The sequence below is a fragment of the Kribbella sp. NPDC006257 genome (assembly GCF_040613535.1).
GTDB lineage: Bacteria > Actinomycetota > Actinomycetes > Propionibacteriales > Kribbellaceae > Kribbella.
The window spans coordinates 1-56,749 of sequence record NZ_JBEXSJ010000042.1 but is presented as its reverse complement, the minus strand read 5'-3'; the positions used below and the strand labels follow the sequence as shown (position 1 = coordinate 56,749).

The window sequence follows — 56,749 nt, the reverse complement described above, 5'->3', positions numbered from 1 at the left end:
GCCCGACCCCGGCCGGCCCACCCCACTTGTGAGCACTACCTGCCAGCGCCGACCACCCAGCCGGTACTACGTCATGCCCGAGCGACGCAGCAGCATCCACAAAGAGCGGCACACCAGCTTTCGCGCAGACCTCAGCAGCCCAGGCAATCGGCTGCTGCGTCCCCACCTCATGGTTCGCCGACTGCAGGGCTGCTACTGCTACACCCGGCTTGGCTACCTCCGCCTCGAACGCGTCCCTGTCGATCCGTCCCGACGCATCCACGCCCACCTCCACCGGCGTACCGGCAACTGCAGCAGCATGCAGTACTGCGGAATGCTCCACGGCCGTGTGGATCACAGTGCTCCCGACCCGTCGTCGGGCAGCAGCTACAGCGACCAGGCCGGCGTGGATCGCAGCTGTGCCGGAGGTGGTCAGGTAGAGCTCGTCCGGGCGTACTCCGATGCTTTCCGCAAGCACTGCCCGGGCGTTGTCCAGCAGCAGTCTCGCGGTCCTTCCCTCGTGGTGCAGACGGGCCGGATCCGCCCATCCGGAATCCACTGCCGACAGCAACATTTCCCGGGCTGCCGGATGTAACGGTTCGGAGGACGCGGCATCTAAATACGCACGCTGGATCACGGGGGAAACGCTAAGCCCTACCTATGCGCAGAAGCGCCAGAGGTGTCCAGTAGTGTTCTGTCGTCAGTCTCACCTGGGAAGGGAAAGGCGCCCCGTGGGTTCGAACGGCACGCCCGGAGTCGAGCGCGCAGCTGGTCTGGAGAAGACCCGCGCCGCCGCACGTCCGGGGAAGCGACGCTTGCTGGTTCCGGCGGCGGTAGTGGTCGGCACTCTGCTGCTGACCGGCTGCTCGTCGCAGACCACCGAGCAGTGGAAGCGACTCGGCCTGCCCGAGGGCGCTTCGGACCGGACCGAGGCGATGAAGAGCCTCTGGATCGGCGCCTGGATCGCCGCCCTGATCATCGGTGTGATGGTCTGGGGCCTGATCCTGTTCGCGGTGGTCCGCTACCGCCGGCGCAACGAGGAGGCTCCGCGGCAAACGCGATACAACCTGCCGCTCGAGGTGCTCTACACGTTGGCGCCGTTCGCGATCATCGGCGTGCTCTTCTTCTACACCGTCGAGCACGGCAACGAGATCACGAAGATGTCCGACAACCCGGCGCACACGATCAACGTGGTCGGTCAGCAGTGGCAGTGGACCTTCAACTACAAGGACACGGTCAACGGCCAGCAGGGTGTCTGGGAGACCGGCACGCTCGACAAGCCGGCCGAGCTGTGGCTGCCGCAGGGCGAGTCGGTGCACTTCGACCTGACCTCGCCGGACGTCATCCACTCCTTCTGGGTGCCCTCGTTCTACTTCAAGCTGGACGTCATCCCGGGCCGCACCAACAAGCTCGAGCTGACCCCGACCAAAACCGGTACCTTCGCAGGCAAGTGCGCGGAGCTCTGCGGCCTCTACCACAGTCGGATGATCTTCACCGTCAAGGTGGTCACCCCCGACGAGTACAAGGCGCACCTGGAAGACCTCGCTCGCCGGGGCCAGACCGGTGCGGCGATCGGTGGTCAGGATGCGACCACCATTCCGGGCCACCCGGGCAAGGAGGGCGAGAAGTGACCGACTTCGCCGAGCGCACGGGCGGTATCGCGGCGACCGCGGCGCTGCCGAGGCGGCGTAGCAAGGGCCAGATCGCGGTCAAGTGGCTGACCACCACGGACCACAAGCTGATCGGGCACCTGTACCTGATCACCTCGTTCATCTTCTTCCTGATCGGCGGCGTGATGGCGCTGCTGATCCGCGCCGAACTGGCCAAGCCGGGTCTGCAGATCGTGAACGAAGAGGTCTACAACCAGCTCTTCACCATGCACGGCACGATCATGTTGCTGCTGTTCGCGACGCCGCTGTTCGTCGGCTTCGCGAACGTGATCATGCCGGTCCAGATCGGCGCCCCCGACGTCGCGTTCCCGCGGCTCAACATGTTCAGCTTCTGGCTGTTCCTGTTCGGCGGCCTGATCACGATCTCCGGGTTCTTCACCCCGGGCGGCGCGGCCGACTTCGGCTGGTTCGCCTACGCCCCGCTGTCGAACGCAGTCCGTTCGCCGGGCATCGGCGGTGACCTGTGGATCATGGGTCTGTGGATGGCCGGTCTGGGCACCATCCTCGGTGCGGTCAACTTCGTCACCACCGTGATCACCATGCGTGCTCCCGGGATGACGATGTTCCGGATGCCGATCTTCACCTGGAACATCCTGGTGACGTCGATCCTGGTGCTGATCGCGTTCCCGATCCTGGCCGGCGCGCTGCTGATGCTGGAGGCGGATCGAGCCCTGGGGGCGCACGTCTTCGACGCGGCCAACGGTGGTCCACTGCTGTGGCAGCACCTGTTCTGGTTCTTCGGGCATCCCGAGGTCTACATCATCGCGCTGCCGTTCTTCGGCATCATCACCGAGATCCTGCCGGTGTTCAGCCGCAAGCCGGTCTTCGGCTACATCGGCCTGGTCGGCGCGACGCTGTGGATCGCGGTCCTCTCGGTGGCGGTGTGGGCGCACCACATGTTTGTCACCGGGGCGGTGAACCTGCCGTTCTTCTCCTTCATGACGTTCCTGATCGCGGTCCCGACCGGGGTGAAGTTCTTCAACTGGATCGGCACCATGTGGGGCGGATCGGTCTCCTTCGACACCCCGATGCTGTGGTCGATCGGCTTCCTGACGACCTTCCTGTTCGGCGGGTTGACCGGCGTCATCCTGGCCTCGCCGGCACTGGACTACCAGCTGTCCGACACGTACTTCGTGGTCGCGCACTTCCACTACGTCGTGTTCGGCACGGTGGTGTTCGCGATGTTCGCGGGCTTCTACTTCTGGTGGCCCAAGATGACCGGCCGGATGCTCGATGAGAAGCTCGGCAAGCTGCACTTCTGGCTGCTGTTCATCGGCTTCCACACGACGTTCCTGGTGCAGCACTGGCTGGGCGTCGAAGGCATGCCGCGGCGCTACGCCTCGTACGGCGCGAACGAGGGCTTCACCACGCTGAACGAGGTCTCCAGCGTCGGTGCCTTCATCCTCGGCCTGTCGATGCTGCCGTTCTTCTACAACGTCTACAAGTCGCGCAAGTCGCCGCTGGTCGGCGTCGACGACCCGTGGGGTTGGGGCCGCTCGCTGGAGTGGGCGACCAGCTCGCCGCCGCCGCGGCACAACTTCGTGTCGCTGCCGCGGATCCGGTCCGAGAGCCCGGCGTTCGACCTGCACCACCCGGAGATCGCCATGGCGGAGTACGGCGATTCCGGTGCTCCCCGGGACAACCTGCTCGACGCGGGTGAGGACCAGGGGCGGATGGACAACCTGGAGCGCAACATCGCCGCCGGTACCGGCGTGGACGGGGAGGACAAGGCATGAAGGCTGAGGCCTGGGTCTTCGGCATCCTGACGGTGTTCGTGCTCATCGTCACGCCGATCTACTGGCTCATGTCGGAGGATCCGACCGGCACCACCGCCCTGGTGATGACGTTCTTCCTCTCCCTGCTGGTCGCGTTCTACCTCAGCGTGACCGGGCGCCGGATGGACGCCCGGCCGGAGGACCGCAAGGAAGCCGAGATCGTGGAAGGCGCCGGCGAGCTCGGCTTCTTCCCGCCGTACTCGTGGTGGCCGCTGTACTGCGCCGGCACGCTGGCGATCGTCGTACTCGGCGTCGTGTTCGGCTGGTGGCTGTTCATCGTCGGCTGCGGCCTCGGGATCGTCACCCTGTCCGGGTTCATCTTCGAGTACTACCGGGGCGACCACGCACACTGAGAAGGTGCTGGCAATCTCGTAAACAACCGAACCAAAACGCACTGCACATCGTCACCAGTACAGCGGGCCGTGGGGGCCTCGCCGTGCTGGTGACGTGCAGTGCGTGGGTAGCCCCGCTGGGCAAGGTAGCCTTACCCGGCGGGAAATTCGTTCACAGGGGAGTTCAGAGTGTTCAGCAGTACGGTGCGGAAACACGGCCTGGCCGTGGCGGGGATATGCGCGATGCTGCTGGTCGGCACCGCTTGCAGTGACACCAAATCGGCCGACTCGCCGCCGGCGGGTGGTTCGCAGAGCAACTCCACGCCCGGCGCTTCGACTACTCCTGGTGACGACAACAGCAACCCGGCCCAGGACCCGGCGGCCGCGAACGTCCAGATCGTCCCGGCGAAGGGCGCTTCCGCCGTACGGCCGGACAAGCCTGTCACGGTGGCCACCACGGCCGGCACCCTGCAGGATGTCACGCTGAAGGACGACGACGGTGACAAGGTCGCCGGCACGTTCAACACCGAGAAGTCGCAGTGGACCTCGGCCGGCGGCCTCAAGCCGGGCGCGAAGTACACGCTGTCCGGGACGGCGCAGGGCACCGACGGCAAGACCGTCCCGATCAGCTCGACCTTCTCGACGCTGTCCGCCGGCACCAGCCTGAAGGCGTCGGTCGCACCGCTCGACGGCGAGACGGTCGGCGTCGCGATGCCGATCCAGATCTTCTGGAACCACGCGGTGACCGACAAGGCCGCGGTCGAGAAGCAGCTCAAGGTGACGACGTCGGTCCCGGTCGAGGGCACCTGGCACTGGATGAACAGCAAGCAGGTGAACTACCGGCCGAAGAACTACTGGCCGGCCGGTACCAAGGTCACGGTCGACATCAACACCCAGGGCGTGAACGCCGGCGGCAACATCTGGGGCGCGTCGAGCCGCAAGATCGAGTTCACCATCGGCAGGTCGGTGGTCGCGAACGTCAACGTCAAGACGCACACGATGACGGTGATGATCGGCGGCAAGCTGGCCCGGACGATCCCGATCACCGCGGGCAAGGACGGGTTCACCACCCGGTCCGGCGTCAAGGTCATCATGGAGAAGTTCCGCACCAAGCGGATGGACGCGGCGACGATCGGCATCAAGCCGGGCGACCCGAACTACTACAACATCAGCAACGTCCAGTGGGCTCAGCGCGTCACCAGCTCGGGTGAGTTCGTGCATGGCGCCCCGTGGTCGTCGGGCAGCCAGGGCAGCGCCAACGTCAGCCACGGCTGCGTCGGCATGAGCCTCAAGGACGCCCAGTGGTACTTCGGCCAGACGCTGCGCGGCGACCCCATCATCGTGACCGGCACCGCGCGCCACATGGAAACCGGCAACGGCTGGACCGACTGGAACCAGTCCTACGCCTCCTACAAGGCAGGCTCAGCCCTCGCCTGATCTAGCCTCCCGTAGCCCCGCTGGTTCCTGACCAGCGGGGCTACTGCTTTCTGGCAGCTTCCGGTCACCCAGTTCGGTGAGGAGCTGAGCAGGCTGGACGAGGCGCTCGCCGGGCGTCAGCTGGACGCTGAGGCGAAGCAGGACTACCAGTCGGCTCTCGATGCGTACGAGACCGCCGGACGCGCTGTCGCCCGCCTTGAGGGCCCTTCCGGGGTGGGCTCCCTGGTCGCCGTCCTCTCCGACGGCCGGTATGCGACGACGGCAGGGACAGTTTCTAGATTCTGGTCGCTCCGGTCAGCAGTGTGCTCGCGAGTCGGGAGAGCTGTGCCCGCTGGGCATCGGTGAGGACTTCGGTGAGGGCTTTGATGCGACGATCCGCGTCCGCTGAGAGAACACGGGCGAGTTGGTGACCTTCATCGGTGAGGGAGACCTGTACTGCGCGGCCGTCGTGCGGTGACGGGTCTCGTCGTAGGAGCCCGCGCTTCTCGGCCCGATCGACCAGGCCGGTCATGCTCGACTTGTCGAGGCCCAGGTGCGTGGCCAGCTCACGCATGCCGGGGGTGCGATCCCGCAGTACGCCGAGCAGGCGGAGCTGGATCAGCGACAGCCCGTTCTCGCCCGCGATCTGGCCGAGCTCGCCTATCACCAGGAACGAGAGCTGAGCCAGGCTGTCCACGATCCCGAGATCCTCCATGGCCTCAGCCTAGTTGACATGGTACGTATTACAAACTAATTTGGTTTGTGTCACGTACTAAATCTCTGAGGGGAAGTCCGCATGAAGGCCGCCGTGGTTCGCTCGTTCGATCACCCGCCGCGTTACGAAGAGTTCGCCGCGCCGCAGCCGGCCGAGGGGCAGGTGCAGGTCGAAATGCTCGCTGCGGGGCTGCATCCGCGGGTCCGGTCGGGTGCGAACGGCTCGCATTACACGAGTGATCAGCAGCTGCCGATGATCCCGGGCGTCGATGGGGTGGGTCGGTTGCCTGAGGGGCGAACCCTGTACTTCGTGGCCGATGACGACGATCTGGGAACGATGGCCTCGGTGGCGGTCGTCGATCCCCGGCGTTCCGTCGAGGTTCCCGCCGGGGTGGATCCGGTGCTGATCGCCGCCGCGATGAACCCGGCGATGTCGTCCTGGGTGGCGCTCCGGCGGCGGATCAGCTTTGCGCCGGGGCAGAGCGTTCTCGTTCTCGGCGCGACCGGCAATGCGGGGCAGCTCGCCGTCCAGATCGCCCGGCACCTGGGTGCCGCGAGTATCGTCGCGGCCGGTCGCGACCCCGAGCGGCTCGAGCTGCTGACCGACTTGGGCGCCACCGCGGTCGTCTCCCAGGCGGGTGACCCGGCAGAGGCGGCCGGCCGGCTGGGCGAGGCCGCGGCCGACGTCGACGTGGTGATCGACTACACCTGGGGGAAGCCGACCGAACTGGCCATCCCGGCGCTGGCGACCCGTCGTACGGATCGAAGCAAGCAACTCACCTGGATCCAGATCGGCTCGATGGCCGGCCTGGAGATCAACCTTCCGTCGTTCGTACTACGGGCCGCCAACCTCCAGCTGATCGGCAGCGGCCAGGGCTCCGTCAGCGCAGCAGGCATCGTCGCCGAACTGCCGTCCCTGATCGCTCTCCTGGCCGCCGGAACCCTGACCGTCGACCCGCTCGCCGTCCCGCTGTCCGAGGTCGAGACGGCCTGGGCCAGGTCCACCAAGCCTGGGCAACGCGTCGTACTGGTTCCCTAGTTGACCAGGACGATTTTGCCGCCGGTGTGGCGGGTTTCGCTGAGTTCGTGGGCGGCGGCGGCCTGGGGGAGTGGGAAGGTGGCGGCGACCGGGATTCTCAGGCGGCCCTCGTTGGCGAGTTCGACGGCGAGGGCGAGACCGTGGACGGCCAGCGGGTCGGCGGAGGTGCCCAGTGCTTCGCCGGTGTCGTCGGCCGGCGCACTGTGTGACATGTGGACGCCGAGAGCCGCCGCGGTGAAGTCGGGCGCGATCGTCACCACGCGGGCTGCGTCGCCGGTGAGTGCGATGAGGTCGGGGAGTGCTCCGCCGGCGCAGTCGAACACCGCGTGCACCGGGCCGAGGGCGCGGACCCGGTCGATCAGGCCCTCGCCGTACGTCGTGGGCTCGGCACCGAGTGAACGCACGAGATCGTGGTTGCCTGCGCTCGCAGTACCGATCACCCGGGCGCCTCGCGCGGCGGCGAGCTGTATTGCCACAGTGCCCACCGCACCGGAGGCGCCTTGGATGAGGACGGTCTGTCCGGCGCCGACCTCGAGCCGGTCGAGGACCCGGGTCGCGGTCTCGACGCTGCCGGCGGCGCCGCCTGCCTCTGACCAGCTCCAGGCAGCAGGTTTTGGCGCCCAGTGGGCCAGTACTGCGTGGTCCGCGTTGGTGGCGCGCGTGGTCATCGAGGCCATCCCGAAGATCTCGTCGCCGAGCTGCACCCCGGTGACGCCGGTGCCGAGCTCGTCCACGACACCGGCGGCGTCGAAGCCGGTCCGGAACGGGAAAGTGACGGGGACGACGTCGCGCAGCTTGCCGGAACGGATCGCGACCTCGCCGGGTGCGACCCCGGATGCTTTGACCGCGATGCGGATCTCGCCCGGTCCCGGACGGGGCACCGGGGTGTCGGTGAGGTGGACGACGGACGGCTGACCGTATTCGGTGAACTGGATCGCTCTCATGCGGCCGAACGTAACGGAACACCCCGTCCGGTTAGCTAAAGTGAGAGTGGTGAACACTGAAGTGAGAGCGACAGACCGGTCGGACGCTCGTGATCCTGCGAAACTTCGGTCGGACGCGCGGGACAACCGGGAGCGCATCCTCGCGGTTGCCCGGTCCGCGTTCGCCGCCGACGGGCTGGAGGTGCCGATCCGCGAGATCGCCCGGCGGGCGGAGATCGGCGTGGCGACCGTCTACCGGCACTTCCCGACCAAAGAGGCGTTGCTGAGCGAAGCCCTTGCCGAGCAGATGGCATCGTGTCGCGCGATCGTGGCCGCGGGATTGTCCGCCGACGATCCCTGGCAGGGCTTCAGCCAGGTGATCGAGGAGCTGATGACGGTACATGCCCTCGATCGCGGCTTCGCCCGGGCGTTCACCTCGAGGCTCCCGCAGGTAGCAGGCTTCGAGGCCGACCGCGCGCAGACGCTCGGCCTGGTCCTGGAGCTGATCCGCCGCGCGAAGGCAACCGGCGCCCTGCGCGAAGACCTCCGCCTGGAGGACGTGAGTCTGGTCCTGATGGCGAACGAGGGGATCCGCGCCGAATCCCCGCAGCTCCGAGTAGCGGCAGCCCGCCGCTTCGCCGCCCTCGTCCTCCAATCCTTCCAGCCACCCCCGACCCCAACCCGTCTCCCACCCCCGGTCCGCCTGCCCCTGTCGCTGGCGGAAGTCGAGGCCCTCTCACCCGAGTAGTCTCCGACCCCGTGGACACCCTCAAGACAGCCACCGCCGACTTCGAACGAACCGTGGCTGCCCTACCGCCGAACTCCTGGAACAACGACACCCCCTGCGACATCACGGTCCGAGAGGTCGTCGACCATGTTGTCGCCGGCAACATCTTCGCCGTACGCCTACTGGCAGGTGCCTGTGCCGCTGACGCCGTCGCAGACCTGGATGCGGACCACCTGGGTGATGACGCACTCGCGGCAGTGGTCACGTCTGGCGCGGAGCAACTCACCGCCTTCGCCGCGGCGGACCAGACTCGCTCCTTGCATCACCCGAGCCGGGACATCTCCTATCAGACCTTCGTCCGCTTCCGGTTGGGCGAGCTGGTCATCCATGCCTGGGATCTCGCCGTCGGCGCGGACCTCGATCGCACGCTCAACCCCGTGGTCGCGGAAGCCTTGTGGGCAATGGTCGAGCCACACCTCGACGACATGCGGTCGATCGGTGGCTACGGGAGCGGTCCGAGTTCGGATCTCCCACCGACGACTACGCTCCAAACGCGTCTGTTGGACGCGTTCGGGCGGCGGGCTTGACGGATGGTTGAGATCCGCCGGTGGCTGGACCGGACGAGTGAGAGCTGGGCTCCGCCGGAGCCGCGCGATCTGACCAGTTCCCTGCGCTTTCTGGTGTGGCTCACTCGGTCACAGTCACGACGCGTCATGATGGGGGCGTTGCTCGGCACCTGCTGGACGGTCGGCCTGGCTGTACCGCCGTGGGTGCTGTCCAGGGCCGTGGACAAGGGCCTTGTCGCGGGCGATACCGCGGCTCTCGTGCGATGGGCCCTTCTGCTGCTGGCGATCATCGTGCTGAACGCACTGCTGGGGATCAGCAGACATCGCACGATGACCAAGATCCGGATGGACGCATCGTTTCGTACCGTCAGGGCGACGGTGTGGCACACCTCCCGTCTGGGTGCTTCCCTGACTCGTCGCGTCGGCGCGGGGGAGGTGGTGACCGTCGGCATCGCTGACGCCCAGACCGTTGCTCAGGCGTTGACTGTCACCGGGCCCGGCGTCGGGGCAGTGGTGGCGTACGCCGTGATCGCGGTCGTGCTGTTCACCATCTCGCCGTTGCTGGCCGCGGTGGTCCTGGCCGGCGTACCGCTGCTTGCTGTCGCTGTTGGTCCGTTCTTGCAGCGCATTGAGCGAACCAGTGGTGACTACCGGGCGCACCAAGGGCTGCTGACGACGCGTCTGGTCGATGTGCTGGCCGGGCTGCGGGTGCTCAACGGGCTCGGGGGGAAGGCGTTCGTGGCGTCCCGCTACGCGCAGGAGTCACAGGGACTGGTGGGGCGCGGTTACCGGATCGCGGGGCCGTCGAGTTGGGTGGGCGCGTTGGGTGGCGGCCTGCCCGCGCTCTTCCTGGCCGCGGTGGTGTGGTTGTCGGCCCGGATGGCTGCCGCCGGCGGGATCAGCATCGGTGATCTGGTCGCCGTCTACGGGTACGTCGCCGTGCTGGTCGTTCCGGTGACGTTCTTCATCGAGGGCAGTGGCGACATCGCCCGGGCCCGGGTTGCGGGTCAGCGAATCATCGATCTGCTCAACCTGCCCGTATCACCCCACCAGGGTACGGAGGCGCTTCCGGCCGGCTGTGGGCCGTTGGCCGACCCTGAGTCCGGCGTCATCATCCGTCCCGGAGTACTGACTGCGCTGACAGGGACGCAGGCCGCAGCGGTGATCGAGCGGCTCGGGCACGTGAGTTCCGATTCCGGCCCGGGGGTGACGTGGGCCGGCGTACGGGTTCATGACGTTGCGCGGGAGGAGTTCCGGCAGCGGCTGGTTCTCGCGGACAACCACGCGGAGGTCTTCGCCGGCGCGGTGCGGGAGGTTGTCGCGGGACGGCTCGAGGCCGACGACGATCGGCTCCGGTCGGCGATCCGGGTGGCGGTCGCCGAGGACGTCGTGGAGGCGTTGCCTGCTGGTCTGGATACGGTGATCGCCGCCGGTGGGGCTGATCTCTCCGGCGGGCAGCGCCAGCGGATCCAGCTTGCCCGGGCCGTGTACTCCGCGCCCGACGTACTGCTTGCCGTCGACCCGACCTCTGCGGTCGATGCCACCACCGAAGCAGCGATCATCGAGCGGCTCCGCGCAGCCCGGCGCGACCTGACCACGGTCGTCACGACGTCGTCGCCACTTGTCCTGGATCAGGCGGACGAGGTCATCGTCCTGGTCGACGGTCGGGCATCGTCGGTGGGAAGGCACGCGGAGCTGCTGCAGCGCGATGCCCACTATCGCGCCTTGGTGTCGCGGGCCCAGGACGATGCCGATGAGTAGGCAGCTGCCGGTTGCGGGGCCGGCAGAAGTTCGTACTGCGGTGCGACGCGACCTGCGGGCGGATCGCCGGGCCGTGATCGGGCTGGTGCTGGTCAACGGGCTCGCCTCCGCGGCAGGTCTGATCGGTCCATGGTTGCTGGGGCGGATCATCGACACGATCCAGGACGGGTCGGGTGGCGTCGGCGCCGTGGATCGGCTGGCCTTGTCCGCGTTGGTGTTCGCGATCGTGCAGACGGTGCTGACCTGGTGGGCGTTGAAGATCGGCTATCGGTTCGGCGAACGTACTGCGGCGCGCGTCAGAGAGAGGTTCCTGCTGCGGACCTTGGCGCTGCCGCCGCGAGTGGCCGACCAGCTTCCGGCCGGCGATCTGATCTCCCGGGGGAGTACTGATGCCGCACTGGTCGCTTCGACCCTGCGGTCGGCGGTGCCCGAGGTACTGGTAGCGATCATCCATGCGCTGTTCCTGATCGTCGCTGTGCTGGTCCTGTCGCCGCTGCTCGGGCTCTGCGGACTCGTGTGCCTGGTCGGTGTCGGCGCGGCCGTGCGGTGGTACCTGCGGCGCGCCAGACCGGTCTATCTGGCGGCCGCCGCCTCTGGAGCTGAACTGGCCGAGGTGGTCGCCGGCAACGCCAAGGGTGCCCGCACGATCGAGCTGCTCGCCCTGGAGAACCGCCGGACCGAGGCGGTGGAGGGCGCGATCACGCAGGCCCGGTCCGCGCGCCTGGATGCGCTGTGGCTGCGGACGGTGCTGTTCCCCTGGGCAGAAGTCTCGCTGGCGCTGCCGGTGGTCGGTGTGCTGCTGATCGGCGGCGGGCTCTATGCCAACGACCTGACCAGCCTGGGGACCGTGGTCACGGCAACGGTCTACCTCCGTCAACTCGTCGGACCACTCGACACCCTGATGCTCTGGATCGAACAGCTGCAAGGCGCCGCAGCCTCTTACGCCCGCGTCGAAGGGCTGGCTGACATCGCCGGCGAGCTCGCCCCCGGAGGCGCCCCGGAGGGTGATCGGATCCAGGTGAGCAATGCGCACTACAGCTACACGGGTACCCGCGACGTACTGCACGGCATCAATCTCTCCGTCCGGCCCGGCGAACGCCTGGCCATCGTCGGCACCTCCGGGGCAGGGAAATCAACTCTCGCCCGTCTCCTGGCCGGCCTGGACCGTCCGCACACCGGCTCGGTGACGATCGGCGGTACGCCGGTGGCCGACCTGTCGCCGGACCAGCTCCGCGAGCACGTCGTACTCATCACCCAGGACCACCACGTCTTCCATGACACCGTGCGCTACAACCTGCGGATCGCCCGGCCGGACGCCACCGACGAGGAGATGTCCGCCGCTCTGGAGGCCGTCGGTGCCACCCACCTGTCCGACCTGGACACCGAGATCGGCGGCACCACCGTCGTGGACGGTGCTACCGCGCAGCAACTTTCACTGGCCCGGGTAGTCCTCGCCGACCCCCACACCGTGATCCTCGACGAAGCCACCGCCCAACTGGACCCGAGAACGGCTCGCCGCACAGAGCAGTCCTTGGCAGCGGTACTCCGGGGACGCACGGTGATCGCGATCGCCCACCGCCTCCAGACTGCCCACGACGCCGACCGGATCGCGGTCATGGAGTCGGGCAAGCTCGCCGAACTGGGCACCCACGCCGAGCTGGTCGAGGCGGCCGGCGCCTACGGCAAGCTCTGGCGCTCCTGGCACGGCGGATCCGCGTAGTACGGCAAAAAAGACCCCGGCTGGAATCCAGCCGGGGTCTTCTGCTGCCTAGGTCAGTGCTTGGTGACCTCTTGGGCCGCGGTCTCGTCGGACTGCTCGACGGTGCCGGTGATGCTCTCGGCCGTGTGCGAGGCGCCGAGCTCCTCGTGGTCGTCGTGCCCGTGACCGTGGCTGTGCGCGTCCTCGATCTCTCCGGCGGTCGGCTTCTGCACCGAGTCGGCGAAGTAGAACTTGGACAGCCGCGCGCGCACCTTGTTCAGTGCCCGCTTGGGAGCCCGTACGCCGTTGTCGTCCGTCTCCGGGCCGATGTCCAGCGGAAGGATCCGGTCGCGAGCGGTGAGCTCGTACGCCTCGTAGGTCGAGATCGGGGTGTGCTTCTCGTAGTACTCACCCTCGGGCGTCCGGACGATGATGCCGGACTCCAGGCCGTGCAGGATCCGGTCGTTGTCGGAGCGCTGCAGCGAGATCGCGATCCGCCGGGTGGCCCAGAAGGCGAACACCGGCCCGAGGAAGACGGCGAACCGCAGGAACCAGGTGACGTGGTTCAGCGAGACGTCGAAGTGGGTCGCGATCAGGTCGTTACCGCCACCGATCCACAGCAGACCGTAGAAGGTGATGAAGGCGGCACCGATACCGGTCCGGGTCGGCATGTTGCGCGGCCGGTCCAGCAGGTGGTGTTCCCGCTTGTCGCCGGTGATCCACTGCTCGATGAACGGATACAGGGCCACCAGGGTGACGAACGCCGGCGGGATGATCAGCGCCGGTATCAGCAGGTTCCAGCTGAGCGTGACGCCCCAGAAATGGGACTCGAACCCCGGCATCAGGCGCACAGAGCCCTCCAGCCAGCCCATGTACCAGTCGGGCTGGGAGCCCGCCGTGACCTCAGCCGGGTTGTAAGGACCGTAGAGCCAGACCGGGTTGATCTGCAGCACTGCACCCATCAGCGCGGTGACCCCGAAGACGACGAAGAAGAAGCCGCCGGCCTTGGCCATGTACACCGGCATCAGCGGGTAGCCGACGACGTTCTTCTCGGTCCGGCCGGGGCCGGGGTACTGCGTGTGCTTGTGGTACACGACCAGGAAGAGGTGTGCGGTCACCAGCGCCAGGATCAGACCGGGGATCAGCAGCACGTGGATGGTGAAGAACCGGGAGACGAACTCGTCGCCGGGGAACTCGCCACCGAAGATGAAGAAGCTCAGGTACGTGCCGATCACCGGCGACGCCTGGATCATGCCCTGGGTGATCCGCAGACCGGTTCCGGAGAGCAGGTCGTCGGGGAGGCCGTAGCCGATGAAGCCCTCGATGATGCCGAGGAACAGCATCCCAAAGCCGATCACCCAGTTCAGCTCACGCGGCTTGCGGAACGCACCGGTGAAGAAGATGCGCAGCAGGTGGACCATCATCGAGGCGACGAACAGCACGGCCGCCCAGTGGTGGATCTGCCGCATCAGCAGACCGCCGCGGACGTCGAAGGAGATGTCCAGCGTCGAGGCGTAGGCCTCGGACATGTGCAGGCCCTTGAGCAGGCTGTAGGAGCCCTGGTACTCGACCTCGCCCATCGACGGCTTGAACCACAGGGTCAGGAAGATGCCGGTGAGGATCAAGATGATGAAGCTGTAGAGCGCGATCTCGCCGAGCATGAAGGACCAGTGGTCGGGGAAGACCTTGCGCAGGTTCTTCTTCCCGATCTTGCCGATGCCGAGACGGTCATCGGCCCACTTGACCGGTGGCGGAAATTCCTTCGTGGACACTGTTGTCACCCTCGTTCCCAGAAGCTCGGGCCGACCGGCTCGGTGAAGCCGCTCTGCGCGACCAGGTAGCCCTCCGCGTCCACTGCCAACGGTAGCTGAGGCAGCGGCCGGGCGGCAGGGCCGAACACGACCTTGGCTCCGTCGGCCAGGTCGAACGTCGACTGGTGGCACGGGCAGAGCACGTGGTGGGTCTGCTGCTCGTACAGCGAGATCGGGCAGCCGACGTGGGTGCAGATCTTGGAGTAGCAGAGGATCCCGTCGACGCCCCAGTTCTCCCGGCCCGAGGGGACCCGGATCTCGTTCGGGGCGATCCGGACCACGATCACCGAGGCCTTCGCCTTGGCGTTCTGGTACTCGACCGCGCTCTCCTCCTGCATCGGCGCCAGGTTGGCCGGTGCGGCGTTGACCAGCTGGCCGACGATCAGGTCGGACGGCTTGATCGGGCGCAGGGTGACGTCGTTGACGACCCGGATGCCCTTCGCCCAGATCGTGTTGTAGAGGCTCCGGCCGGGCAGCGGACCGAGGTCGCGCAGCAGCACGATGGCCGGCAGCCCGAGCAGGCCCATCGCACCGATCAGCGAGCGGCGGATCAGCTTGCGCCGGGTGAAGCCGGACTCTTCGGTGCCCTGCTGGAAGGCCTCGATGATCTCGGCCTTCTTCTCTGGTGAGGTGAAGGCGTCGTGCCGGTCCTCGGAGATCTCGGTGTCGACCATCAGCTTCTTGGCCCACTGGATCGCGCCGGCGCCGATCATGAACAGCGCCAGGCCCAGGCAGAGCCCGATCACCAGGTTGTTCGCGTTGCCGGACAGCGGCCCGAACTGGAGGATCGAGTCGCGCGGGATCGCGAAGTACGCCACGCAGGAGCCGAGCGCGAGCAGGCCGGCCAGCGTGAACAGCCCGGCGACCTGACGCTCGACCCGGTCGGCGGCCTGCGGGTCGATATCGGTGATCCGCGGTTCGTGCGGCTCGATGCCCGGATCCGGGATCGGCTCCGCGACGACCACGGCATGCCCGTGGTCCTCGCTCACGACCGGAAGCTTCTCGTCACTCATTCTGCCTTCGCTCCCTTGGCCCTGACGCCCTTGGCGCCGATCCAGACCGCCACACAGACCAGCAGGCCGATGCCGACCAGCCAGCCCCACAGACCTTCGGAGACCGGGCCGAGCCGGCCGAGGCCGAAGCCACCGGGGTCCTTCTGCTGCTGCAACGCGTTCAGGTACGCGATCACGTCACGCTTGTCCTCCGGCTGCAGCACCTGGTCGGAGAAGACCGGCATCTGCTGCGGACCGGTGAGCATCGCCTCGTAGATGTGCTTGGGGTCGACGTTCATCAGCGACGGCGCGTACTTGCCGTTCGGCAGGGCGCCACCGCGGCCGGCGAAGTTGTGGCACGCCGTGCAGTTGGTCCGGAACAGCTCGCCACCACGGGTGATCTGCTCGTCGGTCGCCTTGCTGATGTCGTAGGACTCCTCGGCCGGTACGGCGGGGCCGGGAGCCAGCGATGCGACGTACGCCGCCAGCGCCTCGATCTCGGCCGGCGTGTGGGCCGGGGTCTTGCGCGGGATCTGCGCGCCCGGCTGCATCGCGGGCATCCGGCCGGTGCCGACCTGGAAGTCGACCGCGGCCGCGCCGACTCCGATCAGGGACGGGCCGGCCATCTTGCCCTCGCCGTTGCCACCGCCCTCGGCGTTCAGGCCGTGGCAGCTGGCACAGCCGACCGCGAAGAGCTTCTTGCCCTCTTCGATCTGCTGGGACTGGGCCGAGTTGTCCGCCACCGCGTTGTCAGGGGCGAACGCGGCGTACGCGGAGCCCACCGCCAGGAGGCCGAACAGGAGCACGACGAGGCCGGCTGACCGGTGCCGTCGTCGCGCGGAGAGGAAGCGCGCCGGTGACAAGGAAAGTCTCTTCTCACTCATTTGAGCAGGTAGATGGTCGCGAACAGGGCGATCCAGACCACATCGACGAAGTGCCAGTAGTACGACACGACGATCGCGGAGACGGCCTGTTCGTGGGTGAACTTACGAGCCATGTACGTCCTGGCGAGGACGAACACGAAAGCGATGAGACCGCCGGTCACGTGCAGACCGTGGAACCCGGTGGTCAGGTAGAAGACCGATCCGTACGGCGACGACGAGATCGTCACGCCCTCGTGGATCAGCTTGGCGTACTCGGTCACCTGGCCGGCGATGAAGATCGCGCCCATCAGGTAGGTGAGGATGAACCACTCACGCATGCCCCAGGCGCGGACGTTCGCCAGCGCGCCGGTCCGGCCCACCTTGCCGTGCTCGGCGGCGAAGACGCCCGCCTGGCAGGTGAAGGACGACGCGACCAGGATGAACGTGTTCACCGAGGCGAACGGCACGTTCAGCATCGCGGTCGACGCTTCCCACAGGGACTCGGTCCCCGCTGCCGCCGCGGCGGTCGTCACGGACCGGATCGTGAAGTACGCCGCGAACAGGGCGGCGAAGAACATCAGTTCGCTCGAGAGCCAGACGATCGTGCCGACACTGACCATGCTGGGACGGTCATGGTGTCCGTGTTCACGGGACGCTGGGAGCGCGGTTGCAGTGGCCACGGCGTCATTATGTCGGTCGAGGTATCCGACAGCACGCCCACCCCCATGCATGTCGGCGACTTCCTGTTTCTACTGTGGACAGGTGCTTCCCCTTCACGCCGGACCAGGCGATCAGATCGCGCCGTTCACGCCTGGGCGTCTGCTCACCGCGTGGACCTTCGAGCCGGTGTTACTGGCAGTGATCATCGTGGTCGGCGGCCTCTACCTGTACGGCGTACGTCGCCTGCATGCGCGTGGTGACAAATGGCCCGTCGGGCGGACTGTCGCCTTCGTCGGACTCGGTCTCGGCAGCGCTGTGATCGCCACCCAATCCGCTCTCGGCACCTACGACACGGTGCTGCTCAGCGTGCACATGGCGCAGCACATGATCCTGTCGATGCTGACGCCGTTGGCGATGGCACTCGGGGCACCGGTGACGCTTGCCCTGCGCACCCTTCCGCCGAATCCGCGGAAATGGTTGCTCTCCGTGTTGCATTCGCGGGTGGCGAAGGTGCTCTGCTTCCCGCTGATCGGCTTCACGCTCTTCGTTCTGAGCCCCTGGGCGCTCTACTTCAGCGGCTGGTACGACGCGACGCTGCGCTCGACGGCGCTGCACGACCTGCTGCACGTCCATTTCATTGTTGTCGGTTCGTTGTTCTTCTGGCCGCTGCTGGGCCTGGATCCGGTGCCCGGGCGGGTGATCTATCCGTTCCGGTTGATGCTGACGTTCCTCACATTGCCGTTCCACGCCTTCCTCGGCATCACGATCATGTCGGCGAACAAGCTGATCGCGGAGGACTGGTACACATCGTTCGGCCGATCCTGGCCGCCGTCACCGCTGCGCGACCAATACATCGCGGGCGGTCTGCTCTGGGGCTCCGGCGACATCATCGGGATCGTCTTCTTCGCCGTCCTGTTCGTCCAGTGGGTGAAGCAGTCGATGCGCGAAGCCAAGCGGGAGGACCGCCGGCTGGACCGGTTGGAGGAGCAGGCGCGCAGGGCCGAGCAGGGTCCCCGGTAGCATTCGCTTGTCCACTGTCACAGACACACAGCTTGGGATGAATCGATGAGCTCAGAGCGTCCGCTGAAGGTGCTGGTCTACAGCGACGACCGTACGACGCGGGAGTCGGTCCGGCTGGCGTTGGGCAAGCGGCCCGCGGCCGACCTGCCCGAGCTCGAGTACTTCGAGTGCGCGACCGAGCCGGCCGTGATCAAGGCCATGGACGCCGGTGGTATCGACCTGGCGATCCTGGACGGCGAGGCGGTGCCGGCCGGTGGGCTGGGGATCGCCCGGCAGCTGAAGGACGAGATCTTCCAGTGCCCGCCGGTGCTGGCCATCATCGGCCGCCCGCAGGACGCCTGGCTGGCGACCTGGTCGCGCGCCGAGGCGGCCGTGTCGCACCCGATCGACCCGATCAAGCTGGCCGAGGCGGCCGCGGACCTGCTCCGCGCCCGGATCGCCAAGCTCCCCGCGACGACCTGATCCGCCGGCCATGACAGCCGGTACGACGGGGCCGCGTGCGTTCACGTGGCCCCAGGTGCTCAACCCGTTGCTGCGCCGCGAGGATCTCGATGCCGCGGCGACCGCCTGGGCGATGGAGCAGATCCTGTCCGGCGCCGCCTCCCCGGCGCAGCTGGCCGGATTCGTGATCGCGCTGCGCGCCAAGGGCGAGACCGTCGTCGAGGTCGAAGGGCTCGTGGCGACCATGCGCGACTTCGCCACCCGCATCGACGTACCGGGACGCACGCTGGACGTCGTCGGTACCGGTGGTGACCAGGCCCACACCGTGAACATCTCCACCATGTCGGCGATCGTTGCCGCCGGCGCCGGCGCGAAGGTGCTCAAGCACGGCAACCGGGCGGCCTCGTCGGCTTGCGGTGCGGCCGATGTACTGGAGGAGCTGGGGATTCCGCTGGACCTGACCGCGCCGCAGGTGGCCGCGGTGGGGGAGCTGGCCGGGATCACCTTCTGCTTCGCGCCCGCGTTCCACCCGGCTTTGCGGCATGCCGCAGTACCGCGGCGTGAGCTCGGCGTACCGACGACCTTCAATTTCCTGGGACCGTTGGCGAATCCCGGTAATCCGTCGGCGCAGGCCGTCGGGGTCGGGGACAGCCGGATCGCGGGGTTGATGGCCGGGGTGCTGGCGCGGCGGGGGATCGACGCTCTGGTCTTCCACGGTGACGACGGGCTGGACGAGCTGACCACGATGACGACGTCGCAGGTCTGGACGGTCGGGCGTGGAGTGGTCGAAGGACCCGAGACACTGGATCCGCGGGATTTGGGGATCGAGCCGGTTCCCGCCGAGGCCTTGCGCGGTGGCGATGCGGCGTACAACGCGAAGGTCGTGCGGGCGTTGCTCGATGGTGAGCGCGGGGCCGTGCGCGACGTCGTACTGCTGAATGCCGGTGCGGCGTTGGCTGCGCATGACGCGAGTACCGGGCCGTTGGTCGAGCGGATCCGCGCCGGTATGGAACGGGCCGTGGAGTCGATCGACTCGGGTGCGGCGAAGGCGCTACTGGATCGCTGGATCGCCGCCTGCACCGAGGTCCGCTAGCAGCTCGCCCACCCTCCATCTGGGTGGGCGAGCTTGCTTTCAGCTGCCGATCTTGATCTGGGAGACCTTGGTCCGCCAGACCGGCAACCACTGCGGGGTCGACCCGGCGATGTCGCCGATCGAGACCGCCGCCGTCCCGTCGCCGCGATCGATCACCGCGATCAGGATGACCGAGTAGGTCTCCTTCAGCTTCGGCTTCTTCACCGCGATCCGGGCGGTGATCTCGTGCCCGGGGTGCCCGTCGACCTGGATCGGCCGGTGCGTCACGGCGTACGGCTTGGCGGTGGCGTCATAAAGCCGGGTCAGCGCCATCCCGCCGGCCATCTGGGCCGCCGCCTTCAGACCGGCCGGGGTGTTCGTGTACTGAACCTCCTTGGACAGCTGGCCGAACGACACATAGTTGCCCCAGCTGCTCTTTCCGTCGTACTTCGCATGCACGGTCAGCCAGGTCGCGGCACCGCCGTACAACCCGGTCCGCTCGTAGTTGTCACCCCAGGCCGAACTCATCAACGGCATCGTGTCGTTGTTGGCGGCAACGAGATTCGTGCCGATCACCTTCCCGACCGGCGGCGGCGTCGACGACGGGCTCACCGAAGGATTGATCGTCTTCAACGGACTCGACTTCGCCGACGGCACCGAGACCGGGGAGGTCGCCTCCGCCTTGCTCCAGATCCAACTGGCACTGAGCGCCGTCGACACCAACGCCACCACCACCAACACCAACGCCCCCACCAACCGAGGCGTCCGAGTCGAATCCCCCCGCCGAGTCACCACTCCGTAACCGTCATCACCCCCCACCTGCCCAGCCGAGACCTCCTGCTGCCCAGGCCTTCGCTGCTGGCCTCCCGGCCCGTACCCCGGCTGTCCACCTTGCTGAGCTCCGGACCCGTACCCCGGCTGCCCACCTTGCTGAGCTCCCGGCCGGTACTGCCCCTGCGGCCCACCTTGCTGGCCTCCCGGCCCGTACTGCCCCTGCGGCCCACCATGAGCCGCTCCCCTCTGCTGCTGCCAAGCTCCGTCCGGCCCGTGCTGCCCACCAACCGACGGCTGCACCTGAGGCCCCTGCCTCACCCAATCCTGCGGCCGACCCGCCCCCTCCGCCCCTTGAGCAGACCACGCCTGCCCCTGCCCAGGAGACACCGCTCCACCCGGCCCTTGCCCAGCAGACACCGGTCCAGCCTGCGCCTGCCCGTACCCCGGCTGCCCACGGTACGGCTGATCCACAGCCCGCTGTCCGGGGTAGGGCTGACCTGTCGGCTGACCCTGACGAACCTGCCCCGGTGGCGTCTGCCCAGGGCGCGGCTGGCCAATCGGTGCCTGACCAATTGGAGCCTGAGCAGAATACGGCTGCTCAGGAGCTGGCCCACCGGAGCCCGGCAGACCCGTCACCTGGTGAGATCCACCAGCTGCCTGCCCCGGCGTACCAGCAGGTGCCTGTCCCGGCATCCCCTGCTGTTCATGCTGCGCACGAAGCGGCGGAGGAGGAGGCGGCGGAGCAGGTGCCCGCGACTGCCCGAACAACGAATCCCCGGACAACGCATCCGACAACACCCCGTCCGACAACGCACCCGACGACGGCAGACCCGGCGACGGTGCACCCGCACTTAACGCGCCCGACGACGGCAGACCCGGCGACGGCGCGGCTGGAGGCAGCGGACCCGGTGATGGGGGGCCTGCGGGTGGGGGTGCGGTGGACCAGGCGTCGTCTGTGGGGGGCGCGTCTGGGGTGGGGGATTGGCGCGGGGTGGTGGGGCGTGGGGGTGGGGCGCTGTGGCGTGCGGGTGGACGCTGCGGCGGCGGTGGGTTCTCGTTCTCAGCCAACGTTGATTCCCTTGTAGACCTGGCTTTCGGCCGTCCTCAGGTCCGGCCGGTTCGTGGGGATGTCGCTGATGTACGCGACCGCGGTACCGTCACCGAGGTCGAACACGGCGACGGTCAGCGTCAGTGCCCGCGCGCTGATCTTCGGCGAGTTCGCGGTGACGGACTGCTGGTAGTACCAGCCGTTCTTGCCGGACCGTTTGACCGATCCGTTGCGTAACGGCTTGAAGGTGACCGGGACGTCCACGTACATCGAGCTCCGGACCTGCAACGACAGGTCCGCGGCGGTCGCCTGCGGGTTCCCGTTGAAGAGCGTTCCGGTACCGAGTGCGCCGACGAACATGTCGGCGTACCAGTCGTTCTTGCCGTCGAAGTTCTCCTGCAGCAGCACGTACTGGCCGCTGGAGTCCAGCAATTGCGGCACGAGCCGCTTGCGGTCGGACCACGGCGGCTTCTGGCGCGGGAACGAGATCGCATCGGAGGCGATCCGCGAACCCGCGTGCAGCCTGGGATTCTTCGACTGCCCCGGCGAGATGCTGCTCTGCGGTCCGGTCGGCTTGGCCGTCGGTTGCGTAGGCGCGGTCGAGGTGCCGCCGCTCGGCCCGGTCGAGGTGCTATTGGTCGGGTCGGTCGAGGTGCTGCCGGTCGAGACGGGAGCGGTCGGACCGGGATCCGCGGTCTTCTGATCGCCGCGATCCTTCAGCAAGAAGAAAACCCCTGCCACGACGATGAGCACCAGCCCCACCGCCGCCGCGACCACAATCATCGTCTTGTTGCCCCCGGCACCGGACCCACCCTTGCCTGCGGACCCCTTCTTCCCGCCGTCCCCACCACCACTCCACGGCCCAGCACCACCCCGGCCCCAGGCCCCCACCCCCGTCTGCGTCCCCCCGCCCTGCCACTGCTGCCCACCCCGCTGCAGCGCAACACCTCCACCCTGCCAAGCCCCCTGACCATCACCCACCAAAACCGGCCCACCACCCCCGCCCTGCACACCTGCGCCTGGGCTTGGCCCAGTCGCCTGCCACGCTCCAGCAGCACTTAGCGCGCCCGCACCGTGCGCGCCTGCACCCTGCGCGTCCGGACCGGCCGCGTCAGCACCCCGCGCGTCCGCGCCCTGCGCTGCGCTGGTCGTCTGCCAGCCCCCAGACCCGCTCTGTGCGTCGGCACCTGCAGTCACCTGCGCGTTGTCGCCACCAGCCTGTACTGCGCTGTCGGTGCCGCCGCTGCTCTGCTTCCCCGCGGTCTGCCACGGACTGCTGCCCGCCTGCCACCCAGTCGAGCCCTGCTGAGCCCCCACCTGCCAGCTAGCCGAGCCTTGCTGAGCCCCGGCCTGCCAGCTAGCCGGGCCTTGCTGAGCCCCTGCCTGCCAACCAGCCGAGCTTTGCTCAGCTCCCGCCTGCAACTCGCCGGCGGAACTCCGGCCTGATCCGCTGCTCTGGCCTGCCGCATCGCCCTGCTGGCCAACCGCCTGCCAACCAGTGGAGGTTCCTTCACCCGATACAGCGCTCTGGTCTGACCCGGTGCTCTGACCTGATCCGTTGCCCTGGGCTGTCCTGTTGCCCTGGTCTGATCCGCTGCCCTGGGCTGATCCGGCGCCTTGGATCTGCGCGGTGGCTTGGCCCGTCTCGGCGTCGTCGGCTTGGTTGCCAGCGTGCTCGACGCCGGGCTGCTTGTCGTCGGGCTGCTCGGTGTTCGCCTGCTCGACGTCGTCCGCCGTGCCGGCCTCGCTCTCGCCAGGCTCAGCGCTCGACTGGCCAGACTCAGCGCTCGAGTTGCTGGTCGGCGCGCCAGCTACCGGCTCAGCCAGCTTCAGCTTCCAGCGACCTTCTTCGTCAGTGGGATCAGGCGTTGAGCCGGTCGAAGGGTTGGCATTCGGATCGACCATCGATGTCTGCTGCTGGCTAGCAGGCGCTGCAACCGCAGTCCAAGCGGCTTTGGCTTTCTCGGCAGCACTGACCTTCGCAGCAGCAGCAGCTTCGGCAGGCGCAGTACCGGCGGTTCCCGCGGACGCTGGCTCAGGATCGGCTGAGGTCGCGGCGAGTGCCGGGTTGGCGTCTGTCGGGGCAGGGGTGGGGTCGGCAGGGGTTTCTGCGGGAGCCTCGGTTTCGGTTTTGTTGGTCCATTGCGTCCCGTTCCACCAGCGGATGGTGTTGGGCTGTCCGGTGGGGTCCGGATACCAGCCCGCGGGAGGGTTGCTCATGGGTTCACCGTAACTTCAGCTCGTGTCAATCAGGGCGTGGAATCCGGCCCTCAGACGCCGTCTTCCTGGCCCAGGCTGAAGGCCGCCTCCAGGTCGTGCGTGGAGTAGGTCCGGAACGCGATGTGCGTCTCGGTGCTCAGTACGCCGGGCACCCGGTTCACGTGGTCGGGGATGACGGTCGCCAGGTCGTCGTGATGGGCGACCCGGATCATCGCGATCAGGTCCAGACCACCGGTCACCGAGTACACCTCGCTGACGCCCTCGATCGCCGCCACCTGCTCGGCGACCTCGGGGATGCGTGCGACGTCGGCCTTGATGAACACGATCGCGGTGACCATGTCGTCCTCTCCTCGAATCCCGGAAACCTGCCGCTGAAGCATAGTGCGCACTCCGCCGCCCAGCCGCCGTACGGGCAACCCCGGGTCAGCTGACCCGGGCTGGACCCAAGGGCCGGGAGCGGCGGCGGCGTTCGCTGGGGTGGTGGTGTTCTTCGGAGTGGGAGTTGTCCAGGCGGCTCACGTGCCGGCCGGCGCCGCTGATCGGGCAGGTCCAGGTGCCGTCCATCTCGACCAGGCGGATGCCGGGGGAGTCGAGCCACCGTAGTACGAGCTCGATCTCCTCCGGTGAGGCGCTCGCGACCGGTCCGATCCCCGGCAGCACGGTCTCGGCGGACGCCCGGAGCATCTCCAGATACCTCCGCGGATCCGTGCCGCGCGGGCTGATCCCGGCCGCGGCCAGCCGGCCCCGGCGGATCACGTGCAGCTCCCAGCCGCCGTCGTCCGTACGCCGGGCCGCGCAGATCTCCGCGCACCCCGTCAGCGACGACATCCGCTGCATCTTCGCGCTGCTCCGGACGAACGCGCTCAGCCGATCACGATGCACGGCCGCGTCCTCGAACCGTTCGTCGGCCGAGAGCACGTCGATCCGCCGGTCGAGCGCCTCCACCACGGGCGCCGGATCGACGGTCAGCGCCGACCGCAGCGCCGCCACGAATTCGCCGTACGAATCCACCGAGATCCGCCCGTCGCAGGGTGCCACGCAGCGCCCCATCTCGGCGAGCACGCAGGGCGAGACCGACGGCGTCCGCGACATCCGCACCGTGCACTGCCGGATCGGGAACGCCTCGTGCAGCGCCGCCATCGCCCGCTCGGCCGTCTTCCGCGAGCTGAACGGCCCGAGATAACCGGCGTCGTCGTCGCGAAGCTGTTTGACCAGCGACAGCCGCGGGAACGGCTCGACCGTCACCTTCAGCCAGTGCTGCCGCTCGGGGAACTTGGAGCGCCGGTTGTACCGCGGTTTGTGCTCCGCGATCAGCCGGAGCTCACGGATCTCGGCCTCCAGCGACGTCCCGCACTCGATGCCCCGGACGCCGGTCGCGATCCCGATCATCTCGCCGATCCGGGTGCGGGTCTCCGAGGCGGTGAAGTACGACCGGACGCGGGTGCGCAGATCCTTCGACTTCCCGACGTACAGGACCTCGCCGCGATCGTCGGTGAACAGGTACACACCAGGTGCGTGCGGCAACGATTCGGCCAGATGCCGCTTCGCGCGGACCTGTGGCGCGACGCGGGACGAGTACGTCTGCAGGTCTTCGAGAGTCTGTACGCCGAGGGAGCCGACCCGCTCGAACAGCCCGTGCAGCACGTCGACCGTCGCCCGGGCGTCGGACAGCGCGCGGTGATTCGGCGTGACCGTTGCCCGGAACAACTTCGCCAGCGTGCCGAGCTTGCAGTTCGGGGCCTCGTCCGGGGTGATCACCCGCCGGGCCAGCAGCGCGGTGTCGACGACCGCGAAATCCGGCCAGTCGTAGCCGTGCACCTGGCTCTCGTGTTTCAGGAACCCCATGTCGAACGGCGCGTTGTGGGCGACCATCACGCACCCGCGGGCGAATTCCAGGAAGGCCGGCAGCACCGAGTCGATCCGGGGTGAGGAGGCAACCATCCGGTCGGTGATGCCGGTCAGTACGGCGATGAACGGCGGGATCGGCTCGGCCGGATTCACCAGCGTCTGGAACTCGCCGATCAGCTCGCCGCCGCGCACCTTGACCGCGCCGATCTCGGTGATGCCCGAATCTCCCGGTGCGCCCCCGGTCGTCTCCAGGTCGACGACGCAGAAGGTGACGTCGCGCAACGGCGTACCGAGGTCGTCGAAACTGGGTTGCACACCACGGATCGGCATGACCGGGGCAGCGGCATGATCCGGCGACGGGCTCCTCATGCCCATGACGCTAGAAGGCCGCTCCGACAATTCCGCAGGTGACACGCAAAGGAACCGACTACGCTCTACGTATGCGTAAACAAGCGATCACCGCGAATCCGGGGCGTTCACCCGGGCGTTGTGGTCTGCGTCACTGGCTGAGCCAGGTAGCCGTTCCGGCCGGACTGCGGACCGGTGGCTGAGGCCGGCGCCGCCGCGAGCTCCGCTGCCACCACCCTGCCCGAACCGGTGCGGCAACGGGTTCTGACCCTCGCCGCCCAGGCTCTGGGGCAGTTGCCCGCGACAGACATCCCACCTCCGCTCCGGCGGTTCGCCAGCTTCGCGCCGGGCAAGCGCGCGAAGCTTTCGGCGTCCGTCCTCGGGCCGATCCTGGACACCGACGAGCATTTTCGCCGGCTGATCGCGTTCGAGGTACGGCGTGAGCACCGCGAGCTGGGCGATGCCGTCGCCGAGGGCATCCCGGTGCCGGCGGCCGAGCCGGTCGAGGTGGCCGCGCTCGCCTACCTGCTGCGCCCGACCGACTGGGAGCAGCGGGTCGCCGACGCGGCCCAGTTGCCGCCGGAGCAGCCGAAGGTCGACGACGAGGCGATCCACCGGCTCACCGAGCAGGTCGACCAGGCCCGCACCGAGACGCGTCAGGTGCGCGAACGTTTGCGCGAACAGGTCACCGAGCTCAAGGCGGAGAACGTCACCCTGCGGCGCAAGCTGAACGACGCGCGGCAGCGGATCGCCGGGCTGCAGAGTGATCTCGAGCTGCGCACAGTCGAGGCGAACACGGCGGACGAACGCGTCGAGGCGGCACGTGCGGAAGTGGACCGTGAGCTGCGCAAACTCCGGGCCCGCATCACCGAGCTGGAGGCAGTGGAGCACGCAGCACGCCGTACTGCGGGACAAGAGCGCGAGCTCGCCTCTACCAGGACACGCCTGCTGCTGGACACTCTTGTTGAAGCAGCGGGAGGACTCCGTCGCGAGCTGGCTCTGCCACCCGGGGGAGAGCTCCGCCCTGCCGACACTGTCGCCGGAGTCGAGCCTGCGTCGGCGCCTGTCGGCCGTACTGCGCCTGACGACGACCCGGCGTTGTTCGACGAACTCCTGTCGCTTCCGCAGGTGCACCTGATTGTCGACGGCTACAACGTCACCAAGACCGCCTGGCCGAACTCGCCGCTGCACTCCCAGCGCCAACGCCTGGTCACAGCACTAGGTGCATTGGTGGCGCAGCGTCGGATCGAGGTCACCGTGGTCTTCGACGGCGCCGAACTCTCCGGCCCGGTCCAGCTCAACCCACCCCGCGGCGTACGGGTCCGCTTCAGCCCCGCCGGCGTCATCGCCGATGAGGTCATCCGCCAGCTGGTCCGCGCCGAACCCCCTGGCCGCCCCATCGTCGTCGTCTCCACCGACCGCGAAGTCGCCGAAACCACCATCACCATGGGCGCCCGAGCCCTCTCCGCCACCACCCTCATCACCCGCATAACCCGCCCCTGACCCACCCCGCTCCGCCCGGGCGCCCGTAGTACGGGTGCATGGGCCCAGCCGAGCGCCCCGTAGTACGGGGGCGTCTGCTGTACCGACGGACATGAGGTGTGGCCCGTACTGCGGGTCGCCGCGTCCCCTCCGCGCCCAACTCAGGCCCGAGGTCGGCCGTGTCCACGGACACCTCATGTCTGTCGGTACGGCCTGTGGATAACGCTCGACGTCCATCGCCCCGAACCAGGCAGGATCTGGCGATGGAATCGGTAGGAACAGTCCTCGCCCGGAAGGGTGGCCGCGCCACGTACGGCGAACTGGCGGCCGCGACTTCGCGTCGCAGGGTGACGGCGGCGTTGACGAGCGGTGCGATCGAGCGAGCCGCACGCGGTGTCTACGTACGGCCCGGCATGTCCGCGGATCATCGCGTCGCCATCGCGTACGACGGTGTCCTCTCGCACACGAGCGCCGCGGAACACTGGAAGCTCCCGTTACTTGCGGCGCCCATCCTCCCGCATGTCACAGTCCCGCCGAACAGACACAAGCGCTCTGGCCCCGCCGCCGTCCTCCACTGGGCGGCGATCGATCCTGAAGACCTTGCTGTCCGGACGACCTCGCTCATTCGAACTGTCATGGATTGCGCCCGGACCTTGCCTTTCGCCGAAGGTCTCGCTATCGCGGACAGTTCGCTCACCAAGGGCACCATCACCCGGTCCGACCTGATCGCGGCGGCGGCCCGGATGCGCGGACCGGGAACGCCCAAGGTCCGACGCGTCGCCGCCGCGGCGAACGCCTGGTCCGCCAGCTTCCTCGAATCCATCCTTCGAGCGCTGCTCCTGGAAGCTGGGATCGAAGGGTTCGAGGTACAAGTCGTCGTCGTGAACGGCTCGTTCCAGGCGCAGGTCGACCTCGGCCACCGCGAGCTGCGGATAGCGATCGAGGCCGACGGGTACGAATTCCACGGCGGCCGAAGAGACTTCGCCGCCGACTGCCGCCGGTACGACGAATTGGTCGCAGCCGGCTGGCTCGTCCTCCGCTTCACCTACGAACAAGTGCTCTCGAACCCGGAGTGGGTAATCGCCACAATCCGAGCAGCAATCGCCAACCGCCTGACCCGCGCTTGAGCGAACCGCAGTACCGAGCCTCCGCAGGCGGGGCGAGATGCCCCGCCTGGCGCATCGGCTACCGAGAGGGGGCGCGGCACCCGGCGTACCGGGCGGGGGAGCGGCGTGCGGACGGACATGATGTGTCGCTTGTACTGCGGGTCGCCGTGCGCCCGCGCCGCCTGGAGGCCGCCCCAGATCCGGGCTTCCTGCGGATACCTCATGTCGGTCGGTACGCCGGATTGCCTCGTGCCTGTGGTGGGCGGTGGGGAGCGGGTCCGGCAACTCGTTGGGGGCAGGGCAACTGGTTGGGGGGGAGGCAACTGGTTTGGGGGGCCAAGGCAACCGGTTTGGGAGGGGTGGCGAACGGTTGGCGGCGGGAAATGTCGGTGGGGGGCTTTAGCGTGCTTTTCAGCCGGGTGCAAGTCCGGGTGCTTCCCCACTTTGGAGGACGTTGTGCTGATCGACTGCGATGCGTGTGCGATGAGAGGTCCGGATTGCCGTGACTGCGTGGTCACGGTGCTGCTCGGGATGCCGCCCGAGCAGAACTCGATCCGGGTCGACGACGAAGAACTGGCCGCACTCGACGTACTGGCCCAGTCCGGTCTGGTCCCGCCACTCCGGCTGGTCCACGCCGTCAGCAGCCTCGAGCTGAACTCCGTCAGTAGCGTCGAGGGAAACACTGCTGGGGAAGGGGAATCTGCGGCTGGGGCGGTCTGAGAGGTGGGTTGGGCGGGCGTTCCGGACGTTAAGTTTGGATCAAACCAGAGGGGCGAATTGCATCGGTCACGAATCGGTTACTACTGTTACCTCTCGTTGCCCCAGCGTGCCGGTTGACCAGACCGGCCGGGCAGCGAAAGCCGAAGTGTGACCCGCCGGGTCGTTCGGGAGTTACAGCGGTAGGACTCCCAGCAGGACCAGGCGCGGTCGACGGGGACGGCGTCGTACACAGGAAGGAACCGACCAGGCTGTGTCCACCGGCCGCATTAACCGCACCAGGGGAATTGCTCTCGCCGCCATCACCACCACCGCAGTAGCCGCTGGGGTGCTGTTCATCCAGGGAGCCGCGGACGCTGACCAGAAGCCGACTCTGGCGCAGGCGAAGGCGCAGGTAGCGGATCTGCAGGAGAAGGCCGAGGTCGCCGGTGAGGCCGCCAACGCGCTCCGGGGCAAGATCAGCGCCCAGGAAGCCAAGGTGAAGGCGCTGCAGGCCGGGATCGCCAAGCAGCAGGTCCAGGTCGATGCGGTGAAGCGGCAGATCGGGTCCCTCGCGGTCGCCGGCTACCAGACCTCGGGGATGTCCACGACGGCGCAGTTGCTGCTGTCGACGAACCCCGACCAGTTCCTCAGCCAGGCCTCCACCGCGCAGGCCTTCGCAGGCCAGCAGAACTCGGCCCTCCGCAAGTTCCAGGACGCCCAGGGCAAGCTGACCGACCTCCAGTCCGGTGAGCAGAGCGAGCTCGCAGCCCTCCAGGCGGTCAAGGCTCAGCAGGAAGACCTGAAGAAGCAGCTCCAGGCGAACCTGGACGCCGCGGAGAAGGTGCTCGGCAAGCTGAGCGCCGCCGACCGCGCCCGGATCGCGCAGGAGAACGCGGACGAGGCCCAGAAGGCCCGTGACCAGCGCCCTAGCCGCGACAAGGGCCGGATGGACGACGACCTGCCGAACGTGCCGGTCAGCGGTCGCGCAAGCGTCGCGGTGCAGGTCGCGCTGGACCAGCTGGGCGACTCCTACTCGTGGGGCGCCGCCGGCCCGAGCCGTTTCGACTGCTCCGGTCTGACGATGTACGCCTGGGGCAAGGCCGGCGTCTCGCTGTCGCACTCCTCCGCAGCGCAGTTCGGTGAGGGTCGCCGGGTCAGCCGCGCCAACCTGATGCCGGGCGACCTGGTCTTCTTCGGCACGTCGAGCATCCACCACGTCGGGATGTACATCGGCAACGGCAAGATGGTGCACGCGCCGAACCCGAGCAAGCCGGTTCAGGTCAACGACGTCGACTACATGAGCGGGTACGCCGGCGCTGTCCGTCCGGGCTGATCCGCGCTTCTGACATGATCAACGGCTCCGGGGCACTCGCCCCGGAGCCGAGTCATGTCACCGGCCGGGTGCTTCACTGGCTGAGGCGGCAGACGATCCCCGGAACACTAGAGTGACCCGGGCAGGTGAGCAGCGAGGGGCCGAGGTGAGCGAGGAGCAAGGCGGCAGCACGCCAACCGATCCGCCGACCCCTCAACCAAGTAAGCCGGTCTCGGACCAGACCACCGTCTTCATCCCGGCGCAGCATGCCGCGGAGGGTGGACCGGCGCTGCCGGGAAACCTCAGGTTGGGCAAGCTCCAACGGCCCAACCTCAAGCTCGCCGATCTCAAGCTCCCCGCCAGCCTTTCGCCGACCATCCTCAAGCGGGTCGCGCTCGGCCTGGCGATCGTTGTGGTTGCCGGGGCTGGTTTTGTCGGTCTGCGCAACGTGGCGAACGCTCCCGCCGACCCTGGCGCCGGCAAATCGGGCGTACCGGGCCTGACGAAGTCGCCCGACGAGGCTGCCGAGGGCGTCCGCCGGGCGGTCGAAGGCGAAGCTGTCCTCCAGCGGATGGCCGACGCGATCAAGAGCGAGAGCCGCGGCACGTTCATGAGCACGATCGACCCGCAGGCGAAGGCGTTCGACACGCAGGCACGCACGGTCTACAACAACCTCGCGAAGTTGCCTCTGGCCACCTTCCAGCTGCGCTACGTCAGCGACGACCCCGGCGCCCTCGAGCCCGACCGGACGACCGCGCTCGGCGGTTCCGAGTCCTGGCTCGCCCAGGTCGAGGTCTCCTGGCAGCTCACCGGGTACGACGCCAAACCGGCGCGCGAGTCGCTCCCGGTCACCTTCGTGACGAGAGACGGTACGACGTACGCCGCGTCCTTCAGCGAACGTTTCGTCGCCGGCCAGCGTCGGCCGATCTGGGCGCTCGGCGCGATCGACGTCGCGAAGGGTGACCACAGCCTGGTGATCAGCCTCAACTCGCAGGCGAACGCGGACGACTACGCAGCCGCCAGCGACAAGGCCGTCGACTCGGTCAGCAAGGTCTGGGGCAAGAACTGGCGGCAGAAGACCGTCATCTACCTGCCCTCGAAGCAGGCCGAGATGGAGTACGTGCTCGGCGCCCAGCCCGGCACCTACACCCAGATCGCTGCCGTCACCATGGCCGAGCTGGACACGCCTCAAGCAGGCGCGCCGGTGCGCATCGTCGCCAACCCGAAGCTGTTCGACGAGCTCGGCAAGCAGGGCCGCCGGATCGTCCTGACCCACGAGACCACCCACGTCGCCTCCACCGCGACGGCATCGCCGGTTCCGCTCTGGCTCGCCGAGGGATTCGCTGACTACGTCGCCTTCACCGCTGTATCCGTCCAGGACGAGTCGGCCGCGAAGGAACTCTTCAAGGCGATCCGCGCCGGCAAGGTCCCGAAGAGCCTCCCCGGGCCGGACGCCTTCGCGGCCTCAGCGACCGAACTGCCGCAGGCCTACGAATCGGGCTGGCTCGCCTGCCGCTTGATCAGCGAGCGAGAAGGCCAGGCGAAGCTGGTGAGGTTCTACCGGACTGTGCACGCGTCGAAGAGCCCGACCGGCCTGGCCGATGCGTTCCGCACGGTGCTCGGTACGACGGAACAGGAGTTCGTCGCCGACTGGCAGAAGTACCTCCAAAGGCTCGCAGGTGTCTGAGCGGGCTCCAAGAATCGCGGCCGTCCTGCTGGCCGCAGCGCTCGTCGTAGTGATCACGACGACCACCCCCTGGCACCTGATCGACCTGCCGAAGCCGGACGCCACCCTCGACTTCACCGCCGCCGAGATCGCCCGGCAGAACCAGTTCCGCCACGAATTGTTGCCCTGGTCAACCGCCTCCTGGGCCCTCTCCTTGCTGGTCCCGCTAGGCATCGGTTTCAGCCCACTCGGTCGACGCCTGTACGACGCGATCAACCTCCGCCGCTGGTACTACGTAGCGCCGATTCTCGTTGTAGTGTTGGGATTTCTCGCCAGTCTGGTGACCCTGCCGACCGACGTGATGGCGGAACGTGTGACCCGGAAGTACGGCCTGTCCACCGAAGACTGGGGATTGTGGTTCCAGGACCGTGCGACCAACTGGTTGCTCTCAGCAATCGTCCTCATCGCGATCACCCTCGGCCTGTTCGCCCTGGCTCGTCGTTGGCGCACCTGGTGGTGGGCGACGGCCGCGATCACCGGAGCGGTCCTGGTGCTCGCCATCTCCTTCGCCTATCCCGTCCTGGTCGAGCCGAGATTCAACGACTTCACTTCACTCGCACCCGGCCCGCAACGGGAGCAGCTTCTCGACCTGGCCAAGCAGGACGGCGTACCGGTCAAAGATGTCCTCGTCGCGGACGCCTCCAAGCGAACCACCACGCTCAACGCCTACGTCTCCGGCTTCGGATCGACCCGTCGGCTCGTCATCTACGACACGTTGCTGAAGGATGCCCCGCCCGCTCAGGTCCGGCTCGTCGTTGCCCATGAACTCGGGCACGCGGCCGAGGACGACGTCCTGCACGGAACGCTGATCGGAGCGCTGGGAGCAGCCTTCGCGGTCGTCCTCCTCAGGCTCATCCTCAGATCAAAGATGTCTGATCCACGCCAGACCGCCCTGCTTCTAGCGTTGATCGTTGCCGGCAGCACCCTCGCGGCGCCCGTTCAGAACCTTGTCAGCCGCAAGATCGAGGCCCGCGCCGACTACCACTCACTGCGCCTGACGAACGACCCGGCCGACTTCGTCGCGATGCAGCATCAGTTGTCGGTGGCAAACATCTCCGGCCTCGACCCGAGCCGCTGGCGCTACTGGATGTTCGCGAACCACCCGACCCCGCCGGAGCGGATCGCGATGGGCCGGGCCTGGGCGACCGAGCACGGATCGGTGGTCCCACCGCTGGTCCGGCGATGACCGTTCTCGTTGTCACCAACGACTTCCCGCCTCGCCAGGGTGGGATCGAGACCTTCGTCCGGTCGCTGTGCGACGAGCTCCACAACGACCTGGTCGTCCTCACCGCGCACATGCCCGGCGACACGCAGTACGACGAAAAGCTGTCCTTTCCTGTTGAGCGGGATCGTACGTCGATGTTGTTGCCGACGGCACGGGTCACGAGGCATGCCGTGGACGTGATGCGTCGCTACAAGGCGGATCGAGTGCTCTTCGGCGCGGCGGCTCCGCTCGGGTTGATGGGTCCGGCGCTTCGCAAGGCCGGTGCGCAAAGGATCGTCGCGATGACACACGGCCACGAGACCTGGTGGGCCGGCGTACCGGGCACTCGTCAAGCACTCAGAAGGATCGGTGACGCGGCCGACACCGTGACCACCGTCTCCGGGTGGTGCGAGCAGCAGATCTCCAAAGCCCTGTCGGACAAGGCGGAAGTCCGGCGGCTGACCCCGGGCGTCGACGCCACCAGGTTCTACCCGGGCTGCGGGGGAGAGCAGGTGCGGAAAGGGCTCGGCCTCGAAGGCGTTCCCGTCGTCGCCTGCGTTTCGAGACTGGTCGCGCGCAAAGGGCAGGACACGCTGATTCGCGCGTGGCCGAGGGTGCTGGCCGCAGTACCGACGGCGGTGTTGCTCCTCGTCGGCGGCGGACCGCAGCGCGAGCAGCTCACCAGGCTCGCCGAGACGATGGGGGTCGGGCACGCGGTCCGGTTCACCGGAGCGGTGCCGTGGGCCGAGATTCCGCCGTACGTCGATGCAGCGGATGTCTTCGCCATGCCGTGCCGGACTCGGCGGTTCGGGTTGGAGCCGGAGGCGCTCGGGATCGTGACGCTGGAGGCTTCCGCAACGGGGAAGCCGGTCCTGGTCGGCGATTCCGGCGGCGCTCCCGACACGGTCCGGCACGGCGAGACCGGGTATCTGGTCGACCCGTACAACCCGGTCGCGGCCGGCGTACGGCTGATCGAACTGCTGACCGATCCGGCGCTCAGTACCGCGATGGGCACGGCCGGTCGCGAGTGGGTCGCCACAGAGTGGACCTGGCAACAATCGGGGGAGACCCTCCGCACGCTCCTCGAGATCTAGTGGACAAACCTTGCCGGGGTGTGTGTACCCTAGGTCCCATGCATCAGACGTCACGCCTTGTAGCAGCCGTACGAGCATCATGCTCTCCGGCTGCCGCTGCCTGACCTCTAGTACCACCCACCGGCGACCGGAAACGGTCGCCGGTTTTGTTTTGCCCAGAACCAGGCTCACCTTTCCGGTCCATCCCACCGCAAAGGACAAGACATGAGCCTCACCAAGACCTTCATCGACTACTTCATCGACCGCGACCACGTGCCCACCACGGGTTCATCGCTCATCACGCGCCCCGGTGACCAAGTGCTGTTCACGACCTCCGGGATGCATCCGCTGACGCCTTATCTGGAAGGCGAACCGCATCCACTGGGCCGCAGACTCACCGGGGTGCAGCGCTGCCTGCGAACCACCGATCTCGACGAGGTCGGGGACCGCACCCACCTGACTGTGTTCGAGATGCTCGGCTCGTGGTCGCTCGGCGACTACGGCAGCGAGCAGTCGCTGCGGTGGGGGTATGAGCTGCTCACTGAGGGGTACGGGATCGACCCGGGTCAGCTCTACGTGACCGTGTTCGGCGGCGACAACCAGGTGGAGCTGGACCAGGAGTCGCTACGCACCTGGCAGTCACTCGGTGTGCCGATCGAGCTGACCACCGACGACAACTGGTGGTCGAACGGCCCGACCGGTCCGTGCGGCCCGGACTCCGAGATCTTCCTCTGGACCGGCAAGGGAACTTCGACCGGTACGCCGACCACCGACGACCGCTGGGTGGAGGTGTGGAACCACGTGATGATGCGCTACCGCCGGTTCGAGGACGGCTCGCTGGAGCCGCTGCAGCAGCGCAACATCGACACCGGCCTCGGGCTTGAGCGGCTGACCATGCTGCTGGAGGGCAAGGATTCGGTGTACGAGACCTCGCTGTTCGAGCCGTGGATGCGGATCATCCCCGGGCTGTGGAAGCTCGACCTGGAGTCGCAGCGGATCGTGATCGACCACCTCCGGTCGAGCATGGTCATCGTCGGCGACGGCGTGCACCCGTCGAACACCGGTCGCGGCTACGTGCTGCGCCGGCTGCTCCGCCGGGTGCTGACGCTGCTCTGGCGGGTGGACGACAGCTACACCCTGTCGGACCTGCCGATGGAGCTCTACAAGCACACGCAGGAACATTTCCACCAGGGCGAGCTGCTGACGCTGGTCCGCCGCATCCTGATCGACGAGGAGATCCGGTTCGGCAACCTGCTGGAGCGTGGCCGCCGGATCATCAGCCACGAACGGTTCCAGAAGACGCTCGACCAGAGCGACTTCGACTACCTGCACGAGACGCACGGCCTGCCGCGCGAACTCGTGCAGTCGCTACTGCCGTAGCAAGGCCAGTTCGTCACCGTGCGGATCGGCCAGCTGCCGGGATTCCGGGTGATCGAAAGTCATCACAGATCTCGTGTCTGTCTTGTACTGCGACCAGCCCGGATCCCCGGTGGTGGCGAACGCGACCCACGCCGCATGCATCCGATCGGCCAGCTCCTGCGGCGGATTGTCACCCTGCAACGGCGACCGGTCCAACGCCAAGGTGTCGAAGACGAACGGCAGCTCCAACGCATGACAAGCTCCGAGCCCCGGCAACGGCGACTGCCAGGCGAACTCGTAAACGTAAGACCGCGCGACCGCTTCAGCAAGCCGGATCGTCGGTACTGCGAAGAACGCGGCGCTAGTCACAGCGGCGAAGAGCTCACCTGGCGACTGACCGGGCCGGTTGGCGGCGAACGTCTCGGCAATCGCTGGATCGAGACCCGCCTGAGCAAGCAGCATAGGCAATGCCTCGGCCGTGACCGCGGCAGCAATCCCACTCGGCACCAGGAAGAACCGGAACTCCTCGCTGGTGAACCCGGTCAGCAACTCGAGTCCCGCGGCCGCGCCGCCGGCGATCGCGTCGAGCGGAAGCTGATGGATCAGCTCACCGTCGATCACCGGGAAGAACGGCATGATCCCGCCACCGGCCTTGACCACACTTGCACCGAATCGCGCCGGATCAGGTTTCGCCCGCAACTCCGCCGACACCACCCGCTGGGCATCGATGAGAGCCGCGGCCGGTACTGCGCCCAGCGCCTCCGGCGTCGCCTGGATCCCCAAGCGCTTCGCCAGCTCGGCGGTCATCAGTCCGGCGTCGCTCGCATGCGCCACCGCCTCGGCCGACCCGCTCTGCATGATGGCCCGCCGGAACAGCCCTTGTGACGCGGGCAACGAGATCAGGGTGGCGACACTCATCCCACCGGCCGACTGACCGAAGATCGTGACCTGGTCCGGATCGCCCCCGAAGGAGGCGATGTTCTCCTGCACCCATTGCAGCGCAGCGAGCTGGTCGAGCAGCCCGCGATTACTCGGCGCCCCCTTGACCACACCGAAGCCGATCACGCCGAGCCGGTAGTTGACGCTGACCAGGACGACGCCGTCGCGCGCGAAGGCAGTTCCGTCGTACGCCGGTACTGCGTTGGACCCGTTGCGGAAGGCGCCGCCGTGGATCCAGACCATCACGGGCAACCCCGAGCCGCCGGGCGTCCAGACGTTGACGTTGAGGATCTCGTCGCCGGGGATGATCGGGTTGCTCAGCAACTTGTTGAACGGCGGGTCGTACCCGGGTTGCGGAGGAGTAGCGCCCAGCGCGGTCGCATCCCGCACGCCGTCCCACGGCTTCACCGGTTGCGGCGCGGCGTACAGGTCGGCGCCCACCGGCGTAGCGGCGTACGGAATCCCCAGGTAGGCAGTGATTCCGTCCTTCGTCGACCCGCGAACCTGACCGCCCGTCACCGCCACAATGGGATCCATACCGCCCATCCTTACACCTGGGTAGTCAGTGCGGCCTCCGGCACTGCTGCGCCGGGAGGGGCAGCCTTGCCGACCGACGACTGGGCGACGTAGGCACCGAGGAGGACGATGACGCCGCCGAGGATCTGGTTCGGTTTCAGGGTCTCGCCGAGCAGGATCCAGGCGTAGATGCTGGCGGCCACAACCTCGACGTACGCGACGGCACCGCCGACCGCTGCCGACAGGCGCTGCACCGCGGCGGCTCCGGCGAGGTAGGCGATTACGGTGCTGACCACGATCAGGAAGGCCGCGAAGGTCCAGCCCGGCGCGGAGCGATCGCCCATCGCGATCGTGTCGGAGAGCACGTGCCACGGCACGGTCCACGGAGCCGATACCGCGGTCAACAGCAGTGCGCCGACGACGCTGCCGGCTGCGGTCATCACCAGCGGATCCGCGACGCCGGTGAGCCTCTCGATCAGCAGGAAGTACGTCGCCTGGCAGGCCGCGGCGGTGAGGCCGCAGAGCAGGCCGATCAGGTCGATCTGGAGACCGGACCAGATCTCGACGACGGTCCCGAGGCCGACGACGGCGATCGCGACGCCGAGGGCGGCGGAGCGCGGTACGACGGTCTTGCGGCCGAACTTCAGCCAGAGGACCACGAGCACCGGGCCGGAGAACTCCAGCAGGATCGCGATGCCGACGGGCAGCCGGCTGGCGGCGATGAAGAACAGTGTCTGGCAACCCGCGATCCCGGTCAGACCGTAGAGCACCAACTGCGGCCAGCTGCGCCGAGCGGCCTGGATCCCGGCTCGGCCGCGGAAGATCAGCACCAGCGGGACCAGCAGGACAGCCGAGCCCAGAATCCGCAGCCAGGCAGCCTGCTCCGGTGAGATGCCGGCGGTGATCAGCGCCTTCGCGAACGGCCCCGAAGCACCGAACGTCAGCGCCGAGAACAGCGCGAACCCAAGTCCCACCGTCTTGGTCCGGGCGGCATCCATCTCAACCCCTCACCTCGAGTCCAGGCTCATCCTGTACATGACCGTCACTGTTCCACACCCATTACATTCCGTCGACCCAGATTCCAGCAGTTGGTCGCTCAGAGCACGTTGACGGCTCGGGCGGCGATGATGGCGATGGTGAGGAGGGAGATCCCGGACTGGACGCTCATCAGGGCTTTGGTCCGGGCGGTGAGGGGCATCGTGTCGGTGGGGCTGAAGGCGGTCGCGGCGGTGAAGGCGACGAACAGGTAGTCGGTGAAGCCGGGGAGCCAGCCCTGCCAGCCGGGGAGGTCGACCGTCATCTGCGGGAAGAGCAGGTCGGCGCGCTCCTCCTCGTGCTCATGTTCGGGCATCCGGGCGAACGGTCCGCCCCGGTCGATCTCCCAGTACCAGACCGCGAACGCGACCACGTTCGTCACCCAGATCAGCAGCGCGGCCTTCACCAGCACCATGCCGCCGGTGCTGTGCCCGGAGTCGAGAAACGCGATCATCCCGATCAGGTAGATCGCATTGATCAGCACGAGCACCGCCAGCAACACCAACTCGATGTAGCGCAACCACGGCTCGTCCATCCGCAGACGGAACGGGTTCATCCACACCAGCGGTATCAGCAGTGCGACGCCGATCGCCGGGAGCAGCCAACGCGGCAGCTGGGTGATCTGCGCCGGCACTGCGAGCTGCAGCGCCAGCACCACGATCACCGCCAGCGAAGCCGGCCATCGGCGGGTGTGGCGCATGCTCGGCGCGGGTTCCTTGCTCACTGCAGCATTCTGACCCCGCAAGCCAGGTCGCCGTGGGATGTCAGCCGATCGAGGCGTCGACAACCGCCTGCCCGACATCCGTACGCCGGTAGTGCACCTGATGCCCCGAGCGCCGCCTGCTCACGAGCCCCGCCCCATGTAGCGCGGCAAGATGCTCCGCAACCGTCGCCAGAGCCAGCCCGTACTGCGCGGCGAGGGCGCTCGTCGTCGCCGGTGGATCCAGCGCGACCAGGAGCATCGCCCGCGTACGCCCGAGCAACGTCGCCAGCGGATCCGGGGGAGCCGGCGCGTCAGACCAGAGCCGGGCCGCACCTCGCGCGGGGTACACCACCGTCGGCTGATATCCGGGCGCGGTGACAACCACGAGATACGGCCAGCCGAACACCCCTGGTACGAGGAGCAGCCCCTGACCGCTGAGCTCGCGATCCTGCTCGCGGAACTGGGTCGTGATCAGCTTGTCGTCCTCCCAGCTCAGTGCGGGATGGAGGTCGTCGAACAGCTTCGCCAGACCGCCGGAGGTGAGCTGCTCCCCGCGGTACGCGATGTCGTCCTCGAGCACCCGGCTGATCAACGGCCAGTCGGGTTCGATCAACGCATGCCAGGCCGCCTCGATCTCCTGCGCGAACCCTTCCCGCGCCGCGACTGGATCCTCGAGCATCCGGTTGATCGCCGCCGCGCCCGGGTTGTTCTTCCCGTCCCGCGACTGGATCAACTCGTCCCGCACCTGATGCAGCGGCGTACTACGAACCCGCGCGATCTCCGTCTCGAACCGAGCCCGAGAAGCCTTCGGCGGGGGAGTCAGAAAGTCAGGCGTGTATCCGCTCCTCGGCTGAACCGCCCGCAGCATCCGCAGATCGAGCTTCGCCGTCACTTCTGCCTTGGCTGCAACCCACGGCGAATACAACGGCCGAGGTCGCTGCCCACCGAGCACCCGCACCGCGGACATCGTCTCCCATACCGGCGACAACCCGAACCGGCACCGCAACGCATCCGCCCGCCCGAACCTCATTACCGCCACAACCACAAACTTTCGGCCACCCCCGAAACGATACGCCACCCCGACCCACCCCAGAGCAGGCTCGCTGTCGTGTCTACTACCTACAGCTCCGTACTCCGCGTGCCCGGGCTGCGAGCGATCTTCCTGGCCCAGTCGGTATCGATGGCTGGAACTGTGGCCGCCGAGATTTCGCTCTCTATCTTGGTCTTCGAGCGGACCCGATCACCGCTGTTGTCCGCCTTGGTGCTTGTATGTTCGTTCCTGCCCTACGCGCTCGGCGGGATAGCGCTCTCTTCGATCGCCGACCGTTTCCCGGCGAGGCGAGTGCTCGTCTGCTGCGACCTGATCAGCGCAACCACGATCGCCGCCATGCTCATCCCCGGGATCCCGGTCGCCGGCTTGCTCGGGCTTCTCCTGGTGACCGGCAGCGTCGCCCCGATCTTCGCGGGCGCCCGAGCAGCCAGCCTCGCTCATCTCCTCGACGCCGACCTCTTCCCGACCGGCCGTTCGTTGCTCAGAGCAATCAGCCAGCTCACCCTGCTGATCGGATTCGCAGTCGGCGCCATAGCCGTCGCCGCGATCGGACCCACCTGGTTACTCGGTCTCGACGCCGCATCCTTCGCAGCCTCAGCGGCCCTGATCGGACTCGGCACCCCGTCAACGCCCAGAACCGGCGCGCCTACCCGGAGTACGGTGCGGGAATCCCTTGCCGGCTTGGGATACATCTTCGGCAACACCAGACTCCGAAGACTGATCCTGCTCTCCTGGATCGTCTCCGCCTTCGCCTCGATGCCCGACGGACTCGCCGTCGCCTACACCGCCCAGACCGGCGTCGCCGCCTCGCTAGCCGGTGCGTTGTTCACCGGGTACGCCGCCGGCTCGATCCTCGGCGAACTCGTTGCGACCCGACTGAAACCGACCACCCGACGACGCCTCATGATCCCGCTGATCCTGCTCACCCAATTACCCGCGCTTGCCTTCGTCACCGAGCCCTCGATTCCCCTCGCGGCGATCCTGCTGGCGATCTCGGGCTCCGGCTTCGCGTTCAACCAGGGCATCGATCCCTTGATCCTCGCGGCCGCCAACCCGGCGTACCGGGGCAGGCTGTTCACCGTCCAAACCAGCGGCCTGATGGCAATCCAAGGCATCGCGATCGCCCTGGCCGGCGTATTAGGAACCCTCATCCGTCCGAACCTGGCGATCTGCGTCGGCGGGGCGATTGGAACGACGGTGACGATGCTCCTCGCCCGGAGAGCACTCAGCTGAACTACCAGGGGATGGAGTCGTCGACACCCGGGCCGCGGGAGACGCCGGTGGGGCCGTCGGGCGGCAGAGTGGCCAGGTAGACCGGGGCGACGGCGCCGTCGGCGACTGTGCGGGTCCCGCGGGAGATCGGCGCGCCTTCGTTGATGTCGGTCGGGACGAGACCCGGAGTAGCGGCATTGACCTTGATCCCGTCCGCCTTCAGTGCGGCCGCATAGAGCACGGTCAGTGCGTTGAGCGCCGCCTTCGACGAGCTGTACGGCAGCAACTGATTCTTCGACTGCGACGACTCGAAATCACTCAGCAGGGTGAGTGAGCCGAGACTGCTGGACATGTTCACGATCCGTCCGTTAGGCGATCGGCGCAGCAGCGGGACGCACGCCGACGTCACCGTCACGACCCCGAAAACATTGACTTCGTACTCCGCCCGGAGCAGGTCGGCGCTCACGTCCACCGCATCGACGCCCCACTCGAGCGCGATCCCCGCATTGTTGACCAGCACGTCCAGCCGTCCCGAGTCGGCCTCGATCGTCTCCACCGCGGCACGGACCGAGCCGACGTCGGTGACATCGAGCTGGACGAATCGGACATCCCCTTCGAGTTCCGCGGCCGCAGTCTTGCCGCGAGCCTCATCGCGGGCGCCCAGGTAGACGGTCATTCCGAGCGCTGCGAGTTGCCGGGCGATCTCCCGGCCGATTCCTTTGTTGGCACCGGTGACCAGTGCGACTTCGTTGGTGTTCATGTCTTCCAGTGCAGTCGCTGCGGCGCCGAAAGAAAAAGACCGATCGGGTGCCCCGGCATACCCTGGAGGTATGGCCGAACCCGAGATCCGTGAGCTGCGCTACTTCCGCGCGGTCGCCGAGGATCTGAACATCACCCGCGCCGCCGAACGGCTCGGCATCGCCCAGCCGCCGTTGTCCCGGGCGATGCGCGGTCTCGAGAGCCGGCTCGGCGTCGCGCTGTTCGATCGCTCCGACCCGCGCCGGATCAGGCTCACCGAAGCAGGCGAGACCTTGCTCAAAGAGTCCGCTCTGGTCCTCGACTCCCTCGATGCCGCAGTACGCCGTACGCGGCGCGCCGGATCGCGCGCGAAGACCCTGATCGTCACCGCCAAGCCAGGCGCCGCCACGGACCTGCTCACCTATGTCGCGAGTGAGTTCCGCGACGAGCCAGGTGCGCCGGAGATCCGGTTCGAGGTCACCGGCCTCGGCGAGCAGGTGGATGCGGTGCTGGCCGGCCGGGCCGACCTGGCGATCATCGGCTCGCCGTACCTCGACAACTCGCTGGCACAGGAGGTCCTTCTCGTCGAAGGCCGGATGGCGGCCCTCCCGGTCGGGCATGAGCTGGCCTCGCGCGAGGTGCTCAGTGTCGACGATCTCCGCGGCCAGATCTTCACCCACCGACCGGGCACGACCGATGCCGGACGCAACTTCTGGTCCGGGCAACGCGACGGCCAGCCGGCCGGTACGCCGCTCGGCCCGGTCGTGCAGGACAGCGCGCAGATGCTGGAGATGATCGCCCTCGGCCAGGCGATCGCGCTGCTACCGATCTCGTTCACGCTCCGAAGCGTCCGCCCTGAGGTCGTCTACCGCCCGGTCCCGGACGCCGAGCCGTACACGATGGTGATCGCCTGGAAGCCCGGCAACCCCTCACCCTGGCTCACCCGCTATGTAGCAGCCGCCAAGCGCTGGGCCGCCGAGCAACCAACCCTCGAAGCCCCCTGGACAGTCGGCAACTGCGACGAGCCGGCCTAAGCGCTGGACCTAACGACCAGGGGAGCGGTGACGAGGCGGCCGGGCTGATCTGGATCGCCGTTGATCTCTTGCAATGCTCGACTGAACAGACAAGAAGCGATGTCCCGCAACGGAATGCGTGCCGTCGTGAGAGGCGTATCGAGCATGCTGGCAAAGGGAAAATCGTTGAACCCGGTGACCGCGACATCCTGACCGACCTTGACCCCGCGCCGCTGCAACGCCCGCATCGCCACCACCGCGAACGCGTCGTTGTCCGTCACGAAGGCATCCACGTCGTTCGAGCAGCTCGTCACGTATTCCGCGACGGCATCCAGATCGCTGAACGACTCCACCGAATGCGGCGAGCTGAACTCCTGCAGGAACCCGTCCCGCCGCTGATGCACCCACGGCAAAGTGCTCGCCGTCGCCAGATAAGCAGCCCGGGTCCGCCCGGTCGCGCGAAGATGCTTGCCGATGGCCACCATCGACGCCTCGTTGTCGACATCCACCCAGCACTGCCGCTGCTGATGACCGGTCCGACCGAACGCCACGAACGGGAAGCCCCGGGTGGTGAGGAACTCGATCCGCGGATCCCTGGGCATCGTCTCCAGCACGACGATCGCATCGACCTGACGCGCCGCGATCAGCTTCTCGTAGAGCGCGATCTCGGTGGCTCCCTCGGTCGGCGTCGTCACATGTACGCCGTACCCGCCGATCGCCGCGGACTTCACGAGACCGCCGAGCAACCCGTGCAGAAATCCACCCAGGCCAGGGTTCTGGTCGCTGAACGCGTCGTCCTCCAGGTACAGCGGCAGGCCGATCACCTGGCTGCGGCCGGACGAGAGCGCGCGGGCCGCATGGTTCGGCGTGTACCCGAGTTCGTCGATCGCCGCCTGCACGGTCCGGACCGTCGGCTCACTCACCCGATGCGGCGCGTTCAGCACGTTGGACACGGTCATTGCCGACACTCCCGCGAGCCGCGCGACGTCGGCCACCGTCGTCCGGCGTACCGGTCGCTTCTTCGCCTCGGTCATCCAGCCCCCTTCGAACCCCTGGTCAGACCCGCTCGATCCGGGCCACTCCGCCGACCGGCACCTCGACGGCCCAGGGGCCGGCGGGTGGCGTGGTCGTCGTACGGGACAACTCTGCGCCTGAGCAGTCAGACACTACGAGTTCCACCGGGTCAGACCCAGCACCTTCGATCAGCAGGCGCGGCTCGTTGCCGCCGTTGACCAGCAGCAGGCGCCGCTTCGGATCGGTCAAACGCACCACACGGTTGGCGAAAACGGCGACCACAGTGCACCTCTCGGACGTCGCCGCGACCTGCGTATAGCGGGCATCCGGCCGAGAGGGAGTCAGTACGCCGTGCAGCAGCGTCTCCGCGTGCTCCTTGCAGAAGGCCAGCCAGAAGCGCACGACCTGGTCGTGTTCGGCGGACAGGTCGCCGAGCTCGACCGAGACCTGCGGCGTACTGAAGAGGGCGCCGATGAACTGGCGGGCGACTGCTTCGGCCGGAGCCGCCGGGTTCCACATCAGCATGTCGGAGTGGACTGCGCGATCGCCGGCGAGTAACCGGGCGTCGATCGTGCGGACCCTGTTCTCGACCGCGTCCATCGCGCAGTCCCCGGCGCGCAGGAAGGTGCCGAAGCGCCAGAGTCGCGGGTTCACGTAGTCCTGCCGGAACTCGATCAGCAGGTTCGGCCGGAGTCGCTTCAGTTCTTCGGTGACCGCTTCAAGGATCAGCTCGACGCCCTCGTCGACTGTCGCGCAGTCGCCGTCCGGCGCGGCGGGTGGGTTCGCCCAGGCCCAGGAGTCGATGAAATCGATCTTGAGACCGTCGATGCCCCAGTCGCGGACCGGACGGACACAGCATTCGACGATGTGCTCGCGGACCTCGGGGAAGCGCGGGTCGAGCACGGATGCGCTCAGCCCGTCGACGTACCCGAGGGTGCGGTCCTTGAGCCGGTCCCAAGCTTTCGAGCGTGCACCGATCAGTGGTGGCGCGATCCAGAGCACATAGTCGAGGCCGAGTTCGTGCACCCGGCGTACGTGCTCGGCCATGTCGGGGAACGTGCTGCTGGTCGGCTCCCAGTCACCGCAGTGCGCGTAGCCGCGAGCAGTGTCCTCGGTCTGCCAGCCGTCATCGACGATCACCGCGCGGCATCCGTACTGCGCGCTGACGCGGGCGTGGTGCTCCACTGATTCCGCGGACACGTGCTGGTGGTCGCTGTACCAGGTCGAGTACATCGCTTCGCGGGCAACCTCCGGCACCGGTGTGATGCGGTCGCCGAGCTCGGCCGTCCAGACGTCGGTGATGTCGCGAAGGGCTTCGCTGAAGTGCTTTCCGCGAAGGTCGATGCGTAACTCGAACCGGTGCTCGCCGGCTGTCGGCTCGATGTCGTCGACGGTGAGCTGGATCAGTTGCTCGGCGGTCTCCTCGTTGACCCCGACGGCGAAGTCACACCCACGGACGTTCGAGGACAGCGAGACGGCCAACGGCGAACGGTCGTCCAGACCGACAAAGGCGGCGACCGGCGCCGACCGGACCGACCGGATATCGCGATGCGACCCCCAATCAGCCGGAAGCTCCCGATGGGACCCCTGCGTCGCCCGCCACAACGTGATCGCCCCATCAACCGGCCAGGTAAATCGCACGTGCACCGGCTCGGCACTCAACTCAGCAGCCACGACCTCGAAGACCAGAACACCCGCCTGGTCCGATGCTTCTCGCACCTTTCCACCCGTCACCGAGCCGGTGCGGTGGACGGCGCCGTCGGGGGAGCGGACCTCGAAGGAAGCCCCGGGCACCGCAGACGTCATCGATCACTCCTCTTCGCCGAGCCGCACTGTTGAACTCGACTATAGCGGTAAAATCAGCGGCGCCAGACATATTGACGAAGTTAAGTGAGCAGCCTAGTTTTAGCGCTAATATCCCTTCTCTTCGGAAGGAGGGCCGCGATGTCGGACCTGGCTCTCAGGTCGGATCTCGGCTACCTCGAGGACGCCTTCACCTGGGCCCGCAAGCGCGCCCTCGACTGGGTCCGGACCTCCACGGCGGCGGGCAACCTCCCGTCGTACTGGGCGGGCTATCCGTCCCGGCCGATGTTCTACTCGCGCGACGTCTGCCACCAGGCGGTCGGCGCGCACCTGCTCGGCTTGGACGCGGAGAACTTCGCCATGCTGCGCCATTTCGCCCGCTCGGCGACCCCGGCCCGCAAGTGGTACCCGCTCTGGGCCTTCCACTTCGACGGCTCGATCGCGGATCTGGACTATCACGGCGACGAACACTTCGTCCGGGAGATCCCCGCGGTGTTCGACCTCACCTATCGCGCGCTCGGCCAGTACGGCTGGACCGGCGACCGGCGCTGGATCGACGACCCCGATCTGGCCGCGTACTACCTCCGCTCGGTCGACGACTTCGTCGCCGAGCACGACAGCGACGGTGACGGCATCCCCGAGTCGTCCGGCACCGGCGACATCTTCCTCGGTACAGCGACCTACAACGAGCAGGACGCCGAGCATCCGCTCCTCGTCGCGGGCGACGGCCTGGCCACGCAGTACGGCGCTCTGCTGGCGCTCGCCAAGGTAGCCGACGGAAACGACCGCAAACGTTTTCTGAAGCGAGCCGAGCAGCTGCAAACGGACTTCCTCGCCTCCTGGTGGGATGCGAGCAAGGCACGGTTCGCGCGCGGCCGCAGCAAGAATGGGCTGGACTTCGGCTGGGGGCTGGAGGCGACCTGGTTCGTCCCGATGCTCGGTCTGAGCGGGACGGGCGAGCGCAACGAGTTGTTCCTGGACTATCTCGAGACCCAGCTGGCCGAGCATCCGCCGGCCAACATCGAGGCGTTCACCTATCTGCCGGAAGTTTTCTTCCGGCACCGGCGTGACGAGTCGGCCTGGCGCTGGCTGCGGCACGTCATCGACAGCCGCGACGTCTACCCGGAGATCTCGTTCACCGTAGTCGAGCACCTGGTGGCCGGGCTCCTCGGTCTGGTGCCGGACGCGGCGTCGGCTTCGCTGACAGTCGACTCCCACCTGCCGGCCGAGATCGGCTGGCTGGAGGTCGACCACATCCGGGTCGGCGATTGGGATCTCCGCATCACCTCCCACGGTCGGCAATCCATCGAGATCACCGTGTACAGCGGACCGGGCCCGCTCCGCGTGTCGATCGGCTCTTCCGGCCCCTGGACGGCCGTCGACCCCGGCCGGACCGCCCGCCTCACCCCGGGCGAGACCGCCCGCCTTACCCCGGGCAAGACCGCCGGGCTCACCCCCTCGGACGAAGCTCGTCCCTGAGACGAAGGACCCCTCATGAAGCTACTCAAACTGCTCTCGGTCGGTGCCGGGCTGACCGCACTCCTCGTCGCCGCGGGCTGTGCGACTGGTGGCGCCCAGCCCGCAGCCGGCGGAAACAAGGATTCCGCCAACATTTCCTTTTCCTTCTGGGGCACCAACTCCGAGGCCGCCTCACTGAAGGCGATCGCCGCAGCCTTCGAGCAGGCGAACCCGGGGACGAAGGTGACCACGAACTGGATCCAGTCCGACTACGAGCAGAAGATCCAGACCTCGATCGCGGCCCACACCCAGTCGACCGTGATGGAGATCAGCAACACCAGTCTCGCCGGCTTCGCGCCCAGCTTCGCCGAGCAGGAGGTGGATGCTTCGCAGTACGTGCAACCGAACATCGCCTCGGCACTGCAGTACCAGGGCAAGTCGTACGCGATGCCGCTGGCAGCCAAGCCGAAGGTGATGGCGATCAACGTCGACGCTTTCAAAGCTGCCGGGCTCCCGCTGCCGAGCAAAACCACGCCGATGACGCTGGAGGAGTTCAAGAACGTCGCAGCCAAGTTGTCCCACGGGGACGGCAAGGCACGCGTCTTCGGTTCCAGCAATCTCTGGTACCGCGGCTGGCTGACCGCTGCCGGTGGCGGGTACTACAACGCCGATGCGACGGCCTGCACCTTCGGCGATGCGACCGGCGTAGCGACAGCGCAGTACGTGGTCGACATGCAGAAGAACAAGTACGCGCCGAACTCGGTGGACATCCAGGGGCAGGACCAGGCGCAATGGTTCGCCGCCGGCCGGCTCGGGACCTTCAGCGACTTCGGGCCGTGGACCGTGGCCGACTTCGTCAAGATCAACAAGCCGAACTGGACGCTGGTTCCCGTTCCAGGCAAAGGTTTTCCGATGGAGGTCGACGGGCTCGCGATCGCCAGGAACGCGACCGGCAAGCAGCTCGAGACGGCCAAGAAGTTCGTCGAGTTCGCCAGCACGCAGCAGGTCGCTCAGGACAAACTGATCCAGGGCACCACGGCGCTCGGCGTACCGATCATCAGCGCTTCCAGCGCGACGCTGGAGAAGGTGCTGCCGGCGGATCGCAACCTGGCCGCGTTCACCACCGCGCTGAAGACCGGCCTGGTCGGTGTCTCGGTCGCGAAGGAAGCACAGATCTCCGGCGACGCTGAGAAGGGCATGACCAGCTACACGGCGCTCGGCACCGGCAAGGATGACGTCGCGAAGATCCTTCCGCAGCTGAACGACAAGTGCACCAAAGCCCTGAAGCAGTGAGGTAGACCGTGAACCCGACGATCGGATGGATCCGCGCGCTCGCGGAGTCCTGGGGAGTCCCCGCGGCGCTGGTGCCGCTGGTCCCGTTCCTGCTCCTGCTGATCGCCCTGTACGCCGTCATCGGATTGGCGGCGTACGGGGCATGGCGGAGATGGCCGCGGGCCGACAAGACGATCGCGTTCTGGCTGTTCATCTCGCCCTGGCTGATCGGGTTCCTGATCTTCACCGTCGGGCCGATGGTGTCGTCGATCTACGTCAGCCTGACCTCGTGGGACCTGATCACGCCGCCGAAGTTCGTTGGTTTCGCCAACTACAGCGAGGCTTTCAGCGATCCACGAGTCGGCCAGGCGTTGAAGGTCACGCTGCTGTACGCCGTGATCTCGGTGCCGCTGCAGACTGCTCTGGCGTTCCTGGTCGCGCTGCTGATGAACGTGGATCTGCCCGGAATCCGGCTTTTCCGCACGATCTGGTATTTGCCGAGCCTGGTTTCCGGGGTCGCCCAGATGGTGCTGTTCCTGTGGGTCTTCAACCCGCAGTACGGGCTGGCGAACGATGTGCTGGCCAAGTTCGGCGTACCGGGTCCTGGGTGGTTCAACGACGCGTCGTGGGCGTTGCCGACGGTGATTCTGATGAGTCTGTGGACCGTCGGGGGAGCGATGGTGATCTATCTCGCCGGGCTCAAGGACGTGCCGACGAATCTCTATGAAGCGGCCGCGCTGGACGGTGCCGGGGTGACGCGGCTGTTCTGGCACATCACCTTGCCGCAGCTCTCGCCGATCATCTTGTTCAACGTGCTGACCGGGATCATCGGGGCGCTGCAGATCTTCACCCAGGGATTCATCGCGACCGGCGGACCCAAGGACTCGCTGCTGTTCTTCGTCTATTACCTGTACGACAACGCCTTCCAGAATTTCCGGATGGGCTACGCGTCGGCGCTCGCCTGGACCCTCTTCGCGATCATCCTCGCACTGACCGCCGTCACCGCCCGGGCCAGCTCCTTCGCCGTCTACTACGAATCCGACCAAGGCGGCCGTCGCCGTGTGAAGAAGGGCTGAGGTCATGGCTGTCCTAGTCGAGTCCCCGCGTCGCGTCGCTGCCGAGACCGGTGCGGTCCGACGGCCGGACCGCCCGTTCTGGCGACGCAACCTGCCGATCACGATCGCCCTGTACGTCGTACTCGCGCTCGGGTCGCTCGCTTTCGTCTACCCGTTCCTCTGGATGCTCGCGACCTCGCTGCGATCCCTTGCGGGCGTGGGTTCTTCGGGCGCGAGCATCTGGCCGCACGAGTTCCTCTGGAGCAACTACAGCCGGGCGATCACGTCGTTCCCGTTCTGGCGCTACGCCCTGAACTCGGTGCTCACCACACTCATCCCGATCATCGGCACCGTGTTCTCCTGCTCGCTCGCGGGTTTCGCCTTTGCCCGCCTACGCGTCCGCTTCTCGGGAATAGTCTTCGCGGTAGTCCTCGCCACCATGCTCCTACCCGGCGAGGTCACGATGGTTCCGCAATTCATGCTCTTCAACAACCTTGGCATGATCGACACCCTCTACCCGCTCATCCTCCCCGCCTTCTTCGGCTCCCCGTTCTACATCTTCCTGTTCCGCCAGTTCTTCGCCCGAATGCCCCCAGAACTGGCCGACGCAGCAGTAGTAGACGGCTGCGGCTGGTTCCGCATGTTCCTCCTGGTCTACCTCCCCCTAGCTCGCCCCGCGGTCATAGCGGTGTCGATCCTCTTGTTCATGGGCTACTGGAACAACTTCCTGGGCCCAGCCATCTACATCAACTCCGACCAATGGAAAACCCTCCCCTTGGCCCTGGCCGGCTTCCAATCCAAGAACGGCACCGACACCCCCTTGCTGATGGCAACCTCGGTCCTCATCACCCTCCCTTGCCTGGCCATCTTCTTCTTCGCCCAAAAACAAATCACCAACGGCATAACCTTCACCGGTGGCCGCTGACCTGGCAGCCTGGAGCTGATGTGGTTGCGTGTGTCCCGCGCCTGCTAGACGAAAACAACCTGGTGCCGCGCCGACCCCGGTGTGATTGCGCGTCTCGACGCAGCCTCCTCGGACCTCCTCGCTCGTACTCAGATGCGGCTGGAGGTGGATCCCCATGGACAAGCCTCGATTCAGATCCAGCACGTGCTATCCGTCCTCGGGCATCACGTTCTTCAGCTTGAAGTTGACACCGATGGCAGCAGTCTCGATCAGAGCCCCCGCTTCGGGTAGGGAAACGTCGTTGGCGGCGCTCTGTCGTGTCGCTTCAGAGGGTGGGGGCTGCTTCAGTGAAGTGGTGGGTGAGCGGCTCGTTGGGATAGCGGGTGGTGAGCTCGGAGGAGAGTTCGCCTGCGACCATGACGAGCGAGGGACGGCTCGCGGGTGCCGTGGATGCCTGTGAGGCGAGGTTGTCCTGGATGACCGCGGTCGCGTACTGGCGGGCCAGTTGATCGTTGCCGGCGAGGCGATGCACGTCCATCGCGTAGTACTCCCACTTGGCGGGGTCGACTTCGAAATGGTTGTCCGGCCTGCCCGGATAGGGCAGCCGGTCGAGGATCTCGCGACCGGAGTCCAGCAGGGGCTGCAGGTCCGATTCACCGAGGCGGGCTCGCGCTTTCGCCTCCTGGGCGATGAGCTGCACCTCTACGCTCGATTGCGGGGCTATTGCCCGGCCGGCCTGAGCAGACTCGATCGCATCAGAGAGCCTGCCTTGGGTGAGTGCGAACCAGGCGGACATTTCATGCGCCCAGCCGCTGACTCCGGGTGGCCGGCTTCGGCGCCCAGCTGCAGGGCCGCAGTACGGGTTGATTCAGCGGCCGCCCGCAGGCCCAGGTCGTACTGGACACATCCGGCGAGCAGCGGGAGCCAGCCGCCGGCAGTCAAGAGCTCGGTGTGCGCACGGAGGCCGACCGGGCGCCGCAACAGCTCGCCAACATATCGCAGCCACCCTTGAGCCTCCTCTCGGAGCTCCAGCGCATCGCGCCACGAGTACTGGCAGCACAACTCAGCGAGCGTTGCGTGCAGCCTCTCCAGCGTCACGGGTGTCGCATCGGATGCCTGCAGGCGTTGGACCAGTTCGGCCGTCTGCCACGGCGTCCGATCTAGCCTCCGCCCGAAAGCCATACAACCCAGTGTGACCCCTAGTTGTATCCCTGTCGCCTCCTGCCGAGGGATACAAAGAAGCCTTGGCAACGATGCCGCATCCAGCGCACGCTGTCGGCATGCTCAAGCTCGTGAACGAAGGAACCTGTGACGGTGTCCATCCCGACACCGGTCTGCACTGCGTCCTCGGCGAGCATCGCGGCCCTCACCGAGCCGTCGACGGCTCCGAATGGCTCGACGACGAGTAGCCCTCAATCGGCGAGGTGCGCACGTTGACCCCTGCGCCCGTGCGCGCCTCGCCTGCCAACGCAGCCCTAGATCTCGCCGCGGGCTTTGGCGAAGGGGAGGCGGTCGAAGATGAGGTGGAGGTGGGTGATGCGGCCGTCGGCGACGGTGTGGAGTTCGGCGCCGGGGGCGTGCGGGACCGGGGTGGTGACGGTGTCGTACATCAGGAGTGCGGTGGTGTCGTCGCCGAAGGATGAGAGGAGGGTGCTGGTGGTGACCTTCTGGGAGAACGGTTCCATGAAGGCGCGGAAGGCGGCGGCGCCGTGGATGGGACCGGCGGGGGATTGGCAGACGATGTCGTCGGCGATGTAGTGCATGGCTTTGTCGAAGTTCTGGCTGGTCCACGCCTCGTAGTAGGCGAGCACGGTCTCCAGAGCTGCGGTCATCGGTAGATCCTTTCAATCGGTGATGACTGGGTAGACACCAACTCCACCGCGATCGGAACGGTCGCCGCGAAGTACGCCGTACGGATGGCACCATGGGCGGGTGACGGTGCTGCAGCGGGCGCAGGCGGGGGACGAAAACGCTTTCCGTGAGTTGACCGCGCCTTATTTCCGTGAACTCCATCTGCATTGTTACCGGATGCTCGGGTCCGTCACCGATGCCGATGACGCGATGCAGGAGATCCTCCTCGCCGCCTGGCGCGGCCTCGAGGGGTTCGAGGAGCGGGCGTCGGTCCGCACCTGGCTCTACCGGATCGCGACCAACCGCTGTCTCAACGCGATCCGGGACAGCAAGCGCCGTCCGCCGGCCGAACCGGTCCCGCCGTTCGAACCGCCTCCGCCGTCGCGCACCAGCGACGTGACCTGGCTGCAGCCGTATCCGGACGAGCTGCTCCAGGAGCCCGAGGCCCACGCCGTACGCCGGGAAACGGTCGAGCTCGCCTTCATCGTCGCCCTGCAACGAATGCCGCCGAAGCAAGCCGCCGCCCTGCTCCTGGTCGACGTACTCGGCTTCCGAACCGCCGACGTCGCCGACCTGATGGACACCAGCGCGACCGCGATCAAGGGGGCCCTCCAGCGAGCGCGCGCCGCGCTACCCGCCGCCGACCCGGCTCCGGCGCCGGAAACCGAACGCCAGTTGGCCAAACGCTTCGCCGAAGCCTTCGTTGCCGATGACATCGAAACCATCACCAGCCTGCTCACCGACGACGCCTGGCTCGCGATGCCGCCGGCGCCGCACGAGTACCACGGTCCGCCCGCGATCGCCGGTTTCCTCAGAGCGAGCGCCGAGGCCCGCACCACCACACTCGCCCTCGAGGAAGCCGGCGCGAACCTCCAGCCCGGCTTCCGTTGCTACCACGCCGACCAGCACGCCGTACGCCGGTACGCCGGTCACCTCGTCCTCGAAATCCGCGGCGAGGGCATTCACCGGATCACCCGATTCGTCAGCTGATCGGTGGGGCGAGGTACTCCAGCGCGTAGCCGTCACCCGCGCGCGTCACCCGGCCAACCCCTGGCGAATCCAGATGGGCACCTGCAACGAACTCTCCCGGCTGGGCCAATTGCTCCAGCAGCCCAGCCCGTACGCCGCGCGCCTGCGACCGATCACCGTCGTACTCGCAGCAGATCTCCGGCCGGCCGAACTGCAGTGTCGGCACATGAACCGTGTCGCCCCAAACCACCAGCCGACCGGAACTGCTCCGCACCTCGTAAACGGTATGCCCCGCCGTATGCCCAGGAGCCGGTACGGCCGTCACCCAGTCGTTGATCGCGACCCGCTCCGTGACCGGAACCACCCGATCGCGAACCGGCTCGAGCTTTCCGGTGAACACCGACGTATCGTTCGCGCCGATCCATACTCGCTGGAGCTCGGGAAAGGCCTCCGAGCCATCCGGTGCGATGAGTCCGTCGACATGGTCCCGGTGCCGGTGGGTGATCGCCACGTCGGTGATCGCGTCGCGAGCAACCCCGGCCTCGGTCATTGCTTCGAGCAACGACCCCATCGTGGGAAGCCAGCCGTCGGATGAGCCGGTGTCGATGAGGACCGACTTCGTTCCGTCGGTGACGTAGAAGGCATTCACCGACAGCCGCAAGTTGCCCTCGGCAAGCGGAACGACGTCCGGCACCTCGTCGAGCGGTTTCCCACTCTCGTCGCGGAGTCGTATCGGCGGCATGTCCACATATCCGTCCCTGAGCGAGATCACCACCAGCTCGCCAAAGGCGAACCTGGCGTGCAACCTTCCACCCGAACTGAAACGCATCAGATCTCCATCATGTCGTGGTGTTCGTCTTCGGCGGAGAAGCTATTCCGGTGAGGAGCAGGTCGAGGCCGGCGAGGAACTGGGCGCGGTCGTCGTGGTCGCGCAGTTGGCCGGCCATCCGGCGTACGAACGGGTAGGTCGCCTCGTCGAACTGCTCCCATTCGGTTGCGACATCGGCGAGGAAGGCCGATCGATCGGTGCCGGGGGCAATGAGTCGCGCGCCCGCGGCGTACTGGCCGGCCAGGCCGAGGATGTAGGTGACCAGCGCTGTCGCGGAGTCGAACTGGGACCGCTGCGGCACGCCGAGCGCTTCGAGTTGCCCGCCGATGGCTTCGAAGATGCGCAGTACTGCCGGTTGCCATGGCTCGCGGGAGAGTTGTGAGCCCGCCCAGGGATGCGCGTCGAATGCGTCGAACACGGCGAGGCCGATCGCCCGGATCGCTTTCTTCGGGTCCTTGGTGTGAACCACTGATGTCATGGCGCGGGCGATGACGTCGTTGGTCGTTGCCGCGAGCAACTCGTTCTTGTTCGCGACATGCCAGTAGATCGCTCCGGCCCCGGTCGACAGGCGCTCGGTGAGCGCGCGGAAGGTCAGCGCACCTTCGCCGTCGGCGTCGAGGATCTCGATCGCGGTCTCCACGATCCGCTCCTTCGACAGCGCGTCCGTACGCCGTTCGCCGCGCTCCGCCTTGCTCGCCATGGACCCATCTTGACATGACTGGAACGTTGTTCCAAGCTGGAGACTGTAACTGGAACGCTGTTCCAATCGACCCCTTCCGAAAGGAGCACCACCATGACGACCCCGGTCACGATCATCGGTGCGGGACTCGGCGGTCTCACACTCGCCCGCGTTCTGCACGTTCACGGCATCCCCGCCACCGTCTACGAGGCCGACGCCTCGGCGGAGAGCCGAACACAAGGCGGTCAGCTCGACATCCACGCCGACGACGGGCAGGTCGCCCTGGCGGCGGCAGGACTCACGGACGAGTTCCGCGCGATCATCCACGAAGGCGCCGAGGCGCCGCGCATCGTTGGCCCGGACGGCGCGGTGCTGTTCGAGGAGCCGATGGAAGGTACGTCGGGGCGACCGGAAGTGCTCCGCGGAGACCTGCGGCGGATCCTGCTCGAATCGCTACCGGCCGGGACGGTCCGTTGGGGACACAAGGTCACCGAGGTGAAGCCGCTTGGAGATGGCAGGCATGAGCTGACCTTTGCCGACGGCTCGATCGTTGCGAGCAGCATCCTCGTCGGCGCGGACGGCGCCTGGTCGAGGATCAGGCCGCTGGTCTCCGATGCGCAACCGGAGTACACCGGCACGATGTTCATCGAGACCTACCTGTACGACGTCGACGTACGGCATGCCGCGACGGCCGAGGCGGTCGGCGCCGGGGCGATGTACGCGCTGACTCCTGGAAAGGGGATCACCGCGCACCGCGAGGCGGGGGACATCCTGCACACCTACGCCCAACTGGTGCGCCCTACCGAGTGGGCCGCCGGCATCGACTTCACGGATGCGGCTGCCGCGAAGGCCGCGGTCGCAGCCGAGTTCGAGGGTTGGGCACCGGAGCTCACCGCGCTGATCACCGCCGGCGAGACGACCCCGGTCCTGCGGCTGATCCACACGCTGCCGGACGGCCACCGGTGGGACCGCGTCCCCGGCGTGACCCTGCTAGGCGACGCCGCCCACCTGATGCCCCCGTCCGGCGACGGCGCGAACCTAGCGATGTTCGACGCCGCCGAGCTGGCCAACGCGATCGCCAACCACCCCACCGACACCGAAGCCGCCCTCGCCGCCTACGAGGAAGCGATGTTCCCGCGCAACGCGTCGTTCTCCGTCGACGCCCGCGAGATCCAGGACCTCTGCGTCGGCGACAGTGCGCCGTACGGCCTGATCAACTTCTTCACCGGCGCCGTCAAGCAACCTGCCTCGTCCTGACGACGCCCACGATTTGGAGGACCCTGCCGCCCTGCAACCCACAGGACTCTGTCCTGAGGAAAACGTTTTCGGTGTTGCGCAGAAAACGTTTGCTGTTCAGCTCTTCCGCGCCTCCTGGATCTCCAGGTAGTGCGGGTTGTGCATGATGCCGAGGACGTTGCCGAACGGGTCGATCACCGACGCGGTGGTGAAGTTGCTGTCGCCGTGCGAAGTGATCGGCTGGTACTCCGTGGCGCCCATCCCCAACAACTTCTCGAAGGTGCCGGCCAGGTCGTCCACGTGCCAGTGCATCACCGCGCCGCCGGGGGCGTTGCCCGCACCGGGAGGCGCGTACTTGCGGTCGATGAACCCGATCTCGTCACCGTCGTCCCCGACCCGGAACTCGACGTACGCCGGGGTAGCGGGCGCGACCGGGAACGCGTAGTACGCCTCCTGGCCGAACAGCTCGGCATACCAGTCCCGCGCAGCGGCAAGGTCATCGGCGTAAAAGCTGATGGTGGCGAATCCTCGAAACATCGGGCGCTCCTAGACGTTGTTCTCGACTGCGATAACCCCATCCTCCTCCCAATAGTGCTCACCAATTGAGCACTTTTCCCACCCACTTTCCCCATTCCGGCCCCACCCCACCCCGCCTTCCTCCCTGCCCTCCCGCTCCCTCCCGCGTCCTGCGCTCCCGCTCCCCACCCGCGTCCTGCGCTTCCACTCCCACCCCGCCTTCCTGGGCTCCCGCCCGGCCTCCGCCTCCGCCTCCGGCTCCGCTCCGCCTTCCCGCGCGCACGGTCTCGCTCCGCC

General features: G+C 67.4%; 54 protein-coding genes (1 of these 54 cut by a window edge). 30 read left to right on the top strand and 24 right to left on the bottom strand.

Annotation, left to right across the window (positions count from 1 at the left end; translation table 11 throughout):
* Positions 1-616: the 5' portion of an aminotransferase class V-fold PLP-dependent enzyme gene (locus ABZ004_RS34840; protein WP_355685725.1), read on the bottom strand. 512 nt of this gene lie to the left of the window's left edge; the window shows 616 of its 1,128 coding nt (coding positions 1-616); its start codon is at positions 614-616; the stop codon falls past the left edge of the window.
* A gap of 94 nt (positions 617-710) precedes the next feature.
* Between ABZ004_RS34840 and coxB the strand changes: the two genes are divergently transcribed.
* From coxB to ABZ004_RS34820, 4 genes are all read left to right on the top strand, one after another.
* Positions 711-1,610: a cytochrome c oxidase subunit II gene (gene coxB, locus ABZ004_RS34835; protein ID WP_355685724.1), complete on the top strand. Its 900-nt coding sequence runs from the start codon at positions 711-713 to the stop codon at positions 1,608-1,610.
* Positions 1,611-1,636: 26 nt separating this feature from the next.
* A complete protein-coding gene (gene ctaD / locus ABZ004_RS34830; protein WP_355685753.1) occupies positions 1,637-3,385 on the top strand; it encodes a cytochrome c oxidase subunit I in 1,749 nt (582 codons plus the stop codon).
* Positions 3,382-3,777: a cytochrome c oxidase subunit 4 gene (locus tag ABZ004_RS34825; protein ID WP_355685722.1), complete on the top strand. Its 396-nt coding sequence runs from the start codon at positions 3,382-3,384 to the stop codon at positions 3,775-3,777. The genes ctaD and ABZ004_RS34825 overlap by 4 nt, the downstream gene beginning before the upstream one ends.
* A 168-nt stretch (positions 3,778-3,945) precedes the next feature.
* A complete protein-coding gene (locus ABZ004_RS34820; RefSeq protein ID WP_355685720.1) occupies positions 3,946-5,193 on the top strand; it encodes an Ig-like domain-containing protein in 1,248 nt (415 codons plus the stop codon).
* Positions 5,194-5,467: 274 nt separating this feature from the next.
* On the opposite strand, the gene ABZ004_RS34815 is transcribed toward ABZ004_RS34820, so the two are convergent.
* On the bottom strand, positions 5,468-5,887 hold the full coding sequence (locus ABZ004_RS34815; RefSeq protein ID WP_355685718.1) for a MarR family transcriptional regulator: 420 nt from the start codon (positions 5,885-5,887) through the stop codon (positions 5,468-5,470).
* A gap of 81 nt (positions 5,888-5,968) precedes the next feature.
* On the opposite strand from ABZ004_RS34815, the gene ABZ004_RS34810 reads away from it, so the two are divergent.
* The gene (locus ABZ004_RS34810; protein ID WP_355685716.1) at positions 5,969-6,925 is read left to right on the top strand and encodes a zinc-binding alcohol dehydrogenase family protein; all 957 of its coding nucleotides are present in this window, start codon (positions 5,969-5,971) and stop codon (positions 6,923-6,925) included.
* On the opposite strand, the gene ABZ004_RS34805 is transcribed toward ABZ004_RS34810, so the two are convergent.
* Positions 6,922-7,869, bottom strand: a complete 948-nt coding sequence (locus ABZ004_RS34805) for an NADP-dependent oxidoreductase (protein WP_355685715.1) — start codon at positions 7,867-7,869, stop codon at positions 6,922-6,924. The two genes, ABZ004_RS34810 and ABZ004_RS34805, sit on opposite strands and share 4 nt — an antisense overlap.
* Positions 7,870-7,918: 49 nt before the next feature.
* Here ABZ004_RS34805 and ABZ004_RS34800 point away from each other — a divergent pair, with 49 nt between their 5' ends.
* Genes ABZ004_RS34800 through ABZ004_RS34785 form a run of 4 tightly spaced genes read left to right on the top strand, consistent with a single transcriptional unit; the run spans position 7,919 to position 12,622 of the window.
* A complete protein-coding gene (locus ABZ004_RS34800; RefSeq protein WP_355685714.1) occupies positions 7,919-8,596 on the top strand; it encodes a helix-turn-helix domain-containing protein in 678 nt (225 codons plus the stop codon).
* Positions 8,597-8,607: 11 nt separating this feature from the next.
* The gene (locus ABZ004_RS34795) at positions 8,608-9,162 is read left to right on the top strand and encodes a maleylpyruvate isomerase family mycothiol-dependent enzyme (RefSeq protein ID WP_355685712.1); all 555 of its coding nucleotides are present in this window, start codon (positions 8,608-8,610) and stop codon (positions 9,160-9,162) included.
* A 3-nt stretch (positions 9,163-9,165) separates the two neighbouring features.
* Positions 9,166-10,902, top strand: coding sequence for an ABC transporter ATP-binding protein (locus ABZ004_RS34790; RefSeq protein ID WP_355685711.1), 1,737 nt, complete (start codon positions 9,166-9,168; stop codon positions 10,900-10,902).
* On the top strand, positions 10,895-12,622 hold the full coding sequence (locus ABZ004_RS34785; RefSeq protein WP_355685710.1) for an ABC transporter ATP-binding protein: 1,728 nt from the start codon (positions 10,895-10,897) through the stop codon (positions 12,620-12,622). The genes ABZ004_RS34790 and ABZ004_RS34785 overlap by 8 nt, the downstream gene beginning before the upstream one ends.
* Positions 12,623-12,675: 53 nt before the next feature.
* Here ABZ004_RS34785 and ABZ004_RS34780 read toward each other — a convergent pair whose 3' ends face one another.
* The 4 genes from ABZ004_RS34780 to ABZ004_RS34765 are packed head-to-tail and all read right to left on the bottom strand — an operon-like array spanning position 12,676 to position 16,947.
* The gene (locus ABZ004_RS34780; protein WP_355685709.1) at positions 12,676-14,382 is read right to left on the bottom strand and encodes a cytochrome bc complex cytochrome b subunit; all 1,707 of its coding nucleotides are present in this window, start codon (positions 14,380-14,382) and stop codon (positions 12,676-12,678) included.
* Positions 14,379-15,425: a Rieske 2Fe-2S domain-containing protein gene (locus ABZ004_RS34775; protein ID WP_355685707.1), complete on the bottom strand. Its 1,047-nt coding sequence runs from the start codon at positions 15,423-15,425 to the stop codon at positions 14,379-14,381. The genes ABZ004_RS34780 and ABZ004_RS34775 overlap by 4 nt, the downstream gene beginning before the upstream one ends.
* Positions 15,422-16,288 (bottom strand): c-type cytochrome, encoded by an 867-nt coding sequence (locus ABZ004_RS34770; protein WP_355685706.1) that lies wholly within the window; start codon positions 16,286-16,288, stop codon positions 15,422-15,424. The genes ABZ004_RS34775 and ABZ004_RS34770 overlap by 4 nt, the downstream gene beginning before the upstream one ends.
* Complete coding sequence (locus ABZ004_RS34765; RefSeq protein ID WP_355685704.1) at positions 16,285-16,947, bottom strand: heme-copper oxidase subunit III; 663 nt, start codon at positions 16,945-16,947, stop codon at positions 16,285-16,287. Before ABZ004_RS34765 ends, ABZ004_RS34770 begins: the two co-directional genes overlap by 4 nt.
* Before the next feature lie 82 nt (positions 16,948-17,029).
* On the opposite strand from ABZ004_RS34765, the gene ABZ004_RS34760 reads away from it, so the two are divergent.
* Genes ABZ004_RS34760 through trpD form a run of 3 tightly spaced genes read left to right on the top strand, consistent with a single transcriptional unit; the run spans position 17,030 to position 19,481 of the window.
* A complete protein-coding gene (locus ABZ004_RS34760) occupies positions 17,030-17,947 on the top strand; it encodes a cytochrome c oxidase assembly protein (protein WP_355685703.1) in 918 nt (305 codons plus the stop codon).
* A gap of 45 nt (positions 17,948-17,992) precedes the next feature.
* A complete protein-coding gene (locus ABZ004_RS34755) occupies positions 17,993-18,409 on the top strand; it encodes a hypothetical protein (RefSeq protein ID WP_355685701.1) in 417 nt (138 codons plus the stop codon).
* 10 nt (positions 18,410-18,419) lie between these two features.
* Positions 18,420-19,481, top strand: coding sequence for an anthranilate phosphoribosyltransferase (trpD, locus tag ABZ004_RS34750; protein WP_355685699.1), 1,062 nt, complete (start codon positions 18,420-18,422; stop codon positions 19,479-19,481).
* Positions 19,482-19,520: 39 nt separating this feature from the next.
* Here the strand turns inward: trpD and ABZ004_RS34745 are convergent, their stop codons facing one another.
* A complete protein-coding gene (locus ABZ004_RS34745) occupies positions 19,521-20,036 on the bottom strand; it encodes a hypothetical protein (protein WP_355685697.1) in 516 nt (171 codons plus the stop codon).
* Here ABZ004_RS34745 and ABZ004_RS34740 point away from each other — a divergent pair.
* Positions 20,026-20,262 (top strand): hypothetical protein, encoded by a 237-nt coding sequence (locus ABZ004_RS34740; protein WP_355685695.1) that lies wholly within the window; start codon positions 20,026-20,028, stop codon positions 20,260-20,262. The two genes, ABZ004_RS34745 and ABZ004_RS34740, sit on opposite strands and share 11 nt — an antisense overlap.
* Before the next feature lie 1,032 nt (positions 20,263-21,294).
* Here the strand turns inward: ABZ004_RS34740 and ABZ004_RS34735 are convergent.
* The 3 genes from ABZ004_RS34735 to ABZ004_RS34725 form a co-directional block, all read right to left on the bottom strand.
* Positions 21,295-23,502, bottom strand: a complete 2,208-nt coding sequence (locus ABZ004_RS34735) for a DUF2510 domain-containing protein (protein ID WP_355685694.1) — start codon at positions 23,500-23,502, stop codon at positions 21,295-21,297.
* Positions 23,503-23,552: 50 nt separating this feature from the next.
* Positions 23,553-23,840, bottom strand: a complete 288-nt coding sequence (locus tag ABZ004_RS34730; RefSeq protein WP_355685692.1) for an Lrp/AsnC ligand binding domain-containing protein — start codon at positions 23,838-23,840, stop codon at positions 23,553-23,555.
* Between the two features lie 85 nt (positions 23,841-23,925).
* Positions 23,926-25,719: a DEDD exonuclease domain-containing protein gene (locus tag ABZ004_RS34725; RefSeq protein WP_355685691.1), complete on the bottom strand. Its 1,794-nt coding sequence runs from the start codon at positions 25,717-25,719 to the stop codon at positions 23,926-23,928.
* A 174-nt stretch (positions 25,720-25,893) separates the two neighbouring features.
* Here ABZ004_RS34725 and ABZ004_RS34720 point away from each other — a divergent pair, with 174 nt between their 5' ends.
* From ABZ004_RS34720 to ABZ004_RS34685, 8 genes are all read left to right on the top strand, one after another.
* On the top strand, positions 25,894-27,201 hold the full coding sequence (locus ABZ004_RS34720) for an NYN domain-containing protein (protein ID WP_355685689.1): 1,308 nt from the start codon (positions 25,894-25,896) through the stop codon (positions 27,199-27,201).
* A gap of 242 nt (positions 27,202-27,443) precedes the next feature.
* Positions 27,444-28,307: a DUF559 domain-containing protein gene (locus ABZ004_RS34715; RefSeq protein ID WP_355685687.1), complete on the top strand. Its 864-nt coding sequence runs from the start codon at positions 27,444-27,446 to the stop codon at positions 28,305-28,307.
* Positions 28,308-28,796: 489 nt separating this feature from the next.
* Positions 28,797-29,006 carry a hypothetical protein gene (locus tag ABZ004_RS34710; RefSeq protein WP_355685686.1) on the top strand — a complete coding sequence of 70 codons (210 nt, stop codon included), beginning with the start codon at positions 28,797-28,799 and terminating at the stop codon, positions 29,004-29,006.
* Between the two features lie 250 nt (positions 29,007-29,256).
* Complete coding sequence (locus ABZ004_RS34705; protein WP_355685685.1) at positions 29,257-30,318, top strand: NlpC/P60 family protein; 1,062 nt, start codon at positions 29,257-29,259, stop codon at positions 30,316-30,318.
* Between the two features lie 145 nt (positions 30,319-30,463).
* Positions 30,464-31,984, top strand: a complete 1,521-nt coding sequence (locus ABZ004_RS34700) for a hypothetical protein (RefSeq protein ID WP_355685683.1) — start codon at positions 30,464-30,466, stop codon at positions 31,982-31,984.
* Entirely contained in the window at positions 31,977-33,209 is a 1,233-nt protein-coding gene (locus ABZ004_RS34695) for a M48 family metallopeptidase (protein WP_355685682.1), read from the top strand. The genes ABZ004_RS34700 and ABZ004_RS34695 overlap by 8 nt, the downstream gene beginning before the upstream one ends.
* Complete coding sequence (locus ABZ004_RS34690; RefSeq protein ID WP_355685680.1) at positions 33,206-34,321, top strand: glycosyltransferase family 4 protein; 1,116 nt, start codon at positions 33,206-33,208, stop codon at positions 34,319-34,321. Before ABZ004_RS34695 ends, ABZ004_RS34690 begins: the two co-directional genes overlap by 4 nt.
* Positions 34,322-34,525: 204 nt before the next feature.
* Positions 34,526-35,680, top strand: a complete 1,155-nt coding sequence (locus ABZ004_RS34685; protein WP_355685678.1) for an alanine--tRNA ligase-related protein — start codon at positions 34,526-34,528, stop codon at positions 35,678-35,680.
* Here the strand turns inward: ABZ004_RS34685 and ABZ004_RS34680 are convergent.
* The 4 genes from ABZ004_RS34680 to ABZ004_RS34665 all read right to left on the bottom strand — a co-directional run bounded on the left by ABZ004_RS34680 (position 35,669) and on the right by ABZ004_RS34665 (position 39,882).
* Positions 35,669-37,135, bottom strand: a complete 1,467-nt coding sequence (locus ABZ004_RS34680) for a carboxylesterase family protein (RefSeq protein ID WP_355685676.1) — start codon at positions 37,133-37,135, stop codon at positions 35,669-35,671. The genes ABZ004_RS34685 and ABZ004_RS34680 overlap by 12 nt on opposite strands.
* Before the next feature lie 11 nt (positions 37,136-37,146).
* Positions 37,147-38,112: an EamA family transporter gene (locus ABZ004_RS34675; protein WP_355685674.1), complete on the bottom strand. Its 966-nt coding sequence runs from the start codon at positions 38,110-38,112 to the stop codon at positions 37,147-37,149.
* Between the two features lie 98 nt (positions 38,113-38,210).
* Positions 38,211-38,873, bottom strand: a complete 663-nt coding sequence (locus ABZ004_RS34670; RefSeq protein ID WP_355685673.1) for a hypothetical protein — start codon at positions 38,871-38,873, stop codon at positions 38,211-38,213.
* A 40-nt stretch (positions 38,874-38,913) separates the two neighbouring features.
* The gene (locus ABZ004_RS34665) at positions 38,914-39,882 is read right to left on the bottom strand and encodes a DUF5937 family protein (RefSeq protein WP_355685752.1); all 969 of its coding nucleotides are present in this window, start codon (positions 39,880-39,882) and stop codon (positions 38,914-38,916) included.
* A 78-nt stretch (positions 39,883-39,960) separates the two neighbouring features.
* Here ABZ004_RS34665 and ABZ004_RS34660 point away from each other — a divergent pair, with 78 nt between their 5' ends.
* A complete protein-coding gene (locus tag ABZ004_RS34660; RefSeq protein WP_355685672.1) occupies positions 39,961-41,136 on the top strand; it encodes an MFS transporter in 1,176 nt (391 codons plus the stop codon).
* A gap of 1 nt (position 41,137) precedes the next feature.
* Here the strand turns inward: ABZ004_RS34660 and ABZ004_RS34655 are convergent, their stop codons facing one another.
* Complete coding sequence (locus tag ABZ004_RS34655; RefSeq protein ID WP_355685670.1) at positions 41,138-41,875, bottom strand: SDR family NAD(P)-dependent oxidoreductase; 738 nt, start codon at positions 41,873-41,875, stop codon at positions 41,138-41,140.
* A gap of 70 nt (positions 41,876-41,945) precedes the next feature.
* On the opposite strand from ABZ004_RS34655, the gene ABZ004_RS34650 reads away from it, so the two are divergent.
* Positions 41,946-42,887 carry a LysR substrate-binding domain-containing protein gene (locus tag ABZ004_RS34650; protein WP_355685668.1) on the top strand — a complete coding sequence of 314 codons (942 nt, stop codon included), beginning with the start codon at positions 41,946-41,948 and terminating at the stop codon, positions 42,885-42,887.
* On the opposite strand, the gene ABZ004_RS34645 is transcribed toward ABZ004_RS34650, so the two are convergent.
* On the bottom strand, positions 42,884-43,900 hold the full coding sequence (locus ABZ004_RS34645) for a LacI family DNA-binding transcriptional regulator (RefSeq protein WP_355685667.1): 1,017 nt from the start codon (positions 43,898-43,900) through the stop codon (positions 42,884-42,886). The genes ABZ004_RS34650 and ABZ004_RS34645 overlap by 4 nt on opposite strands.
* Before the next feature lie 22 nt (positions 43,901-43,922).
* Positions 43,923-45,686, bottom strand: coding sequence for a glycoside hydrolase family 36 protein (locus tag ABZ004_RS34640; protein WP_355685666.1), 1,764 nt, complete (start codon positions 45,684-45,686; stop codon positions 43,923-43,925).
* A 138-nt stretch (positions 45,687-45,824) separates the two neighbouring features.
* On the opposite strand from ABZ004_RS34640, the gene ABZ004_RS34635 reads away from it, so the two are divergent.
* Genes ABZ004_RS34635 through ABZ004_RS34620 form a run of 4 tightly spaced genes read left to right on the top strand, consistent with a single transcriptional unit; the run spans position 45,825 to position 50,393 of the window.
* On the top strand, positions 45,825-47,162 hold the full coding sequence (locus ABZ004_RS34635) for a hypothetical protein (protein WP_355685664.1): 1,338 nt from the start codon (positions 45,825-45,827) through the stop codon (positions 47,160-47,162).
* 15 nt (positions 47,163-47,177) lie between these two features.
* A complete protein-coding gene (locus ABZ004_RS34630; RefSeq protein WP_355685662.1) occupies positions 47,178-48,434 on the top strand; it encodes an extracellular solute-binding protein in 1,257 nt (418 codons plus the stop codon).
* 8 nt (positions 48,435-48,442) lie between these two features.
* Positions 48,443-49,489, top strand: coding sequence for a sugar ABC transporter permease (locus ABZ004_RS34625; protein ID WP_355685661.1), 1,047 nt, complete (start codon positions 48,443-48,445; stop codon positions 49,487-49,489).
* Positions 49,490-49,493: 4 nt separating this feature from the next.
* Positions 49,494-50,393, top strand: a complete 900-nt coding sequence (locus tag ABZ004_RS34620; protein ID WP_355685659.1) for a carbohydrate ABC transporter permease — start codon at positions 49,494-49,496, stop codon at positions 50,391-50,393.
* 304 nt (positions 50,394-50,697) lie between these two features.
* On the opposite strand, the gene ABZ004_RS34615 is transcribed toward ABZ004_RS34620, so the two are convergent.
* Together ABZ004_RS34615 and ABZ004_RS34610 are read right to left on the bottom strand one after the other, a co-directional pair.
* Complete coding sequence (locus tag ABZ004_RS34615) at positions 50,698-51,072, bottom strand: hypothetical protein (protein ID WP_355685657.1); 375 nt, start codon at positions 51,070-51,072, stop codon at positions 50,698-50,700.
* A gap of 20 nt (positions 51,073-51,092) precedes the next feature.
* Positions 51,093-51,554, bottom strand: coding sequence for a hypothetical protein (locus ABZ004_RS34610; protein WP_355685656.1), 462 nt, complete (start codon positions 51,552-51,554; stop codon positions 51,093-51,095).
* 98 nt (positions 51,555-51,652) lie between these two features.
* Between ABZ004_RS34610 and ABZ004_RS34605 the strand changes: the two genes are divergently transcribed.
* Positions 51,653-51,781, top strand: a complete 129-nt coding sequence (locus ABZ004_RS34605) for a hypothetical protein (protein ID WP_355685655.1) — start codon at positions 51,653-51,655, stop codon at positions 51,779-51,781.
* 66 nt (positions 51,782-51,847) lie between these two features.
* Here ABZ004_RS34605 and ABZ004_RS34600 read toward each other — a convergent pair whose 3' ends face one another.
* Complete coding sequence (locus ABZ004_RS34600) at positions 51,848-52,204, bottom strand: nuclear transport factor 2 family protein (protein WP_355685654.1); 357 nt, start codon at positions 52,202-52,204, stop codon at positions 51,848-51,850.
* 100 nt (positions 52,205-52,304) lie between these two features.
* On the opposite strand from ABZ004_RS34600, the gene ABZ004_RS34595 reads away from it, so the two are divergent.
* Positions 52,305-53,213 (top strand): RNA polymerase subunit sigma-70, encoded by a 909-nt coding sequence (locus ABZ004_RS34595; RefSeq protein ID WP_355685652.1) that lies wholly within the window; start codon positions 52,305-52,307, stop codon positions 53,211-53,213.
* On the opposite strand, the gene ABZ004_RS34590 is transcribed toward ABZ004_RS34595, so the two are convergent.
* Positions 53,206-54,021: an MBL fold metallo-hydrolase gene (locus ABZ004_RS34590; protein WP_355685650.1), complete on the bottom strand. Its 816-nt coding sequence runs from the start codon at positions 54,019-54,021 to the stop codon at positions 53,206-53,208. The two genes, ABZ004_RS34595 and ABZ004_RS34590, sit on opposite strands and share 8 nt — an antisense overlap.
* A 10-nt stretch (positions 54,022-54,031) precedes the next feature.
* Positions 54,032-54,721: a TetR family transcriptional regulator gene (locus ABZ004_RS34585; protein WP_355685648.1), complete on the bottom strand. Its 690-nt coding sequence runs from the start codon at positions 54,719-54,721 to the stop codon at positions 54,032-54,034.
* Positions 54,722-54,814: 93 nt separating this feature from the next.
* Between ABZ004_RS34585 and ABZ004_RS34580 the strand changes: the two genes are divergently transcribed.
* Positions 54,815-55,957, top strand: coding sequence for an NAD(P)/FAD-dependent oxidoreductase (locus tag ABZ004_RS34580; protein ID WP_355685646.1), 1,143 nt, complete (start codon positions 54,815-54,817; stop codon positions 55,955-55,957).
* 96 nt (positions 55,958-56,053) lie between these two features.
* On the opposite strand, the gene ABZ004_RS34575 is transcribed toward ABZ004_RS34580, so the two are convergent.
* Entirely contained in the window at positions 56,054-56,473 is a 420-nt protein-coding gene (locus ABZ004_RS34575) for a VOC family protein (protein ID WP_355685644.1), read from the bottom strand.
* Positions 56,474-56,749: the final 276 nt, after the last annotated feature.

Bases quoted from the DNA above. Each gene is read 5' to 3' on its own strand.
- ABZ004_RS34610 (WP_355685656.1), bottom strand. From the start codon at position 51,554: ATGGCTTTCGGGCGGAGGCTAGATCGGACGCCGTGGCAGACGGCCGAA.
- ABZ004_RS34735 (WP_355685694.1), bottom strand. From the start codon at position 23,502: ATGAGCAACCCTCCCGCGGGCTGGTATCCGGACCCCACCGGACAGCCC.
- ABZ004_RS34620 (WP_355685659.1), top strand. From the start codon at position 49,494: ATGGCTGTCCTAGTCGAGTCCCCGCGTCGCGTCGCTGCCGAGACCGGT.
- ABZ004_RS34680 (WP_355685676.1), bottom strand. From the start codon at position 37,135: ATGGATCCCATTGTGGCGGTGACGGGCGGTCAGGTTCGCGGGTCGACG.
- ABZ004_RS34665 (WP_355685752.1), bottom strand. From the start codon at position 39,882: ATGAGGTTCGGGCGGGCGGATGCGTTGCGGTGCCGGTTCGGGTTGTCG.
- ABZ004_RS34725 (WP_355685691.1), bottom strand. From the start codon at position 25,719: ATGAGGAGCCCGTCGCCGGATCATGCCGCTGCCCCGGTCATGCCGATC.
- ABZ004_RS34635 (WP_355685664.1), top strand. From the start codon at position 45,825: ATGTCGGACCTGGCTCTCAGGTCGGATCTCGGCTACCTCGAGGACGCC.
- ABZ004_RS34715 (WP_355685687.1), top strand. From the start codon at position 27,444: ATGGAATCGGTAGGAACAGTCCTCGCCCGGAAGGGTGGCCGCGCCACG.
- ABZ004_RS34730 (WP_355685692.1), bottom strand. From the start codon at position 23,840: ATGGTCACCGCGATCGTGTTCATCAAGGCCGACGTCGCACGCATCCCC.
- ABZ004_RS34655 (WP_355685670.1), bottom strand. From the start codon at position 41,875: ATGAACACCAACGAAGTCGCACTGGTCACCGGTGCCAACAAAGGAATC.
- ABZ004_RS34675 (WP_355685674.1), bottom strand. From the start codon at position 38,112: ATGGATGCCGCCCGGACCAAGACGGTGGGACTTGGGTTCGCGCTGTTC.
- ABZ004_RS34585 (WP_355685648.1), bottom strand. From the start codon at position 54,721: ATGGCGAGCAAGGCGGAGCGCGGCGAACGGCGTACGGACGCGCTGTCG.
- ABZ004_RS34580 (WP_355685646.1), top strand. From the start codon at position 54,815: ATGACGACCCCGGTCACGATCATCGGTGCGGGACTCGGCGGTCTCACA.
- ABZ004_RS34785 (WP_355685710.1), top strand. From the start codon at position 10,895: ATGAGTAGGCAGCTGCCGGTTGCGGGGCCGGCAGAAGTTCGTACTGCG.
- trpD (WP_355685699.1), top strand. From the start codon at position 18,420: ATGACAGCCGGTACGACGGGGCCGCGTGCGTTCACGTGGCCCCAGGTG.
- ABZ004_RS34600 (WP_355685654.1), bottom strand. From the start codon at position 52,204: ATGACCGCAGCTCTGGAGACCGTGCTCGCCTACTACGAGGCGTGGACC.
- ABZ004_RS34590 (WP_355685650.1), bottom strand. From the start codon at position 54,021: ATGCGTTTCAGTTCGGGTGGAAGGTTGCACGCCAGGTTCGCCTTTGGC.
- ABZ004_RS34575 (WP_355685644.1), bottom strand. From the start codon at position 56,473: ATGTTTCGAGGATTCGCCACCATCAGCTTTTACGCCGATGACCTTGCC.
- ABZ004_RS34630 (WP_355685662.1), top strand. From the start codon at position 47,178: ATGAAGCTACTCAAACTGCTCTCGGTCGGTGCCGGGCTGACCGCACTC.
- ABZ004_RS34755 (WP_355685701.1), top strand. From the start codon at position 17,993: ATGAGCTCAGAGCGTCCGCTGAAGGTGCTGGTCTACAGCGACGACCGT.
- ABZ004_RS34650 (WP_355685668.1), top strand. From the start codon at position 41,946: ATGGCCGAACCCGAGATCCGTGAGCTGCGCTACTTCCGCGCGGTCGCC.
- ABZ004_RS34690 (WP_355685680.1), top strand. From the start codon at position 33,206: ATGACCGTTCTCGTTGTCACCAACGACTTCCCGCCTCGCCAGGGTGGG.
- ABZ004_RS34770 (WP_355685706.1), bottom strand. From the start codon at position 16,288: ATGAGTGAGAAGAGACTTTCCTTGTCACCGGCGCGCTTCCTCTCCGCG.
- ABZ004_RS34810 (WP_355685716.1), top strand. From the start codon at position 5,969: ATGAAGGCCGCCGTGGTTCGCTCGTTCGATCACCCGCCGCGTTACGAA.
- ABZ004_RS34645 (WP_355685667.1), bottom strand. From the start codon at position 43,900: ATGACCGAGGCGAAGAAGCGACCGGTACGCCGGACGACGGTGGCCGAC.
- ABZ004_RS34640 (WP_355685666.1), bottom strand. From the start codon at position 45,686: ATGACGTCTGCGGTGCCCGGGGCTTCCTTCGAGGTCCGCTCCCCCGAC.
- ABZ004_RS34775 (WP_355685707.1), bottom strand. From the start codon at position 15,425: ATGAGTGACGAGAAGCTTCCGGTCGTGAGCGAGGACCACGGGCATGCC.
- ABZ004_RS34815 (WP_355685718.1), bottom strand. From the start codon at position 5,887: ATGGAGGATCTCGGGATCGTGGACAGCCTGGCTCAGCTCTCGTTCCTG.
- ABZ004_RS34825 (WP_355685722.1), top strand. From the start codon at position 3,382: ATGAAGGCTGAGGCCTGGGTCTTCGGCATCCTGACGGTGTTCGTGCTC.
- ABZ004_RS34605 (WP_355685655.1), top strand. From the start codon at position 51,653: ATGCTCAAGCTCGTGAACGAAGGAACCTGTGACGGTGTCCATCCCGAC.
- ABZ004_RS34790 (WP_355685711.1), top strand. From the start codon at position 9,166: ATGGTTGAGATCCGCCGGTGGCTGGACCGGACGAGTGAGAGCTGGGCT.
- ABZ004_RS34805 (WP_355685715.1), bottom strand. From the start codon at position 7,869: ATGAGAGCGATCCAGTTCACCGAATACGGTCAGCCGTCCGTCGTCCAC.
- ABZ004_RS34685 (WP_355685678.1), top strand. From the start codon at position 34,526: ATGAGCCTCACCAAGACCTTCATCGACTACTTCATCGACCGCGACCAC.